This window comes from Microbacterium sp. M3, from assembly GCF_033548675.1.
Taxonomy (GTDB): Bacteria; Actinomycetota; Actinomycetes; order Actinomycetales; family Microbacteriaceae; genus Microbacterium; species Microbacterium arthrosphaerae.
The window spans coordinates 305,392-361,443 of sequence record NZ_JAWTZT010000001.1 but is presented as its reverse complement, the minus strand read 5'-3'; the positions used below and the strand labels follow the sequence as shown (position 1 = coordinate 361,443).

Below are 56,052 nucleotides of genomic sequence, written 5' to 3'. Positions count from 1 at the left end.
ATCTACGTCTGCGGTCCCACCGTGCAGTCAGGTCCTCATATCGGGCACCTGCGCGGCGCGCTGAGCTTCGACATCCTCCGCCGCTGGCTCGCCCACCGATTCGGGCGCGTGACGTTCGTACGCAACGTCACCGACATCGACGACAAGGTGCTGGCCAACGCGACCGACGGCGAGCCGTGGTGGGCGCTGGCCTATCGGATGGAGCTCGAGTTCACGCGGGCCTATACGGCGATCGGCATCCTGCCTCCCACCTACGAGCCGCGGGCGACGGCCTCCATCCCGCAGATGCAGGAGCTGATCGCACGGCTCATCGAGTCCGGCCACGCCTACGCCGCGGACGCGGGGGCGGATGCCGCGGGCGACGTCTACTTCGACGTCCGGTCGTGGAGCGACTACGGGTCGCTCACGCGGCAGAGCCTCGACGCCATGGAGCCGGCCGCCGACGCCGATCCGCGCGGCAAGCGCGACCCGCGCGACTTTGCGCTGTGGAAGGGCGCCAAGCCCGACGAGCCGGCGTCCGCGACGTGGGAGTCGCCGTGGGGCCCCGGGCGCCCCGGCTGGCACATCGAGTGCTCGGCGATGTCGCGCCGGTACCTCGGCGGCGAGTTCGACATCCACGGCGGCGGCCTCGACCTGCGCTTCCCGCACCACGAGAACGAGCTCGCCCAGTCCACGGCGGCCGGCGACGGGTTCGCGCGCTACTGGGTGCACAACGGCCTGGTGACCGTGGGCGCGCAGAAGATGTCGAAGTCGCTGTTCAACTTCGTCCTCGCCGAGGACGTGCTGCGCGAACGCGACCCGCTCGTCGTGCGCTACGCGCTCGCTGCGGCGCACTACCGCTCGAGCCTCGACATCACGCCATCGACGTTCGACGAGGCCGAGGCGGCGCTCGACCGCATCCGCACGTTCCTCGAGCGTGCGATCCGCACGCTGCGCGGGGTGGAGGACGTGAGGGTGGATGCCGCCGTCCCGGCCGCGTTCGCCGCCGCCCTCGACGACGACCTCGGGGTGCCGCAGGCGCTCGCGGTGCTCCACGAGACCGTGCGCGAAGGCAACAGTGCCCTCGACGCCGGCGACCGCGATGCAGCCCTGCGCGCCTTCGCCGACGTGGCGGTGATGGCGGGCGTGCTCGGCATCGACCCCCTCGACCCGCAGTGGCGGTCGACGGATGCCTCGGCCGAGGCATCCGCTCTCGACGCCCTGGTGCAGACCATGATCGCCCAGCGCGCCGCGGCGCGCGCAGCCAAGGACTGGGCGGCCGCCGACCGCATCCGCGACGCCATCGCGGCGGCCGGCATCGCCCTCGAAGACGGTCCCGACGGGACGCACTGGAGTGTCGCCGACGCCCCGCGCCCCGCGGAGAGCAACTGACCGGGGCCCTGCCCCGCACGAAGGAGAACTGATGGCCAAGCCAGGACGCCCCGGCGCCAGCAAGAGCAACAAGAAGGGCCCCACCAAGGGTACCGGCGGCAAGAACAAGCGGTCGCTCGAGGGACGCGGACCGACCCCGAAGGCCGAGGACCGCGCGTGGCACCCGGCGGGCAAGCGCAAGGCGGCCGCCGAGCGCTACGCCGCGGCGGGCGGCACCGGCAAGCCCGGGCAGTCGTCCCCGCGTCCGTCGCGTCCGGCGAAGAAGGACGACGACACCGAGACGGTCACCGGCCGCAACTCGGTGCTCGAGGCGCTGCGGGCGAAGATCCCGGCCACCGCGTTCTACATCGCGCAGCGCGTCGAGATGGACGACCGCGTCAAGGAGATGCTCTCGATCGCCACGCACCGCGACATCCCGGTGCTCGAGGTGACGCGCCCCGAGCTCGACCGCATGGCCGGATTCGACGGCGTGCACCAGGGCGTCGCCCTCAAGGTGCCGCCCTACGAGTACGCCCACCCGCAGGACCTGCTCGAGAAGGTGATCGACCGCGGCGAGACGCCCCTGTTCGTCGCGCTCGACGGCATCACCGATCCCCGCAACCTCGGCGCGATCCTGCGGTCGACGGCGGCGTTCGGCGGCCAGGCGGTCATCGTGCCGCAGCGCCGGTCGGCGAGCGTCAACTCGGCGGCGTGGAAGACGAGCGCCGGCGCCGCGGCGCGCATCCCCGTGGCGATCGCCTCCAACCTCACCGCGATGCTCAAGGACTTCAAGAAGCAGGGCGTGTTCGTGCTCGGCCTGGACGGCGGGGGAGACGTCGCGCTCCCGGCGCTCGAGCTCGCCGACCGGCCGGTCGTGATCGTGGTCGGCTCGGAGGGCAAGGGCCTCTCCCGCCTGGTCACCGAGACCTGCGACCAGATCGTCTCGATTCCGATCTCCTCCAGCACCGAGTCGCTCAACGCCGGCATCGCGGCATCCGTCGCCCTGTATCAGGTCGCCACGCTGCGCTCGGCGCCGTCCGCGTGAGTCGACGCGTTTCCCATTCCGGGGAATGAACCAGGCACACGCACGTTCCATCCACGGAGAGCCGCGCCGCCCGCCGGGCGCGCCGGCGCCGCACCACCTCACCTCGTCGAAAGGCACAACATGGCACGCATCGCCGTCATCGGAGGCTCGGGATACGCCGGCCGCCACATCGTCGCCGAGGCGGTGAACCGCGGCCACAGCGTGCTCGCCATCGCCCGCCGCATCCCCGCCGAGCGTCAGCAGGGCGCCCTCTACGTCGAGGGCTCGCTGACCGATGTGCCCGACCTGCTTGCGCAGCTCCAGGGCGTCGACGTCGTGGTCTCAGCCGTCGCCCCGCGCGGCGACATGCAGGGCCTCGTGCGGCCGAACATCTCGGCACTCGCGTCGCTCCTGCCCGAGGGCGTCCGCCTGGGCGTCATCGGCGGCGCCGGTGGCAGCCTCGTGACCGAGGGTGGGGAGCGCGTCGTCGACCTGCCGTCGTTCGCCGAGGACTACAAGGCCGAGGCGCTCGAGGCGATCGGCATCCTCGAAGACCTCCAGCAGGCGCCCGAGTCGCTGGACTGGTTCTACATCCACCCGGCAGGCGGCTTCGGCGCCTACAACCCGGGCGAGCGCACCGGCTCGTACCGCACCGGCGGCGATGTCATCGTGACCGACGCTGAGGGGGAGTCCTACATCTCGGGCGAGGATCTCGCCGTCGCGATCGTCGACGAGATCGAGAACCCGCAGCACCCCCGCACGCGCTTCACCGTGGGCTACTGAACCGCGCCTTGCTGAGAGGGGCACGTCTTCGGTGACCGGAGACGTGCCTTTCGCATATCTCCGGGTGGCCCGTCAGACCAGGTCGCGCCAGTCGATCTCGTCGGCCTCGTCGTCGACCACGGGGTTCGGCGACGTGATGACCGAGAGCGAGACGGTTTCGGTCGGAGGGCCCATCAGGGTAGCCTCGTCGCGCCGGTGCCGCAGCACGTTGTCGATGTAGCTCGACAGCGCCTCGGCGAGCGGGACCGACTTGCCCTTGGCCTGCGACAGGTACCAGCGGTGCTCGAGCAGCTGGTGGAACACCTCCGCGGGCTCGAGCTTGGAGCGCAGATCCCACGGGATGGCCTTGACGACGGGCTCGAACACGCGGGTCAGCCACTCATGGGCGACCATCTCCTCGTCGTCGCCCAGGCGCGAGATGCGCGCGCGGAACTCGTCGAGGTCGTTCAGCAGGCGGCGCGCCTGGTTCTCCTCCACGTCGAGGCCGGTCAGGCGCAGCAGCCGCCGCTGGTGGTGGCCGGAGTCGACCACCTTCGGCTGGATCGACACCTTCGTGCCGTCGGCCGTGGCCTGGATGGACATCTCGCCGATGTCGAAGCCCAGATCGTTGAGCCGCTGCACGCGCTCGGTGAGGCGCCAGGACTCGTCGGCGCCGAAGGTCTCCTCGTCGGTGAGGGCCGCCCACAGCGCGTGATACGACGACATGATGCCGTCGGCGATCGCGATGGCGTCGACGCCGCCCTCGAGGCGGCCGCCCGCCTCGAGGTCCATGATCTCGCCGGCGATGTTGGTGCGAGCCACGTCGAGATCATGCGCGCGCTGGCCGGGGGTGAGGCCGCTCTCGTGGAGCTCGCCGGTCTCGGCGTCCACGAGGTAGGCGGCGAACGCACCGGCGTCGCGACGGAAGAGCGTGTTCGACAGCGACACGTCGCCCCAGAAGAAGCCGACGTTGTGCAGCCGCACGAGGAGCAGCGCGAGCGCGTCGACGAGGCGGGTCGCCGTATCGGGTCGGAGCACCTGCGTGAACAGCGCGCGGTAGGGGAGTGAGAACTTCAGGTGCGCCGTCACCAGCGCAGCCGGAAGCGGCTCGCCCGCGGCATCCGTCCGTCCCGCGATGACGGCGACCCGCTCGACGCACGGGACGTCCAGGCGGGCGAGATTGCCCAGCATGTCGTACTCGCGCTGCGCCATCGCCTGCGTCGTCTCCTTGATGGCGACCACGCGCCCCGACAGGTTCGCGAAGCGTACGAGATGGCGCGAGATGCCCTTGGGAAGGAAGACGATGTGGTTCGACGGCCACTCGCCGAGCGGCGTCGACCAGGGGAGGGTGAGCAGCCCCGGGTCGACGCTGCTGGCGGTGATACTGAGGGCCTCGGGCACGTGCTCTCCTGGAAACGGCGCGACGGCGCGGGGGGATGACTCCCACCCGCGCCGTCGCGATGCGATCTCTGCGTTACGCGGAGGCGATGGCCTTGTCGGTGAGGCGCTCGCCCGACTCGACGTCGAAGACGTGGACGTGACCGGGGATCGGGGCCAGCGTGACCTTGTCTCCCGCCATCGGGTGACGGCGGCCGTCGACGCGCGCGACGATGTCGGTGCGCTTGCCCGCGACATCGGCGTGGCCGTACAGGTAGCCGTCGGCGCCGAGCTCCTCGACGAGGTCGACCGTCACCGTGAGGCCCTTGCCGTCGGCGGGTGCGACCTGGATGTCTTCGGGGCGGACGCCGATGGTGACCTCCGAGCCGTGCGCCTTGCCGAGCGTGTCGGCCTCGACACCGACGACCGTGTCGCCGAACTGCACGCCGCCTTCGGCGATGTGAGCCGGGAACAGGTTCATGGCGGGCGAGCCGATGAAGCCGGCGACGAACACGTTGTTCGGCTTCTCGTACAGGTCGCGCGGCGTGCCGACCTGCTGCAGGAGGCCGTCCTTGAGGACCGCGATGCGGTCGCCCATGGTGAGGGCCTCGGTCTGGTCGTGCGTGACGTAGACGGTCGTGACGCCCAGGCGGCGCTGCAGCGACGCGATCTGGGTGCGCGTCTGGACGCGCAGCTTGGCGTCGAGGTTCGACAGCGGCTCGTCCATGAGGAACACCTGCGGCTGGCGGACGATGGCGCGGCCCATGGCGACACGCTGACGCTGACCACCCGAGAGCGCCTTGGGCTTGCGGGTGAGGTACTGCTCGAGGTCGAGGAGCTTGGCGGCCTCGAGGACGCGGGCGGCGCGCTCCTCCTTGCCGACGCCGGCGATCTTGAGCGCGAAGCCCATGTTCTCGGCGACCGTCATGTGCGGGTACAGCGCGTAGTTCTGGAAGACCATCGCGATGTCGCGGTCCTTGGGGGGGACGTCGGTGACGTCGCGGTCGCCGATGAGGATGCGGCCCGAGTTGACCTCTTCGAGGCCGGCCAGCATGCGCAGCGACGTGGACTTGCCACAGCCCGACGGGCCGACGAGAACGAGGAACTCCCCGTCACCGACCTCGAGGTTGAGCTTGTCCACAGCGGGGCGAGTGCCCCCGGGGTACAGGCGAGTTGCGTTGTCAAACGTGACGGACGCCATGTTCTCTTCTCCTTCACCGGCAGGTACGTGCCGGACGGTCCGTAGTGAGGAATGAGCGGGGGCTTGACCCGCACGCCCGCCATCGGGCGCAAGGAACAGTATGACACGGCGCGCGCGGAGGTTGCGTCTGGGCATTTCCCAGGGTGGCTGGCTAGCATCGTGGACGGCCGCTTTCCCGTGCGACCAGTGCGATCCCGGGCGGTCGAGAACCGCCACCGCCCGCCCCCGAGAGGTTTCATGTCCAGCGACGAGTCACCGAACGCCGCGTCCAGCGAGCGCCGCGACGCCGTGCGCGAGAAGGCGCAGCAGGTGAAGGCGCGCCAGTCCCGCGCCCGCCTCATCCGGCGGACGTCGCTGGCCGTCGTGATGGTCGCCGTCGTCGCCGTGATCGCCGTGGTCGTCACCTGGACCGTCTCGTCCAGCGCCTCGAAGCCCACGATGAGCCCCGCCAACGGCGTCGACGACGGATTCGTCGTCACGGGCGTCACCGGACTCGGCATCGCCTCCGACACCTCCGGCGCCGACGGCTCGGCGCAGGGGGTCGCGACGCCCACCCCGACGGAGGCCCCGGCCGACGCTCCCGCCGAGCCCACCCCTACTCCGACGGTCGACGACCACGCGGTCGACATCCGCGTGTACGTGGACTACCTCTCCACCGGCTCCCGCGAGTTCCAGCTCGCCAACATGAAGCAGCTGTCGGAGTGGGTCGACGAGGGCGCGGCGCAGCTCAGCTACTACCCGGTCGCGATGCTGACCGCGAAGTCCAACGGCACGAAGTACTCGCTGCGGGCGGCCGGCGCCGCCGCGTGCGTGGCGCAGCACTCGCCCGACTACTTCTTCGCCTTCAACGACGCGCTCCTTCGCGACCAGCCCGAAGTGAACTCCGACGGCTTCAGCGACCGCGAGCTCTGGTCGCTCGCGTCGGCCACCGGCGTCGACGACGCGAAGGCCGTCCGCGCGTGCATCGAGGACCAGGCGTACACCTCGTGGGCGAAGACGGCCACCGAGCGCGCGCTGGAGGAGCTGCCGGGCACCGACGGCATCGCCCTCACGACGACCCCGATGGTGCTGGTCAACGGCACCCAGTACGTCGGAAAGCTCGACGACCCGAAGGAGTTCGCGCAGTTCGTGCTCACGGTCGCGAGCGACGCGTACTTCAAGGCGACCCCGACGCCCACGCCGACCCCGGCACCCTGATCGGCGATGCCCTGATCGGCGACGCCCTGCTCAGCGGTGCTTCGGACCGCCGGTAGACTGGGCGCCCTGCCGACTTGGCGCAATTGGTAGCGCACCTAACTTGTAATTAGGGGGTTACGGGTTCGAGTCCCGTAGTCGGCTCCACGATCGCGGGTGCTCGGCCGGTTGGGTGGTCGGTCGGCCGCCCGGCGCACGGCATGATGGATCGAGTGACCGCACGCCGCCTGCCCGCCTGGATCGGCGTCGGCGCGGCAGCCGTGATCGGCATCCTGACCGCGGTGCAGGCGCGGATCAACGGCCAGCTCGGCGTCCGCATCGGCGACGGCTTCGCCGCGGCGGTGATCTCCTTCGGCTCCGGCCTCCTCCTCCTGATCGTCCTGACCCTGGCGCTGCCGCAGGGGCGCCGCGGTCTCGCCGCGCTGACGACGGGTGTCCGCACGCGGAGCATCCCCCTTTGGATGCTCTGCGGCGGCGTCGCGGGGGCGCTCTCGGTCGCCACGCAGTCGCTGGCCGTCGGCATCATCGGCGTGGCCCTCTTCACGGTCGGCGTGGTGGCCGGCCAGACCGTCAGCGGCCTGCTCCTCGACCGCTCCGGCGTCGGGCCGGCCGGCACCGTGGCGGTGACGCCGGCGCGGGTGCTCGGCGGCGTGCTCGCGCTCCTCGCCGCGGGCGTGTCGCTGGTGGGCGGCGTGGACGCCCCGCCCGTCCTCGTGGTGCTGCCGTTCCTCGTCGGAGCCGGCATCGCGTGGCAGTCCGCGGTGAACGGCCGCCTGCGCCAGCGCGTGGGCACGCCGCTGACCGCGACGCTCGTCAACTTCATCGGCGGCACCGTCGTCCTCGGGATCGCCGAGATCGTGCACACCGTCGTCGCCGGGCCGCCGGCATCCTTCCCACCCGACCCGTGGCTCTACCTCGGCGGCGTGATCGGCGTGACGTACATCTTCCTCGCGGCCGCGCTGGTGGCCTACACCGGCGTCCTGCTGCTCGGGCTCGGCACCGTCGTGGGCCAGGTCATCACCTCGGTCGCCATCGACGCGCTGTGGCCCACGAGCGCCGCGCCCACCCTCGGGCAGTCGCTGCTGATGTCGGCGCTCGCGATCCTCTCGGTGATCGTCGCGGCAGTGCCGTGGCGACGGATGCCGCGCGACCGGCGCTGACGCGGGGTCGGACGGTCATCCGGGCAGGGGCCTGGCCGGATGATGGTGGAATGGAGGGGCAGCAATCGGAAGAAGAGTGAGATGTCCGCAGATCCTTACGGCAGCGCCGCAGAGGTCCTCGATGCCGAGGACGACCTGCGCACCCTGATCGCCCCGCGACCCGCGCGCCATCGCCCCGTCGACCCGTCGATCGCCCGGTCGTGGCTCCTGGCCCCCGGCACGCGGCCCGACTCGTTCAGTGAGATGGCGGCCTCCCGCGCCGACGCCGTGGTCCTCGACATCGAGGACGCCGTCGACCCGCGCAACAAGCCGCAGGCCCGGCAGGACGTCGCCGAGTGGCTCCGCGGCGGAGGTCGCGCCTGGGTGCGGGTCAACGACGCGCTGAGCCCCTTCTGGGCCGACGACCTCGCCGCGCTCGCGGGCATTCCGACGCTGCTGGGCATCATGCTGGCCAAGACCGAGTCGCCCGACCACGTGACGAGCTCGTTCGACCGCCTGGGCGGCAACGTGCCGGTGGTCGCGCTGATCGAGTCGGCCATCGGCATGGAGGACGCCGCGCACATCGCCCGTGCTCGTGGGGCGTTCCGCCTCGCCTTCGGCAGCGGCGACTTCCGCCGCGACACCGGCATGAGCGCGGATGCCGAGGCAATGGCCTACCCGCGGGCGCGACTCGTGGTCGCGAGCCGCGTGGGCGATCTGCCCGGCCCGATCGACGGCCCGACGGTCGGCAACAGCATGCCGACGCTGCGCGAGCACTCGGCCATCACGGTGTCGATGGGCATGACGGGCAAGCTCTGCCTCGCCGCCGAGCAGGCGCCGGTGATCAACGAGGTCATCAGCCCGACGCCGAGCGAGGTCGAGTGGGCGATGGACTTCCTCTCGGACTTCGAGAGCCGCGGCCGTGTGGTCCGTGACGGCAGCGACTTGCCGCGGCTGGGCCGGGCGCAGAAGATCGAGAAGCTGGCGATCGCGTTCGGCGTGCACCCGTCGTCCTGATCGCCGCCCGCCGACCCCGCCACACGAAGGGACCACCACATGGCAGAGAACGTCCGCCTCCACCCCGGTGACGCCAACCCCGGGTTCGCGCTCCCCGACTCCACGGGGGCACCGGTGCGGCCGGAGGACTACGCCGGACGCCGCCTCGTCGTCTTCTTCTACCCGGCCGCGTTCACGCCCGGATGCACGACCGAGGCCTGCGACTTCCGCGACAACCTCGCCTCGCTGCAGGCGGCCGACGTCGCCGTCGTGGGCATCTCGCCCGACCCGGTGGCGCGGCTCGCCGAGTGGGCCGAGGCCGAGCGCCTGGAGTTCCCGCTGCTCTCGGACGAGGACCACGCCGTGGCCGAGGCATGGGGTGCGTGGGGGACCAAGGTCGTGAACGGGCAGGAGCGCGTCGGCCTCATCCGCTCGACCTTCGTCCTGTCGGCGGACGGCGCCATCGAGTCGGCGGAGTACGGGGTCGACCCGAACGGGCACGTGGCCCGGCTGCGCGCACAGCTCGCCGCCTGAGCGCCTGGCGGGGGCGCACGACCTCGCGAGCGGGGGTCGCGGCCGAGCCGTGAGCGGATGCCGGCGGCCGGTCGCGGCATCCGTCATCCCGTGCCTGCGGGCCCGAAGCCTCAGGGCATGCGGCTGACGAGCCTGCGCGCGTCGATCGTCTTGCGGCGGCCTTCGCGGGAGCGCGGCGGCTTGCCGCCGACGTACAGCCAGCCGAGGAGCTCCTCGTTCTTCTTGAGACCGTGCGCCTTGGCGACGGCCTTCGCGCGCGTGTAGCCGCCGGTGCGCCAGATGACGCCCCAGCCGGCCTCGTCGAGCAGCAGGCTGAGCAGGTGCGCGACGCCGGAGGCCACCGCCTCCTGCTCCCACCGCGGCACCTTGTGGCTCTTGCGGTAGCTGGCGACCACCGCGATGAGCAGCGGCGCGCGCAGCGGCTTCGAGGACGAGCCCTTGTCGCCCTCGGCCTTGTTGATCGCCCGGCCGAGCTTCTCGCGATCGTCGCCGCGCAGCTCGATGAGCCGCCACGGCTGCAGCGAGGAGTGGTCTGCCACGCGACCCGCGGCGGCGACCAGCTCCAGCAGCTCCCGGTGCGTCGGGGCGTCGTCGGTCACCTTCGACCACGACCGCCGGTCCAGGGCGGCTTCGAAGGCGCCCGCCATCAGGCGTCGCCCCGGTCGTCGCCGGGCGTGAACTGCAGCGAGATCGAGTTCATGCAGTAGCGGTCGCCGGTGGGGGTTCCGAATCCGTCGGGGAACACGTGACCGAGGTGCGACCCGCAGTGGGCGCAGCGCACCTCGGTGCGCACCATGCCGTGGCTGTTGTCTTCGATGAGCTCGACGGCCTCCGGGCGGATCGACTCGTAGAAGCTCGGCCAGCCGCAGTGGGAGTCGAACTTCGTCCCGCTCTGGAACAGCTCGGCTCCGCACGCCGCGCACGTGTACAGGCCGGCGCGCTGCTCGTCGAGCAGCTCGCCGGTCCAGGGCCGCTCGGTGCCCGCCTCGCGCAGCACGGCGTACTGCTCGGGGCTCAGTTCGGCGCGCCACTGGGCGTCGCTCTTGTCGACGGCGTAACTCATGGGTCCTCCTCGGCCCGGTCTGCGGGCACCCCTCCATTCAACCGCAGCCCCGCGCCCCCTCGGCCGGTGGCGGCGCGATCGGCTGCTGCCCTGGGTTCTGCAGGGCGCTGCCGGGGTGCGGGAGGATGGCAACGTGGACGGGGAGGACGAGGCCGCGGTCGTCGAGCGGTACGCGCGCTTCGCCCGCGACGAGGCGCCCGGGCGGTCGCCGCTGTACGAGGAGTGGGCCGCGGGCGTCGCCGCCGACCCGGATCTCGCGAGGATCCTCGCGCGCATCCCGGCCTCCCGGCGCCAGCCCCCGCTGGTGTTCGCGGTGTCGCGCATGCTGGGCGCCCCCGAGGCGCCCTTCCCCGCCTGGGCCACCTGGGTGCGCGCGCAGGCCGACGACCTGGTCGCCGAGGGATCCGTCCGCCGTCTGCAGACCAACGAGCCGCAGCGGTGCGCGGCACTCCTTCCCGGCCTCGCGACGATCGACGGACCGCTCGCCCTGCTCGAGCTGGGGGCGAGCGCCGGTCTCTGCCTCTTCCCCGACCGCTACTCGTACCGGTACCGCCGAGGCGCGTCCGTCGTCGGGCTCGACCCGGCGACAGGGCCCTCGGCGGTCGTGCTCGAGTGCGACGTGACCGGTGACGCGCCGCTGCGGATGCCGGAGGTGGTGTGGCGCGCCGGCATCGACCTCGCGCCGCTCGACGCCGCCGACCCCGACGACCGGCGGTTCCTCGAGAGCCTGGTGTGGCCGGGGGAGAGAGGGCGCGTCGAGCGCATCGCAGCGGCGCTCGACATCGCCGCGGTCGATCCGCCGCTCCTGATCGCCGGCGATGCCTCCGACCCGGAGGTGCTGCGCCGGACCGCCGCCCTCGCGCCGCCCGATGCGACGCTGGTGGTCACCACCCCGGGCGTCCTGCCGCACGTCCCGCGCGCGGGCCGGGAGCGTGTGATCGCCGCTGTCACCGCACTCGACGCGGTGTGGATCACCATCGACCCGCCGGGCCTCCACGAGGGCGTGCCGTCGGTCGACGCCGAGGCGTGGGGCGGTTTCGCGCTCGCCAGGGACGGCGCAGCGCTCGCCGCCGTCGATCCGCTCGGCTCGTTCGTGCATTGGCGCGCGTCGCGCGCGGGGAAGACGGATGCCGCGCACTAGCGTGTGCACGTGCCCCTGACCGACCGCGACCGCGCCATCCTCGACTTCGAGGCCGAATGGCGCCGGCACGCGGGGGCGAAGGAGGAGGCGATCCGCGCGGACCTCGGGCTGTCGCCGGCGCGGTACTACCAGCTGCTCGGCCGGCTCATCGACACCGCCGAGGCGCAGCAGCACGACCCCATGCTCGTGAAGCGGCTGCGCCGCCTCCGCGACGCCCGGGTACGCGAGCGCGCGGACCGCGCCGCCGACGTGCGCTGACGCCTTCTTCCGCGCGCCCCGGGGCGGTGCGGGGCCCCGCTCGTGCCGATGCGGGCGCCTCCGGACGCACCGCTGCGGCACACGGGCCGCGCGGGCTTCGGCGGGTAACATCATCGGGTGCCGACCACCACCTACCCCAGGGATCGCTTCGACGACGTCCCGGAGACGGACCGGGTCGGCGCGCACCGCGCGGAGAACCCGCGCATGCGCGGCTGGGTCGTGCTGCTGTGGGCGGCGCTCGCGACCATCGTGCTCATCGCGATCGGCATCTTCGGGACGCTCATCGCCTCCGGGCGGATCGAGCTCGCACCGACTCCCACCCCGACGCCGACGCCCACCGCCGAGGTGGCGCCGGTGATCGACGCCGACTACGACGTGGTGATCCTCAACGCCACGACGGAACAGGGACTCGCGACGCAGATGAAGGACGTCGTCGTCGCGGCCGGGTGGAGCGACGAGAAGGTCACCGCCGGTGAGGCGGGCCAGGAGTTCCCGACCACGACGGTCTTCTATGCGGACCCCGCCGACGAGGCCGCGGCTGCCGGACTCGCGGGGGTCATCGGCGGTGCCGCGATCGAGCAGAGCGACGCGTATCCGCCGAGCTCGCCCGACGTGCCGCAGCTGACCGTGGTGATCGGCACCGACCGCGCCACCGCCGGGTAGCGCCCGCTCGACCCCTGGTCGGGCACGCCCGCACGCGGGCGGACGGCCCGTGTTTCGCGGGGGTAAACAGTTGAGTGCCTGCGTGTCAACAAGTGACGAAAGTCGCCGGAGCCGCAATCGCGCCTGAATACGATGAAGCCCTGCAATGCCGGCTACAGGAGATACGCATGACCCAGGGCACCGTCAAATGGTTCAACGCCGAGAAGGGCTTCGGCTTCATCACCGTCGCCGACGGCCAGGACGTCTTCGTCCACTACTCGAACATCGACATGACGGGGTTCCGCGTGCTCGAAGAGGGGCAGACGGTCGAGTTCACGGTCGGCTCCGGGCAGAAGGGCCCGCAGGCCGAGTCGGTGCGCGTCGTCTGATCGCGCGATCCGGCGCCAGACGCCGACCGATGAAGAGACGGGATGCCTCGGGGCATCCCGTTTCTTCGTGTTCCGGCATCCCTCCCGCGGCTTGCACTCGATAGGGTCGAGTGCCAGAATGATTTAGCACTCGCGTTTGTTGAGTGCTAACACCCCAAGCCAACGTTCCGGAGGGACGACACACACATGGCAAAGATCATCGCTTTCGACGAGGAGGCCCGTCGCGGCCTCGAGCGCGGCCTCAACACGCTGGCCGACGCCGTCAAGGTGACGCTCGGCCCGCGCGGTCGCAACGTCGTGCTCGAGAAGAAGTGGGGCGCCCCCACGATCACGAACGACGGTGTCTCGATCGCCAAGGAGATCGAGCTGGACGACCCGTACGAGAAGATCGGCGCGGAGCTCGTCAAGGAGGTCGCCAAGAAGACCGACGACGTCGCCGGTGACGGCACCACCACCGCCACCGTCCTCGCCCAGGCGCTCGTGCGCGAGGGCCTGCGCAACGTCGCGGCCGGCGCCGACCCCATCTCGCTCAAGCGCGGCATCGAGAAGGCCGTCACGGCCATCACCGCCGAGCTGCTCGAGGGCGCCAAGGAGGTCGAGTCCAAGGACCAGATCGCCGCGACCGCGTCGATCTCGGCCGCTGACCCGGAGATCGGCCAGCTCATCGCCGAGGCCATCGACAAGGTCGGCAAGGAGGGCGTCGTCACCGTCGAGGAGTCGCAGACGTTCGGTACCGAGCTCGAGCTCACCGAGGGCATGCGCTTCGACAAGGGCTACATCAACCCCTACTTCGTCACGGACCCGGAGCGCCAGGAGGCCGTCTTCGAGGACCCGTACATCCTCATCGCGAACCAGAAGATCTCGAACATCAAGGACCTTCTGCCCGTCGTCGACAAGGTGATCCAGGACGGCAAGGAGCTCGTCATCATCGCCGAGGACGTCGAGGGTGAGGCGCTGGCGACCCTGGTGCTCAACAAGATCCGCGGCATCTTCAAGTCGGTCGCCGTCAAGGCTCCCGGCTTCGGCGACCGTCGCAAGGCGCAGCTGCAGGACATCGCGATCCTCACCGGCGGCCAGGTCATCACCGAGGAGGTCGGTCTCAAGCTCGAGAACGCCACCCTCGACCTGCTCGGCCGTGCGCGCAAGGTCATCGTCACCAAGGACGAGACCACGATCGTCGAGGGTGCCGGCGACGCCGCCGCCATCGACGGCCGCGTGACCCAGATCCGTCGCGAGATCGACAACACCGACAGCGACTACGACCGCGAGAAGCTGCAGGAGCGCCTCGCCAAGCTCGCCGGCGGCGTCGCCGTCATCAAGGCGGGTGCGGCCACCGAGGTCGAGCTCAAGGAGCGCAAGCACCGCATCGAGGACGCCGTGCGCAACGCGAAGGCGGCCGTCGAGGAGGGCATCGTCCCCGGTGGTGGCGTCGCGCTCATCCAGTCCGGCAAGAAGGCGCTCGACGCCCTCGAGCTGTCGGGTGACGAGGCGACCGGCGCGAACATCGTGCGCGTCGCGATCGAGGCTCCGCTGAAGCAGATCGCCCTCAACGCCGGTCTCGAGCCGGGCGTCGTGGCGAACAAGGTCTCGGAGCTCCCGGCGGGCCACGGCCTCAACGCCGCTTCGGGCGAGTACGGCGACCTGTTCGCGCAGGGCATCATCGACCCCGCCAAGGTGACCCGTTCGGCGCTGCAGAACGCCGCGTCGATCGCCGGCCTGTTCCTCACGACCGAGGCCGTCGTCGCCGACAAGCCCGAGAAGGTCGCGGCTCCCGCCGGCGACCCGACCGGTGGCATGGACTTCTGATCCAGAACTCCACGACCGCGTAACGCGTTCACAGAACGGCCCCTCCTCGGAGGGGCCGTTCTGCGTTTCCGCCGCGGAGGCGGCGCCCCGGATCAGTGGAAGAGGCTCATCGTGGCGAGCTCGGTGTCGGCGTACTGGCGGCCGGCGGCCGCGAGTGCGGCGTTGATGCTCGCGAGCGACTCCTCGACCTGTCGCTGCGTCGCCCGCCACTGGTCCACTACGCCGGCGAACGCGGCCGACGCCGACCCGGTCCAGGAGGACTGCAGCTGCGTCAGCTGCGCGAGCATCCCGTTCGACTCGGCCTGCAGCCGTTCGATGGTGCCGCGCACGGCGGCGGTGGAGGTGAGGATCGAGTCGCTGTCGACGGTGAAGACGGCCATGGGGGCTCCTGTCGCACGAGGGGACGGCCGGATGCCGCGCCCGCTGTGCCGGCAACGCTAGGTGCCAGAAGTGGCCGGGGCCGCGGCATCCGTCGTCATCTGTGCACACTCGCCGCCGGACGCCGGATGGGGAGGAAGCGCCTCACTCGGACGCGTCGGCCAGGCGGGGCAGCGGCTGCGTCGGGATGTTGACGTGCTCGGCGGCGTCGCGGGAGTCGGCGAGCGGGAACGCGATGCGGAAGGTCGCGCCGCCGCCCGGGGTGTCGACCACGCCGACCGATCCGTGCAGCGCCTCGACGATGGAGGCGACGATGGACAGGCCGAGTCCCGATCCGCCGGTCTCGCGCGTGCGGGACGTGTCGGCCCGCCAGAACCGCTGGAAGATCTTCTCCTTGATCTGGTCGGGCACGCCCTCGCCGTGGTCCACCACCTCGACCCAGCCCATGCGCGCCCGCGGGTCGACCCCGACCCGCAGCTCGATGGGGGAGTCCTCGGCCGTGAAGCGCCGGGCGTTGCCGAGGAGGTTCGTCACGACCTGGCGGATGCGGTTCTCGTCGCCGAGCACCACCGGAAGCAGCGTCTCCGACGAGGGCGCGGGGTCGGGGACGGGAACGAGGGGCGGCGTGGCGGCGGCGACCCCCTCCGCTCCGCTCGGAACCGCGGGAACGGGACGCGGACGGCGACGCAGGAGAGACAGCGTGGCGCCCGCGCGCGAGATGGCGGACGGCCCGCCGGTGCGCCGTTTGACCTCGGCGATGGCGGCGGTGTCGTCGTCGTCTTCGTCCGGCGCCGGCGGCTCGTCGAGCGTCGTGTCGATGACGGTGACCGGGCGCATCGGAGAGGCGGCACGCACGTCGAGCGCCGCGTCGCGAGCGACGGGACGCAGGTCGACGGGGCCGATGACCACGTCGCGGCGCTCGTCCAGGCGCGCCAGCGCCAGCAGATCCTCGACCAGAAGGCCCATGCGGATGGCCTCCTTCTCGATGCGGTCCATCGACTGCGCGATGTCCTCATCGCCGCGCACGGCCCCCATGCGGTAGAGCTCGGCGTAGCCGCGGACCGTCACGAGCGGCGTGCGCAGCTCGTGGCTGGCGTCGCCGATGAACCGTCGCATCTGCCGGACGGTCGCGTCCCGCTGCGAGATGGCGGCGTCGACGTGGTCGAGCATCGCGTTGATGGCGGTCTTGAGGCGGCCGACCTCGGTCGACGTCGGCTCGATGTCGGTCATGCGCTGCCCGAGATCGCCGGCGGCGATGGCGTCCGCCGTGGACTCCACCTGCCCGAGGCTGCGGAACGTGAGGGTGACGAGGTAGCGCGTGGCCACGGCGCCCGCCACCAGGATCACGAGGCCGAGCACCGAGTAGATGCCGATGTACTGGGCGACGATCTGGTTGCTCGGGGCGAGCGGGAGCGCGACGAGCTGCGTGTAGTAGTCCGACACGCCGTCGATCAGATACAGGTCGGTGCTGGCGAGGTAGGTGTTGCCCGTCTCGGTGTTCTCCAGCGGGAAGGTGGCGAAGCCGCGGATCGTGACCTCTTCGATGGTCATCGTCTCGGGGAAGTCCGGCGACGGTCCGCCGTTGCCGCCGGCGCTGGTGACGAACTCGCCCTCGGGCCCGTAGATCGCCACGAAGTACGAGGGGGAGGGCACGCCCGTCTTCTTCGTGAAGCGCGGGCCGGTGCCCGTCACCTCGATGTCGAAGAGCGTGCTCGCGACGTCCGTCGCCGCGAGCTGCTGCGTCTGCTCGTCGACGCTCGTCACCAGGGTGTTGCGCAGGAAGACCGCGGTGCCGAGGCCTGCGGCGAACAGGCCGATCGCCAGGAGCGCGACAGTGACCCCGGTGACCTTCGCGCGCAGGCTCGTCCCGCGCCACCACCGGGTGATCGCATCGGGCTTGTGCGCCAGGTCGCCCCCTCGATCGCTTTCCGCGTTACGCGGTCTTGCCGGCCTTCAGCATGTAGCCGAAGCCGCGCTTGGTCTGGATCAGCGGCTCGGACGAGTGCGGATCGATCTTGCGCCGCAGATACGAGATGTAGCTCTCGACGATGCCGGCGTCGCCGTTGAAGTCGTACTCCCACACGTGGTCGAGGATCTGCGCCTTCGACAGCACCCGGTTGGGATTGAGCATGAGATAGCGCAGCAGCTTGAACTCGGTGGGGCTCAGGTCGATGCTCGCGTCGCCGACCTGCACGTCGTGCGTGTCCTGGTCCATCGTGAGCTCGCCGGCCCGGATGACCGACTCCTCGTCGGCCTGCATGGTGCGGCGCAGGATCGCCTGGATGCGCGCCACGATCTCGTCGAGCGAGAACGGCTTCGTCACGTAGTCGTCGCCGCCGGCGTTGAGGCCGGTGATCTTGTCTTCGGTCTCGTCCTTCGCGGTGAGGAAGAGGATGGGAGCCGTGTAGCCCGCGCCGCGGAGGCGCTTGGTGACGCTGAACCCGTTCATGTCGGGCAGCATCACGTCGAGGATGATGAGGTCGGGCTCCTCTTCGAGGACCGCCGAGATCGTCTGGGCGCCGTTCGAGACGGCCCGGACCTGGAATCCGGCGAATCGCAGGCTGGTGATCAGCAGGTCGCGGATGTTCGGTTCGTCGTCCACGACGAGGATGCGCGGTGCGGTCATGCCCTCATTATGTCGGCGGAACCGATGGCATCGCTGGATATCGGCGTCACGGTCGCGAATTCGTCGGCGCGGGCGAGCGGAGGGCGCATCACGCCGAAGGGGAAGCGGGCGGATGCCGGCGGCCGGGGCGGCCGTCGCCGCCGCTCCCCGTCGCCCCTGTCGAAGCGGGCCGCCGTGTATTAGGTTTCTCGTGTCGCGCCCACGAGGACGCGTGCCATACAGCGGGCAGAGGCGCCCGCGAGAAGGGGAGGGTCCTGTGCCCACGCGCAAGACATCGATCACACGGCTGGCCGGCGGGGCGGTGATCGCCGCCACCGCGGTGACGCTCGCTCTGGTCGGTCCCGGCGCCGCCACCGCAGCGCCGAAGGGGCCGAACAACGGCGGGAACACGCCGAACGGCCCGACGATCGACATCCAGCTGCTGTCGTTCAACGACTTCCACGGCAACCTCGAGCCGCCGGTGGGATCCAGCGGCAGGCTCAACCTGCCGGGAGGTGGCAACACCGACTCGCTCACCCCTCCGGGCGTCGGGGGCGTCGAGTATCTCGCGACCCACCTCGCGCAGGCGCGGGAGGGTCACCGCTACTCGCTCACGGTGGCGGCCGGCGACCTCATCGGCGCCTCGCCGCTGCTGTCGGGCGCCTTCCACGACGAGCCCTCGATCGAGGCGCTCAACGCCCTCCACCTCGACGTCTCGGCCGTGGGCAACCACGAGTTCGACGAGGGCTACATCGAGCTGCAGCGCATGGCGGACGGCGGATGCCTCGACGACGGCGATGGCGCGAACAACCAGAACTCGTGCCCCGACGGGTCGTTCGACGGCGCCGACTTCGACTTCCTCGCGGCCAACGTCGTGTACGAGGGCACCGACCAGACGATCCTGCCGGCGTACTCGATCGAGAACATCAAGGGCGCCAAGATCGGGTTCATCGGCATGACGCTCGAAGAGACCCCCGACATCGTGACCGCAGCAGGCGTCGCCGGGCTGGACTTCAAGGACGAGGTCGAGACGGCCAACGCGCTCGTCCCCGTGCTCAAGGCGCAGGGCGTCAACGCGATCGTCGTGCTGATCCACCAGGGCGGCACGCCGCCGTCGAGCGCCGCCTACAACGCGGCGTGCGGCAACGGCGCAGAGATCGCCTCGACCAGCCCGATCATCCCGATCGCGAAGAACCTCGACCCCGCGATCGACCTGATCGTCTCGGGCCACACGCACGCGCCCTACATCTGCAACATCAAGGACCCGGCGGGCCAGGACCGCCTGGTGACGTCCGCTTCGTCGTTCGGGCGGCTGTACACCGACACGAACCTGACGTACGACCGTCGGACGCAGGACATCGTGCGCACCTCCGTCACCAGCGCCAACATGCTCGTGACGCGCAACGTCGACCGTGACCCGGTGCAGACCGACCTGATCGCGAAGTACAAGGAGCTGGTGAAGCCCATCGCGAGCGAGGTGATCGGCAGCGTCACCGCCGACATCACCCGCGCGATCAACGCCGGTGGCGAGTCGGCGCTCGGCGATCTGATCGCCGACGCGCAGCTGGCCGATCCGAGCGTCGTCGGGCCCTATGCGGCTCCGGTGATCGCGCTCATGAATCCGGGCGGCATCCGCACCGACCTGACCTACGCCGGTTCTTCGTGGGGCGAGGCTCCGGGCCAGATCACGTACGAGGAGGCGTTCAACGTCCAGCCGTTCAACAACTACCTGGTCTCGCTCGACCTGACGGGCGCCGAGATCAAGACGCTGCTGAGCCAGCAGTGGAGCGGTGCCAACGCGGGGGCTCCAAAGATCCTGCAGGTGAGCGAGGGCTTCTCGTACACCTACTCGGGCACGACGCTCGGTCAGGTGACGCTCAACGGCGTTGCGCTGGACGACACGGCGGTCTACCGCGTCGTGACGAACAACTTCCTTGCGGGCGGAGGCGACGGGTTCCCGGCGTTCCTCGGAGGAGACAAAGTCTACTACGGCGGACTCGACATCGACGCGTTCGCGGCGTACCTGACCGCGCACAGCCCGTACGCGCCGACGCCGCTCGACCGCATCATCAAGAACTAGCCGCTCGGGACAGGGATGCCCGGCGCCGCATCGCGGCGCCGGGCATCTTCGTGCGGGCGTCAGGCCGCGAGCGAGTGGGCGTCCAAGATCGTGTAGGCGTAGCCCTGCTCGGCGAGGAACCGCTGCCGGTTCTGCGCGAAGTCCTGGTCGACGGTGTCGCGCGCGATGAGGGTGTAGAAGCTGGCGGTGTGGTTCGACTGCTTCGGCCGCAACAGGCGCCCGAGCCGCTGGGCCTCCTCCTGGCGCGAGCCGAACGAGCCCGAGACCTGGATGGCGACGGATGCCTCGGGCAGATCGATCGAGAAGTTCGCCACCTTCGAGACGACCAGCACCGAGATGTCGCCGACGCGGAACGCCTGGTAGAGCTCTTCGCGCTCGTCCACCGGCGTCTGACCGGTGATCTTCGGGGCGTTCAGCGCCTCGGCCAGCACGTCGATCTGATCCAGGTACTGGCCGATGATGAGGATGCGCTCGCCCTCGTGCCGTTCGACGAGCCGGCGCACGACGCCGATCTTGGCCGGCGCGGTCGCGGCCAGGCGATAGCGCTCGTCGTCGGCGGCGGCGGCGTACTCGAGCCGGTCGCCGGCGGGCAGGTCGACCCGCACCTCGTAGCAGACGGCGGGGGAGATGAAGCCCTGCGCCTCGATCTCCTTCCACGGCGCGTCGAACCGCTTGGGGCCGATGAGGCTGAAGACATCGCCCTCGCGCCCGTCCTCGCGGACGAGGGTGGCGGTGAGGCCGAGGCGGCGCCGCGCCTGCAGGTCGGCGGTGAGCTTGAACACCGGGGCGGGCAGCAGGTGCACCTCGTCGTAGACGATGAGGCCCCAGTCGAGCGCGTCCAGCAGCGCCAGGTGCGCGTACTGTCCTTTCCGCTTGGCGGTGAGGATCTGGTACGTCGCGATGGTGACCGGCTTGATCTCCTTGGTCTGGCCGGAGTACTCGCCGATCTCCTCGGGGGTGAGCGATGTGCGCTTGAGCAGTTCGTCGCGCCACTGCCGCGCGCTGACGGTGTTGGTCACCAGGATCAGCGTCGTGGTCTTGGTCTCGGCCATCGCGCCGGCGCCCACGAGCGTCTTGCCGGCGCCGCAGGGGAGCACCACGACGCCCGAGCCGCCGTCGGTGAAGATGTCGACCGCCTGCCGCTGATACGGCCGCAGGGTCCAGCCGTCCTCCGCGAGATCGATCGGGTGCGGCGTGCCGGGCGTGTACCCCGCGAGGTCCTCCGCCGGCCAGCCGATCTTCAGCAGCTCCTGCTTGATGTGGCCGCGCGCCCACGCGTCGACGACGAACGCGTCGGGGGACGGGCGCCCGATCAGCAGGGGCTGGATGCGCTTGTTCTTCGACACCTCGGCCAGGACCGCGGCATCCGTCGATCGCAGGATCAGCTCGCCGCCCGAACCGTCCTCGGCGACCGGTGTGCGCTCGATGACGAGGCGCCCGTACCGGCCGACCGTCTCGGCGATGTCGATCGACACCGACGGGGGCACCGGGAAGCGCGACCAGCGATCGAGGGTCGCGAGCATGTCGTCGGCATCGTGCCCGGCCGCGCGCGCGTTCCACAGTCCCAGTCGCGTGATGCGGTAGGTGTGGATGTGCTCGGGCGCGCGTTCGAGCTCGGCGAAGATCGCGAGCTCGTGGCGCGCGCTCTCCGCATCGGGGTGCGCGACTTCGAGGAGCACCGTGCGGTCGCTCTGGACGATGAGGGGGCCGTCAGCCATAACGTGCCAGTCTACCGGCGAACGCGCACCGGCCGGCTCGGGAGGTGCGGGATCAGGCGGCGTGCACGCTGACGATGCTCGACACGGGCAGCGTGCGCTCGATGTCGGCGGCGCGGTCGCGGCCGCGGAGTCGGCCGCCGCCCAGTCCCGCCGCCTCGAGGGTGAACGCGCGCTCCGCGCCGTCGGGCATGCGGACGACGACGACGATCTCTGCGCGCGCCCGCACCGCCTGCTCGAGCTCGCGCTCGAGCCAGCCCTCCTCGCCGTCGGTGCCGTGGCCGCCGCGCAGCGTGCCGATCAGACGCGCGTACGTGTCGGCCGCCGACGCGGGCGCGGTCGTGCGCGCCGCCGCGGTGCGACGGTGGATCGGCTCGGGCTCGCCGCCCGAGTCCAGCGCCATGACCGGGTAGCGCGCGTCGGCGAGGCTCCAGTACACGGCGTCGCGCGCGACGCGCGACGTGAGCGCGTCGCCATCGGGCACGAAGCCGAGCGGGCGCAGCGCCTGGTCGACCGCGATGGTGTCGAGGAGCCCCGCATCCGTGCTCTCGATGCGGGTGCGACCGGTGGACGCGTCGGTGCGGACGCGCACGAGACCGTGGCGGGCAGCCGTGCTGTCGATGAGGTAGTCGAGGGGCTGCGGGATGCCGGTCAGGGAGAGCTCCGCGAGGAACGTCCGCAGCGACTCGGCCGTCTCGCCCTCGGTCATGCCGGCGGCCAGCGACTCGGCGGTGAACCGGTACGTCGAGGCCTGCGCGCGTGACTCGCGGACCGCGATCGAGCGCAGCCGCAGGTCGAGGGCCGGCGCGAGGGGGCCCGGCGCGATGGCGGTGAGGTCGGCCTGCAGGTAGACCCGGTCGATCTCGGCCGGAAGGTACGGAGCCATGGTCGCGGCATCCGCTCGCTCGCCCGCCCTGAGCACCGACGTCCACGGGAACTCGGCATCGAGCGCGTCGGCGTCGAAGAGACCCCAGCGTGCGCCGATGCGCACGAGGTGCTGTGCGCGCTCGAGCCATTCCGGATCGAGCGGATACGCGTCGGACCAGGCGGCCGGGGGGACGAAGCCTCCGCCCGGCGTCCGGAGGCCTCGCGGCAGGCGCGCGCGGAAGCCCTCGGCGACGGCCGCCCAGCGCTCGGCGGTGGGGGTGGCGAGCCAGTCCTCGCCCGCCTCGGTCACCGTCCACTCGCGCTCCTGCGGCGTCGCGAGGCCCGCGGCCGCGGCGGAGGCGAGCAGATCCTCGAGGTCGTCGGGCAGCGCGATGGCCCCGGCATCCGTCAGGCGACGGCGTTCGACCGCGCTCACCGGGCCGGCGCCGGTGCGCGCGAGCGGGGTGTGAAGGCAGGCCAGCAGCACGTCGGTGAGCGAGCCGGCGGTGGTGAGAGCCCGTTCGGCGGCGGCGGCCGCCGCGCGCGGGTCGGCCTCGGTGGGTTCGGGAACCGCGGACGGAGCTGCGAAGGCTGCGGGGGAGGCGGTGGCCGCGGCCGCGATGCGCTCGGCGACGGCGGCATACGGGGCGCCGTCGGCATCCACCAGGCCGAACCGGCCCGGTCCGCCGTCGGCAGACGCGGCGTCGCCCGCCAGCGCGACGAGGTCCTGACGGTCGAGCCGGGTGAGCGCCCGGTCGATGGACGACGGGTCGAGCAGCCCCTCGGCCGCGTCGAAGAAGTCGTGCCAGGACGCCTGCGGCGAGACGCCGCGCGCCGCGAGGATCCGCGCGAGCGCGGCGTCGTCGAGGTCGGCGAGTCGGGTCGCGAGGGCGCGCGCGTCGGAGGCCACGCGGGTCAGCCTCCTCGGTTCGCCCGAGCCCTTCGCACGAAGCTCATGATCAGGACGGTGAGCAGCATCGCGAACGCCACGATGGGGGCGATGTACACCAGCACGCCCACGAGCGGCCAGATGCCGGAGCCCATGTCGGCGCCGGAGGCCGACCCGATCATGATCGCGAAGAAGCTCACGATCGACAGCACGAGCAGCCCCAGCGACATGAAGGCGAGGATGCGGTCGATGCGGCGAACGGGAACGTCGCCGGCGGGATTCGTGCTCATCCGCTCCAGCCTACTCGCAGACCCACTCACGCGGTCTGCCGCGGTACGTCGGCGTAGCCTGCGGGCGCGGACGCGACGGCCGTGATGGGGTCGGCGGCACCTCTTCGCCGGTAGGCTGGGGTACGGGGTCGCAAGGTCCCGTGTTTCGTCATGCTCTGTTTCGCCCGCACGCTCGCGGGCGCCCAATCCAGCGAGGTCTCGATGCCCACCGGCAAGGTCAGGTTCTACGACGAGGAGAAGGGGTTCGGCTTCATCTCCTCCGACGACGGTCAGGACGTCTTCCTGCACGCCACGGCCCTGCCCGCCGGCACGCCCGCCCCGAAGACCGGCACGCGACTGGAGTTCGGCATCGCCGACGGCAAGCGCGGACCGCAGGCCCTGTCAGTGCGTGTGCTCGAGGCGCCGGTGAGCCTGGCCAAGCGCTCGCGCAAGCCCGCCGACGACATGGCGATCATCATCGAAGACCTCGTCAAGCTGCTCGACGGCATCGGCGGCGACCTCCGTCGGGGTCGCTACCCCAGCGGCGCGCACGCGAACAAGGTCGCCGCGGTCCTGCGCAAGGTAGCGGATGAACTCGACGCCTGATCCCGTCGATCCCGACGCGGACTTCCTCATCGAGGTCGGCGACCCGTCCGATGCGTCCTCGCGAGACGCGTCGACGGATGCCGCCGCCACCGTCGATGCGGACGCCGCTGCCGCGTCCGACGACGACGCGGAGGCGTCCGCCTCGGCCGAACGAACGAGCGCGTCCGAGGTGACCGAGCCGGCATCCGCGGACACCGCCGCGTCGGACGACCCGGTCGCGGCCGACGAGATCGCCGCGCCGGACGAGACCATTGCGTCGGACGAGATCGCCGCGCCGGACGTGAACGTTGCTCCGGACGAGGTCGTCGCGCCGGACGACACCGTCGCGGCCGCACCGGTCGAGCCGGATGCGCGGCTGCTGGCCGCGCACGATCTCGCGCTGGCGGCACTGCGCGAGATCACTCCCGAAGCCACGATCGGAGAGCCCGCCGACTACCGGGTCGAGCCCGACGGGGTGGTGTCGCTGCGATTCGCGAACCGGCTCGCGGGATACCCGGGCTGGTTCTGGACCGTGAGCCTCGCGGTCGTCGAGGCTGCCGAGCCGACCGTGCTCGAGGTCGAGCTGCTGCCCGGCGACGGCGCGCTCCTGGCCCCCGAGTGGGTGCCGTGGGCCGTGCGGCTCGCCGACTACCACGCCGCCCAGGCCGCGCTCGCCGAGGCGGCCCACGCCGACGACTCGGGCGCGGACGGCGAGCCCGGTGAGTTCGATGACGTCGACGACCTCGACGCGTCCGACTTCGACGAAGACGGCTCGCCCATCCTCCACGCCGGAGACGTGGACGGCGTCGACATCGACGAACTCGCCGACGCGGGTGACGACGATGACGCGGACGACGAGGACGACGACGACTCGGACGAGGACGACGACTCGGACGATGAGGACGACGACGACTCGGATGACGAGGACGACGACGAATCCGACGACGACGAGGATGGATCCGACGAGGACGAATCGGACGAGGATTCAGACGACGACTCCGACGATGAGGACGAAGACGACGACGACTCGGATGACGAGGAAGACGACGACGCGGACGACGAGGACGACGACGACTCGGATGACGAGGACGACGACGACTCGGACGACGAGGACGACAACGAATCCGACGACGACGAGGATGGATCCGACGAGGACGAATCGGACGAGGATTCAGACGACGACTCCGACTATGAGGACGAAGACGACGACGACTCGGACGACGACGACCAGGACGAGGACTTGAGAGAGTACTGAGTCCGGTCGCCACCGACATCACGAAGAGGGTGGATCCCGCCGCCCGCAGCGCGGCGGGATCCACCCTTTCGCGTCGGTGTCAGCGGCGCTCCAGCGCCTCTCGGTCCGACGCGATCCGGCCCGTCTCCGCGCCCGCGACGCGGAATGTGGCGCTGAGCAGCACCTCCTCGCGCGACGAGGGACCCACGAGCAGCTCGAACTCGCCTGCTTCGACGAGGCGCCGGCCCGCGGCATCCACGATCGTGCATTCCGTCACGGGCACCGACAGCTCGACGGTCGCCGACGCGCCGGGCGCGAGGTCGACGTGGCGGTATGCCTTGAGCTCCTTGTCGGCCCAGCTCACCGACGTCACGGTGTCGCGCACGTAGACCTGCACGATCTCGCGCGCGGCGCGCTCGCCGGTGTTGCGCAGCTCGACGACGGCGCGCACGGTGTCGTCGCTCGTGAGCTCGGTGTCGACGATCCGCAGGCCGGTGTACTCGACCGTCGTGTACGAGAGGCCCTCGCCGAAGGCGAACGCGGGGCTCTGGGTGAGGTCGGCGTACCGGTCGCCGTGCTGACCGCGGATCTGGTTGTAGTAGATCGGCAGCTGGCCGGCGTGGCGCGCGAACGAGACGGGCAGACGTCCGCTGGGCTCGATGAGGCCGAGGAGCAGCTCGGCGACCGCCTGGCCGCCCCGCATGCCGGGGTTGGCGGCCCAGACGACCGCGGCGGCATCCATCACCGCCGGCGGCAGCACGTGCGGCTTGGACGCCAGCAGCACGACGATGAGCGGGGTGCCGGTGGCGGCGAGCGCCTCGAGCATCGCGATCTGGCCGCCCACGAGCTCCAGGGTCGCGGTCGACCGGCCTTCGCCGACCAGCTCGATGCGGTCGCCCACGACCGCCACGACCCAGTCGGCGGCCTCGGCCGCCGCGACCGCCTCGGCGATGAGATCCGCGTCGGGAGCGCTCGGCACGACGACCTGCGGACGCGGCTGCCCGTCCGGGAAGTAACCGCCCTCGGGGTCCTCTTCGAGCGTGAGGATGTCGGCGCCGCGGGCGTGCGCGATCTCCCAGTCCGCGGGGGCGTGGTCGCGCAGGCCGTCGAGCACGGTCGTGATGCGGTCGCGCGGATGGCCGGCCGGCATCCAGTCGACCTGCCCGGACGACCCGGCCCAGTCACCCAGCTGCGTCTGCGCGTCGTCGGCGAGGGGGCCGACGACCGCGAGTCGGCGGGGAGCGGATGCCGCGGCCCGCGCGCGTCCCGTGCCAGGGGCGACGAGGCCGCCGGCCAGCGGCAGCGTGCCGTCGTTACGCAGCAGCACCAGCGACCGGCGTGCCACCTCGAGGTTGAGCGCGGTGTGCTCCGCCGTGCCCACGCTCGTCGCGATGCGTTCACGGTCGGGAAGGCGGGGGTCCTCGAAGAGCCCGAACTCGAACTTCAGCAGCAGGATGCGGGCGACCGCGCGGTCGAGGGCGTCTTCGGTCATGAGCCCCTGCGCGAGGGCGTCGAGCGCCCCCTGGAAGAAGCCGGGGGTCGTCATGATCATGTCGTTGCCGGCGAGCACGGCCGCCGCGGCCGCGTGCGCGTAGTCGGGCTGCACCTTCTGCTCCCACACCATGCGTCCGACGTTGTCCCAGTCGGTGATGAGGGTCCCGCGATAGCCCCACTCGCCGCGCAGCACGTCGTTGAGGAGCCAGTCGTTGACGGTGATCGGGACGCCGTCGGTGGTCTGATAGCCGAGCATGAAGGTGCGGCATCCCTCCCTCGCCACCCGTTCGAACGGGGGCAGGAACCAGGAGCGGAGCTTGCGCCGCGACAGGTCGGCCTCGCTCGCGTCGCGGCCGCCCTGGGTCTCGGAGTAGCCGGCGAAGTGCTTCGCGGTCGCGAGGATCGCCGTCGGATCCTCGAGGCCCCCGCCCTGGTAGCCGCGGACCATCGCCGAGGCGAGCTCGCCGATGAGGAACGGGTCCTCGCCGAAGGTCTCGTCCACCCGGCCCCAGCGGAGGTCGCGCGTGATGCAGAGCACCGGCGAGAACGTCCAGTGGATGCCGGTGGCCGAGACCTCGACGGCGGTCGCGCGTGCGACGCGCTCGATCAGTGCGGCATCCCATGTCGCGGCCATGCCGAGCTGGGTCGGGTAGATCGTCGCGCCCTCCCAGAAGGAGTGCCCGTGGATGCAGTCCTCCGCGACCAGCAGCGGGATCCGCAGCCGCGTCTGGAGGGTCAGCGCGCGGGCGCGCAGCACCTTCTCGGGCGAGGCGTGCAGGATCGAGCCCGCGTGCCGGCGCAGCACCTGGTCTTCGAGGTCTTCGCGGGCGTCGAGCTGGAGCATCTGCCCGATCTTCTCCTCGACCGTCATGCGGCCCAGCAGATCGGCGATGCGGTCGGCGACCGGCAGCGACGCGTCGAGGTGGTTCGGGGTGGTGGCGGCGGTCACGCGTTCTCCTGGGTCTGCATGTCGGTGCGCACGACGGTGACGGTGTCGTTGACGTTCATGCCCTTCTTTTTCATGGCGCGGGCGCGCTCACCGGCGGACCGCAGGCGGGGGTTGACGTACTCGTCGATGCCGAAGTTGATGAGCGAGAGGGCCACGCCGATCGCGGCGATGCACAGGCCCGGGGGCAGGAACCACCACCACTGGCCCTGGCGGAAGGCGCCCTGAGCGCTGGCCCAGTTCAGGATCGTGCCCCAGTTGTAGGTGGTCACCGGGATGATCCCGATGTACGACAGCGTGGTGAGGCCGATGATCGCGGCGGTCACCGTGCCCACGAAGCTCGCGGCGATGAGCGCCATGAGGTTCGGCAGCATCTCGACCGTGATGATGCGTCGCAGCGGCTCGCCGTTGGCCCGGGCGGCCTGCACGAAGTCGCGGCTGCGCAGCGACATGGTCTGGGCGCGGAGCACGCGCGCACCCCACGCCCAGCCGATGAGGCCGAGCACGCCGGCGACGAGGATGAGGGGCGGGTCCTCGAACATCGACGCCACGATGATGATGAGCGGGATGCCGGGGATGACCAGGAAGACGTTCGTGAGCGCCGACAGTCCCTCGCTCTTCCATCCGCGCAGATAGCCCGACAGCACGCCGACGACGATCGCGATGATCGTCGCGATGATCGCTGCGAGGAATCCCACGACGATCACGCCGCGCGTGCCGTGGATGACCTGGCTCAGCACGTCTTCGCCGATGTGCGTCGTTCCCAGCCAGTGCTCGGCCGACGGCGGCTGGAAGCGCGCCGTGTTGTCGACCTTCGTGGGGGAGTACGGCGCCAGCACGTCCGCGAAGATCGCGACCAGCACGAAGAACCCGAGGATCGACAGGCCGGCGATCGACTTCCGGTTGCGGAACATCGCGAACGCGGTGCCCAGCTTCGACCAGAGCGTCGGCTTCTTCGGCGCGGGGGATCCCCCGGCGAGCGCGGTGCTGCGGACGGTGGCGGTCGCGGGCGTGTGCGCCGGCCGCTGCGCCGTCGTGTCGTTTGCGATCGTGTTCATGCTCAGGCCTCCGTCTGGCGCGTGCGCGGGTCGAGGAACGCGTAGGCGATGTCGGCGAGGAGGTTCGCCAGGAGCACCGAGATCGTGATCACGAGGAACACCCCCTGCATCAGCGCGTAGTCCTTCGCGTTGGTGGCGTCCAGCAGCAGCTTGCCGACGCCGGGATAGCTGAACACCACCTCCATGACGATCGTTCCGCCGACGATGAACCCGAGCGCCAGCGCGAAGCTCTGGATCTGCGGGAGCACCGCGTTGCGTGCGGCGTAGCGCCAGAGCACGCGGTCGTTGGGCATGCCTTTGGCCTGTGCGACGGTGACGTAGTCCTCGTCGAGCACGGTGAGCATCATGTTGCGCATGCCCAGCATCCACCCGCCGAGCGAGGCGATGACGATGGTCGCGGCGGGAAGGAAGCCGTGGTGGAGCACGTCGCCGACGAACTCCCATGACCACTCCGGCGCGACCCCGACTCCGTACGCCTTGCCGATCGGGAACCAGCCGAGCGCGACCGAGAAGATCGAGATCGCGAGCAGTCCCAGCCAGAAGTACGGGATGGTGCTGAAGAAGGTCGTGAGGGGGATGAGGATGTCGAGCCGGCTGCCCCGGCGCCAGCCCACGATCGCTCCGCCGATCGTGCCGAGGGCGAACGCGATGAGCGTGGCGAAGCCGACAAGGCCCACGGTCCAGATCAGCGACTGACCGACGACCTCGGTCACGGGGCGCATGCCGTGCAGCAGCGAGATGCCGAGCTCGCCGCGCAGGAGCAGCCCCCAGTAGTCGAGGTACTGCTGCCAGAGCGAGGTGTCGTTGTCGAGCCCGAGCAGGGCGCGCAGCGCCTCGGCCGCCTCGGGGGTGACGTTCCGGTTGCGCGCGAGGTACGCGCTCACCGCGTCGCCCTTCATGAGCCGCGGGAGGAAGAAGTTGACGGTGATGGCCGCCCACAGCGTGAACAGGTAGAACAGCGCGCGGTTGCCGAGGAAGCGCCACGGCACGCGGGCGCGGCTCTTGACCGCGCCGGTCGCGGTCGTGCCGGCCTCGATCGCGTCGACGTCGTGGGCCGGGAGCTGCGGAGCGACGGCGCTCACTTCTCACCTCCGAGGATGCCGGCTGCGTGCGCGAAATGCGTGTCGGGATCGGGCGACGCCGCGCGCAGCTCTTGGGTGTACGGGTTCTGGGGACGCAGGATCACGTCGTCGGCGGGCCCCCGCTCGACGACCCGTCCCTGGTTCAGGACGAGGATCTCGTCGCTGAAGTGACGGGCGGTCGCGAGATCGTGCGTGATGTACAGCACCCCGAGCCCCGCTTCCCGCTGCAGGTCGGCGAGCAGGTTGAGGACGCCGAGACGTATCGACACGTCGAGCATCGAGACGGGCTCGTCTGCGACCAGCAGCTTCGGACGCGACGCGAGGGCGCGGGCGATGGCGACGCGCTGACGCTGGCCTCCGGAGAGCTCGTGCGGGCGGCGGTCGATGACGGCGTCGGCATCGAGCCGGACGCGGCCGAGGAGGCGGCGGACTTCGTCGTCCAGCTGATCCTTCGGCACGACCTGGTCGAGCTGCAGCGGTCGCTGGATGGCGTAGCGGATGGTGTGGTACGGGTTGAGCGACGCGAACGGATCCTGGAACACCATGCGCAGCTGCTGGCGGTAGGCGCGCAGCCCCTTGCCGCGGCGCGGGATCGGCCGGCCGTCGAGGCGCACCTCGCCGCTCGTGGGCGTCTCGAGCTGCGTGAGGATCTTCGCGATGGTCGACTTGCCGCTGCCGGACTGGCCCACGAGGCCGATGGTCTGGCCGGAGCGGAGCGTGAAGCTCACGTCGTCGAGGGCCTTCATCTGACCCGCGCCCCGCACGGAGTACACCTTCGTGACGGCGTCGAATTCGAGAACGGTCATCGGTGGACCACTCCTCTCTCTCCGGTGAGTCGGGGGAACGAGGCGAGCAGCGTGCGGGTGTACTCGTCCTGCGGATCGGTCCACACGCGCTCGGCGGTGTCGAGCTCGACGATCTCCCCCTCGCGCATGATGGCGATGCGGTCGCTGATCTCGAGCAGCAGCGGGAGGTCGTGGGTGATGAAGATGACCGAGAAGCCGAACTCGTGGCGCAGGTGCGAGATCTGACGCAGGATCTCGCGCTGGACGAGCACGTCGAGGGCCGTGGTCGGCTCGTCCATCACCATGAGCTGGGGGCGCAGCGCCAGGGCCATGGCGATCATGACGCGCTGGCGCATGCCGCCCGACAGCTCGTGCGGGTACGAGCGGTAGCGCTGCGCGCCGACCTTGACGATCTCGAGCAGCTCGACGACGGCGGCGCGGCGCTGGGTGCGGGTGAGGCTCGGGCGGTGGACCTCGAAGACGTCCTCCAGCTGCGAGCCGATGGTGGCGACGGGGTTGAGCGAGTTCATGGCCCCCTGGAAGACCATCGAGATCTTGTCCCAGCGGAAGCGGCGCATCTCCTCGGCCCCGAGCCCGTTGATGTCGATGTCTTCGCCGGAGGCGTCGTGGAAGACGACCGAGCCGCTCGTGATCACGGCGGGCGGCTTGAGCAGGCGCTGGACGCCGTAGGCGAGGGTCGTCTTGCCGCACCCGCTCTCGCCGGCGAGCCCGAGGATCTCGCCGCGCTGGAGTTCGAGGGTGACGTTCTTCACCGCCCGCACGGGGGGATCGACGTCGTAGACGATCGAGAAGTCGTGGACGGACAGCAGCGGATCGCTCATCGGGGCGGGGTCGCTTTCGTGGGGGAGGACAGGCAGGCGGGACGGATGCCGGGGCAACCGCCCCGCCTGCGGTGCGTCATTCGGCGGGCTGCAGCTGCGTCAGGATCTGCACGACGGCAGGCTGCGTCGGGTCGGCCGATGCGTACTGGTCGTCCTCGGACGGCCAGCCGACGTAGTTGCGGGTGTTGAACTCGCCGAGGAGCGGGTGTGCGCCCAGCGGGATGGCCGGCACGTTGTCGACGAACGCCTTCTGGATCACCGCGAGGGCCGCCTCACGGTCGGCGTCCGACGCCGCGTTGGCGTAGGTGTTCAGCGCCTCGGTGACCGTGGGGTCGTCGAAGCGGCCGAAGTTGAACGCCGCCTTGTCGTCGACGATCCACTTCGGGTCCATCGTCGACGTGTAGAGGCCGTACGCGTTGCCGGTGTCTTCCAGCCAGTGGATGATCGCCTGGAAGGTGCCCTCCTGGCGCGCGGCGTCCCAGCCGCCCCAGTCGGGCTGGTCGACGGTGACCTCGATGCCGAGGCCCTCCTTGAGCTCTTCGGCGAGGAGCGCCTGCTCGGTGTTCCAGTCGCTCCAGCCCGCGGGCACCGAGATCGAGAACGTGACCGGCTCGCCGTCGGGGTCGATGAGCCTCTCGCCCTCCCACGTGTAGCCGGCGGCGGTGAGGATCTCGCGCGCCTTGTCGACGTCGACGGAGTAGTTCTGGCCGGCGTACTCGGGCAGGATCTCGCTCTCGAGCAGGTCGCCGAGGCCCGTGACGCTCCACACCGGCTCGCTGGCGCCTTCGCGCGCGATGTCGACGTAGGCCTGACGGTCGATCGTCCAGGCCAGCGCCTGGCGCAGCGCCGGGTCGTCGAACGGCTTCGCCTGCAGGTTCATGAACAGCGTGCCCGCGCCCGCGGTGGGCGAGACGAGGAACTGGTTGTCGGGGTCGGCCGACAGGTAGCTGTCTTCGATCTGCGGGATGAACGCCTGCGCCCAGTCGGCTTCGCCGGTCGCGAGCGCCGTCGTGAGGGCGGCGTTGTCGCCGTACGACACGTAGTGCAGCTCGGGCACCGCGAGGTCGCCGCCCCAGTAGTCGGGGTTCGCGGCGAGGGTGACCGACTCCGTCGTCCACGAGTCCAGCACGTACGGGCCCGTTCCCACGACCTGGCCTTCGCCGGTGAGCGGATCGGTGTTGGGGTCTTCGATGTCCTTCCAGATGTGCTCCGGCACGATCTGGAAGTGCAGCACGCGCGCCTGCTGGGTGAACTTCGAGCTGTTGAAGTCGATCGTGACCGTGTCGCCGTCGACACTGACGCTCTTGATGTCCAGCGCGTTGGTGTCGTTGAGCTTCCCGTCGAGCACCTGGTTGAACGAGAATGCGATGTCGTCCGCGGTGAACTCCTCGCCGTCGCTCCAGGTCACGCCGCTGCGCGCCTTCGCGACGAGCTGCGTGTAGTCGTCGTTCCACTCCACCGACTCGGCCAGCCACGGCGTGGTGCCGAGGTCGCCCGTGGGGTTCACCAGCGCGAGCGACTCGAAGATGACCTTGCCGTAGGCGTACTTCGAGGCCGACGAGTCACCCAGGTACGGGTTGTTCGACTCGGTCGTGATCGCACCGTCGGGCTTGGCGATGGTGAGGGCCGCTCCGTCGGACTGCGCGTTGTCGCCGCCTGCGCAACCGGTGAGCACCAGCGCGGCAGCGACGCCGGCGACGGCGAGCGTTGTTCTGAGCCTCATTGCTTCTCCTTGATGTGTCAGCACGACGTCGTGCCATACGAGGGTGACGACGCCGTCGGGGGTGATTGCCGGATCAACTTACAATCAAGTAAGTAACTTTTGCAACCGCGTCTGCACGAGCGCTCCGACTCCGCGTGCGTAGACTCACAGGCGCCGGCGAAGACGTCGCCGGCGCAGAAGGGGGTGCCGGCCGATGGCAGGACAGCGCCGGCAGCCGCGCTCGCGGCCTGAGACGCTCGCGAAGCGGCGCGACATCCTCGATGCCGCCGTCGAGATCTTCGGCAGCAAGGGGTTCGCCGGGGGCACGCTGCAGGAGATCGCCGACCAGGTCGGCATGACCCACGCCGGGATCCTGCACCACTTCGGATCGAAGGATCAGCTGCTGCTGCAGGTGCTGCAGCACCGCGACGAGACCGATGTCGCCGATCTCGAGGAGCAGCACATCCCCGACGGCATGCCGCTGTTCCGCCACCTCGTGCGCACCGCGTTCGTGAACGCCCACCGCGCCGGCATCGTGCAGGCCTACGTCGTGCTCTCGGCCGAGTCGGTCACGGCCGACCACCCCGGGCGCGACTTCTTCCAGAAGCGCTATCAGACCCTCCGGTCGGAGGTCGCGCACGCCTTCGCGGTCGTGTGTGCCGAGCGCGGGGTCACCGCCCCCGACACCATCGCGTACGCCTCGACGAGCATCCTCGCCGTGATGGACGGCCTGCAGGTGCAGTGGCTGCTCGACCCCGACGACGTCGACCTCGCGCGCGCCTCGGAGTTCGCGATCGAGGCGATCGTGTCGGCCGTGCTGTCACCGGCCCCGTCGCCGCTGGGCGAGGGCGCCGATGACCCCGAAGGGGTCGACGAGGCCCGGGAACCCGAGGGGGCCGACGCGGCCGAGGGGTCCGGCGGGGGCGATCAGGCCGAGCGGGCCGGCGGGGGCGAACAGGTCGCTGCGGCTCAGCCGAGCCGCTCGACCGTGTAGTCGATGCAGCGGATCAGCTGACGCACGTCGTCCGGCTCGACCGACACGAACGTCGCGATGCGCAGCTGGTTGCGGCCGAGCTTGCGGTACGGCTCGGTGTCGACGATCCCGTTCGCACGCAGGCTCTTCGCCACGGCCGCGGCATCCACCCTCTCGTCGAAGTCGATCGTGACGACGACGGGGGAGCGGTCGGCGGGGTCGGTGACGAAGGGCGTGGCGAAGGCGGATGCCTCGGCCCAGTCGTACAGCGCCTGCGACGACTCGCGGGTGCGCGCGTCGGCCCACTGCAGGCCGCCGCTGGTGTTGATCCAGCGGAGCTGTTCGTTGAGGAGGAACAGCGTCGCGAGCGCCGGGGTGTTGAGCGTCTGGTTGAGGCGCGAGTTGTCGACGGCCTGCTTCAGGCTGAGGAACTCGGGGATGTAACGGCCGGACGCCGCGATGCGCTCGATGCGCTCGATCGCGGCGGGCGACACCAGGGCGAACCACAGGCCGCCGTCCGAGCCGAGGTTCTTCTGGGGGGCGAAGTAGTAGACGTCGGCCTCGTGCAGCGAGAAGTCGATGCCGCCGGCCGCGCTCGTGGCGTCGATGACGGTCAGGGCTCCCTCGTCGCCGTGGACGCGCTGCACGGCGGCGGCGACGCCCGTGGAGGTCTCGTTGTGCGGCCAGGCGTACACGTCGACGCCTTCGACGGCCTCGGGAGTGGTGCTTCCGCCCGCGGCCACCTCGCGCACGTCGGGCGCTTCGAGCCAGGGCGCCTTGGCGGCCTTGGCGAACTTCCCGCCGAACTCGCCGAACACGAGGTTCTGACTGCGCTTCTCGATGAGGCCGAAGGCCGCGGCATCCCAGAACGCGGTCGACCCGCCGTTGCCGAGGATGACCTCGTAGCCGTGCGGGGCGCGGAAGAGATCGTGCAGGCCGGCGCGCACGTGTCCGACGAGGTCCTTCACGGGCGCCTGCCGGTGCGAGGTGCCCAGCAGCGCGGCACCGCGGCCGGCGAGGGCCTCGAGGTGGGCGGGGATCACCTTCGACGGGCCGCACCCGAAGCGTCCGTCGGCGGGCAGGATCTCTCGGGGAAGCTCGATGTGCGCCATGCGTCGATTCTAGGGATGCGCGCCGCGCCCCCCGTCCTCGTGACGGGCCATGACGCCGTGGCCGGTGGGGGAGGTCCGAGGCCCCTCGTCCGCCGGGGATCGCGGCATCCCACCCCTTCCGCAGGTGAACGGGGGTTGCCGTCCGCCGGGGTCGCGGCATCCGACCCCTTCCGCAGGTGACCGGGGGTTGCCGTCCGCCGGGGCCGCGGTATCCGACCCCTTCCGCAGGTGACCGGGGGTTGCCGTCCGCCGGGGCCGCGGTATCCGACCCCTTCCGCAGGTGACCGGGGGTTGCCGTCCGCCGGGGCCGCGGTATCCGACCCCTTCCGCAGGTGGACGGGGGTTGCCGTCCGCCGGGGTCGCGGCATCCGACCCCTTCTGCAGGTGAACGGGGGTTGCCGTCCGCCGGGGTCGCGGCATCCCACCCCTTCCGCAGGTGAACGGGGCTTGTGCAGGAGCCGTACCGCCGTTGTGCTCCTGCGGAGGCCACGTTGGCCTGTCGGGCGCGGGGCTCCTGCAGAACCCCGGTTGACCTGTCGCTCGCGTCCTGCGCGGGCGAGGGACGGGAGCGGATGCCGGGGCCGCGGCATCCCACCCTTCCGCAGGTGAACGGGGCTTGTGCAGGAGCCGTACCGCCGCGGGGCTCCTGCAGGACCCCGGTTGACCTGTCGCGCGGCGTGCGGGGAAGGGGGAGCGGATGCCAGGGCCCGCGGCATCCCCCCTTGCGCCGGTGAACGGGGCTTGTGCAGGAGCCGTACCGCCGCGGGGCTCCTGCAGGACCCCGGTTGACCTGTCGCGCGGCGTGCGGGGAAGGGGGAGCGGATGCCAGGGCCCGCGGCATCCCCCCTTGCGCCGGTGAACGGGGCTTGTGCAGGAGCCGTACCGCCGCGGGGCTCCTGCAGAACCCCGGTTGACCTGTCGCGCGGCGTGAGGGGAAGGGGGAGCGGATGCCGGGGCCCGCGGCATCCCGCCTTGCGCAGGTGAACGGGGCTTGTGCAGGAGCCGTACCGCCGCGGGGCTCCTGCAGAACCCCGGTTGACCTGTCGCGCGGCGTGAGGGGAAGGGGGAGCGGATGCCAGGGCCCGCGGCATCCCCCCTTGCGCCGGTGAACGGGGCTTGTGCAGGAGCCGTACCGCCACGGGGCTCCTGCAGAACCCCGGTTGACCTGTCGCTCGCGCGGCGTGCGCGGCAAGGGGCGGGCGCGGAGGCCGGGGCCGCGGCATCCCACCCTTCCGCAGGTGAACGGTGCTTGCGCAGGAGCCGTACCGCCGCGGGGCTCCTGCAGAACCCCGGTTGACCTGTCGCTCGCGCGGCGTGCGCGGCAAGGGGCGGGCGCGGATGCCGGGGCCGCGGCATCCCACCCTTCCGCAGGTGAACGGGGCTTGCGCAGGAGCCGTACCGCCGCGGGGCTCCTGCAGAACCCCGGTTGACCTGTCGCTCGCGCGGCGTGCGCGGCAAGGGGCGGGCGCGGAGGCCGGGGCCGCGGCATCCCACCCTTCCGCCGGTGAACGGGGCTTGCGCAGGATCCGTACCGCCGCGGGGCTCCTGCGTGACCCTGGTTGACCTGCCGCGGTCGGCGTGTGCAGGAGCGAGCGAGCGCGAAGGAGCGGATGCCGCGAGCCCGGTTCGCGGCGGAACCCTGGTGTTGTGGGTTCCACAGGTGATCCGGCGCTGTGCAGGGAGCCCACCGCGATCTCGCTCCTGCCGGACGCCGCTTTACCGGTGGAGCTTCCTCCCCAGACCGCGGGATGGACGCCGCGGCCCCGACTTCTTCGATCGCACCGTCGATCTGACCGCGGGCACGCGTCTGACCGCCACCATCCGGATATGACAGATCCCATCGCAGAGCTGATCGCGCGTGGCGGCGTCGCACGCGCCATTTCGATCTTGGAAGCCGGCGTCAGCCGATATGCGATCGCGGCAGCGGTCTCGGCCGGTCACATCTACAGGCCGCGGAAGGGCTGGCTGGCGGTCCCCGATGCGGACCCCTATCTGCTCGCGGCGGCGCGGGCGGGTGTCGTCCTCACGTGCGTGACGATGGCGCAACGGCTCGGACTCTGGGTCCTGGCTCACGAGGGACCGCATGTCGGGGCCGCGCCGAACGCCTCCCGGCTGAACCTGCAGAACCCCGATGCGACGGTGCACTGGGGAAAGCCCGTCCAGCCGCGCCCGGCCGGAGCGCTGGAGGACGGCATCCTGAACACCCTCGTCATGGTCGCCGGCTGCCAACCTCACGAGATCGCGCTGGCGATCTGGGAGTCGGCCCTCAACCAGCGCATGGTGGAGAAGGGGGAGCTCGCCCGTCTGCCGCTGACCGGTTCCTCCTGTCGTCTTCTCGAGGAAGCGACCCCGTTCGCGGATTCAGGGCTCGAGACCATCTTCCGGACGCGGTTGCGTTGGCTGCGGCATCCGATCCGAGCGCAGATCTGGATCCATGGTCATCGTGCCGACTTCCTCATCGGCGACCGACTCGTCGTGCAGATCGACGGCGGGCATCACGTCGGCGCCCAGCGCGCGGAGGATGTCGCTCACGACGCCGCGCTCATGCTGTTGGGCTACCACGTCATCCGCGTCACGTACCCGCAGGTGATCGACCGCTGGCACGAGGTGCAGGACCTGATCATGCGCGCGGTGGCTCAAGGGCTTCACCGCGCCGCATGAGGTCGATGAGCCCGCCGCGCGGCCGGGGCTTGTGCAGGTGAACGGGGCTTGCGAAGGTGACCTGCGGGCTCGGGCGTCCTGTGGAAGCGCTGTTCACCTGTCGTGGGCCGGCGGCGAGCGTGCGGCGGGCGGGCCGGCGGCGCGGGGCAAGGTGGCCGGGGCTTGTGCAGGTGAACGGGGCTTGCGAAGGTGACCTGCGGGCTCGGGCGTCCTGTGGAAGCGCTGTTCACCTGTCGGGGGCCGGCGGCGAGCGTGCGGCGGGCGGGCCGGCAGCGCGGGGCAAGGTGGCCGGGGCTTGTGCAGGTGAACGGGGCTTGCGAAGGAGATCTGCGGGCTTGGGCATCCTGTGGACGCGCTGTTCACCTGTCGTGGGCCGGCCGGCGGCCCGGCCGGCGGCGTGGAGCCGCCCGGCCCCGAGGGGCCGGCTGGCGGCGCGGCGGGCGGGCCGGCGGCGCGGGCCAAGGTGGCCGGGGCTTTGGCAGGTGAACGGGGCTTGCGAAGGAGACCTGCGGGCTTGGGCATCCTGTGGAAGCGCTGTTCACCTGTCGTGGGCCGGCCGGCGGCCCGGCCGGCGGCGTGGAGCCGCCCGGCCCCGAGGGGCCGGCTGGCGGCGCGGCGGGCGGGCCGGCGGCGCGGGCCAAGGTGGCCGGGGCTTGGGCAGGTGAACGGGGCTTGCGAAGGAGATCTGCGGGCTTGGGCATCCTGTGGACGCGCTGTTCACCTGTCGTGGGCCGGCCGGCGGCCCGGCCGGCGGCGTGGAGCCGCCCGGCCCCGAGGGGCCGGCTGGCGGCGCGGCGGGCGGGCCGGCGGCGCGGGCCAAGGTGGCCGGGGCTTTGGCAGGTGAACGGGGCTTGCGAAGGAGACCTGCGGGCTTGGGCATCCTGTGGAAGCGCTGTTCACCTGTCGTGGGCCGGCCGGCGGCGCGGCCGACGGCGTGGAGCCGCGCGGCGCCGAGGGCCCGGCGCCGCGGGGCCGGGGTCGGGAGCGGAGGATAGGCTGTCCTCAGCCCCTTGAGAACTGAGGACACCGCGATGACCGACCTGATCGACACCACCGAGATGTACCTGCGCACGATCCTTGAGCTCGAAGAGGAGAACATCGTGCCGCTGCGGGCCCGCATCTCGGAGCGGCTGGGTCACTCCGGCCCGACGGTGTCGCAGACCATCGGCCGTATGGAGCGCGACGGGCTCGTCGTGGTCTCCGAAGACCGCACCCTCGAGCTGACCGACGCCGGCCGGCAGAAGGCCGTCGACGTCATGCGCAAGCACCGCCTGGCCGAGCGCCTGCTCTCCGACGTCATCGGCCTCGACTGGGCCTACGTGCACGAAGAGGCCTGCCGCTGGGAGCACGTGATGAGCGAGCAGGTCGAGCGCCGCCTCGTCGAGCTGCTCGGGCATCCCACCGAGTCTCCCTACGGCAACCCCATCCCGGGACTCGACCAGCTCGGCGATGTGCCGGCGAACGGGTTCGAGCAGGGCGTCGTGGGCCTGGTCCGCCGCCTCAACGACGCCGGCGAGCCCATCACCGGCACCGTGCGCCGGCTCGCCGAGCCCGCGCAGGTCGACCCCGAGCTGCTGCAGCAGCTCAAGGGCGCGGGCGTCGTCCCCGGCGCCGTCGGCGCCTATCGCTACAACGAGGGCTACGTCCTCGTGCAGATGGAGGGCAGCGACGAGGGTCTCGAGCTTCCGGTCGAGGTCGCGTCGCACATCTTCCTCGTCGACGAGGCGCGCTGAGGAAAGCGGATGCCGGACGCCCGGCATCCATGCCGCGCACTGTGCGCGAATTGCCAGGCGCAGAGCGTGACAGAATCGTGACCTTCGGGTAGCCTCGAACAGTCCACCAGGCGAGAAGCCCGCCGACCGGACCCCGCGCGGATTGCCTCACCGGCTCGTCGTCCGCGCGGTGAAGCCCGCATATCGTGCCCCGACACCGAGTGCTGACGAGCCAGGCGCCCCGGCGCAGAGGCGCCGGAGGACAAGTTTGGCTGAAGAGATCGAGTCGCACGCGACCGAACCCGAGAACGTCGCGGCGGAGCAGACCCGCCGCGCACGTGGACGGAAGACCCCCGCGCGGCGCGCCCGCACCGGCGTGCCCGCGACGAAGCCGGCGACGGCTCGCGCGTCCGTCCGTCCCGCCGCGTCGAGCTCGGCGCCGTCGAAGAAGGGCCGCGTGGCCAAGCCGCTGCGCAACCTCGTGATCCTGAGCATGGTGGGCGGCCTCGTCGCCACCGTGGCGCTCCCCGCGTTCGCGGCCAGCGCCGACCGGGCCGACGCCGAGCCCATGACGATCCAGCAGATGGCCGTCGACGACGCGCAGACCTTCGTCGCGGCATCCGACGCGAACGCCACGCAGCTGTCGCGCGAGAGCTACTCGGCCACCACGCCCGAGGAGATCGCGAAGAAGAAGGCCGAAGAGGCGGCAGCCGAGCGTGCCCGCCAGGTGGCGGAGCGGGCGGCCGCGGCCGCCGCGTCGCGCGGCTCCGTGCCGACGAACATCGCGCTCACGTCGCCGGGCACCGGCGAGGTGCGCTGGCCGATCCTCAACTTCACCAAGGGCCGAGGCCTCTGGGACTCGGGCTACCACCAGGGCGTCGACCTGCTGTCGTCGTGCGGCACGCCCCTCTACGCGGCCGCGGCCGGCGTGGTCAAGGTCTCGCAGGAGAGCTACGGCGGCTACGGCGTCGGCGTCTCGATCGACCACGTCATCGGCGGCCAGCGCGTGAACACGCTCTACGGCCACATGACCTACGGCAGCCGTCAGGTGTCGGTGGGCCAGTCGGTCGAGGCCGGCCAGCTCATCGGCCTCGTCGGCAGCACCGGCAGCTCGACCGCGTGCCACCTCCACTTCGAGGTCCACATCAACGGCTCCGTCGTCGACCCGTGGGCGTGGCTGCAGGCCAACGCCGGCTGAGTCTTCGCCGACCGCGAGCAACGAGAAGCGGATGCCGCCGCCCACGTCGGGCGGCGGCATCCGTTCGTCGACACGCCCGCTCTCGTTCACCGCGGCACCGCCCCGGTGTCTGCTGCGTGCGTTAGCCTGAATCCCGACGCTGAGAGAGCGGAGGGAGCCGATGGGCTGCATACCACGCATCCGAACCATGGATGCGCTCGGACGCCTCGTCCTTCGGCATTGCACGAGTGGATGCCGCGGCTCTGCCGTGGCGCCAAGGCGCTGTCTATAAGACAGCGCCTTTTTTCATGCCCCTGCGCCATCGATCGTCGCGCAAGTCGAATACCGAGAAGCCGTCCCGGCCATTCGAGAGGATGATCAATGCGCACTCTGGTGCTGAATGCGGGCTACGAGCCGCTCGCGGTCGTGTCGTTCAAGCGGGCGCTCGTGCTCGTGATGAACGAGAAGGCCACCGTGGTGGAACACACCGAGACAGATCCGGTGTGGGGCACCAGACGCTCGTATGAACGCCCGGCTGTGATCATCCTCACCCGCTACGTGCGGGTGCCGGGTGGCAGGCACGTCCCTGTGACGCGGCGAGGCGTGCTGCGTCGAGACGCGATGCGCTGCGCGTACTGCGGCAAGGCGGCGTCGACGATCGACCATGTGCTGCCGCGTTCGCGCGGCGGGGCCGACTCGTGGGAGAACCTCGTCGCCTGCTGCCTGCGCTGCAACAACGTCAAGGGTGACCGCACGCCGCAGGAGATGAACTGGGAGCTGCGCTTCACTCCGCGTCCACCGCGCGGTGCGCAGTGGACCGTGCGCGGCACGGAGCGCACCGATCCGCGGTGGGAGCCGTATCTCGCGCTGGCCGCCTGAGCGTCGCGCCGGGGCTGACGACGTCAGCCGGCGTCGAGCACCCGCAGCCAGCGGGTGAGGATCGGCTCGAGGGCCGCGGCATCCGTCCTCCCGAGCTCGTCCAGGATCCGGTGCTCGTTGGCCAGGTGCGCGGTGATGGCGCGATCGATCAGGTCGCGGCCCTCCGGGGTGAGGCGCACCAGGCGCTTGCGGGCGTCGGATGCCTCGACCCGCCGTTCGACGAGACCGCGGGCTGCGAGGCGGTCGACCCGTTTGGTGAGCCCTCCGGTGGTGACGAGGGTGTGGTCGGCGAGCTCGCCGGCGGCCCGCTCGTATGGCGCTCCCGCGCGGCGGAGCGTGGCGAGCACGTCGAACTCGCCTTCGCTGAGCCCGAACTGCTCGTACACGGCGACGAGGCGCTCGGTGAGTTCGAGCGCGATGCGGTGGAGGCGACCGATGACGCCCTGCGGGGAGGGGTCGAGGTCGGGCCGCTCGCGTCGCCATTCGCGCTGGATCTCGGCGACGCGGTCGAGGTCGTCTGTGGTGGCGGCGTCGTCTTCGGGCATGCCGACCACTTTATCTTCCTCGTAAGATAAAGTGTCTTCCATGGAAGATAAGCGCTGGCGATGGATCCTCGTGACCGCGATCGCGCCGATCGCGTGGGGGAGCGGCTATGTCGTCACGCGCAGTCTGCTCCCCGCGGATGCGCCGCTGTGGGGCGGGGTGCTGCGCGCGCTGCCCGCGGGTCTGCTCGTGCTGCTGATCGCCCGGCGGCTGCCGGCGGGATCGTGGTGGTGGCGATCGCTCGTGCTGGGCGCGCTGAACGTCGGCGGGTTCTTCGTGCTCGTCTACGTCGCGGGGCAGCGGCTGCCGTCGAGCCTCGCGGCGACGCTGATGTCGGCATCCGCGGCCGGCATGCTGCTGTTCGGCTGGCTGCTGCTGCACCGGCGGCCGCGGCTCGCGGCCGCGGTGGGTGCGGCGGTGGGGCTCGTCGGCGTCGGGGTGATGCTCGGCTTCGATGCCGACGGCGCGGATCCATGGGGTGTCGCGGCGTCGCTCGGAGCGATGGTGGCGGCGTCGCTGGGCTTCGTGCTGACGTCGCGCTGGGGCTCGGGCGTGCCGGCGCTGCCGATGACGGCATGGCAGCTCATCGGCGGCTCGATCGTGCTGATCCCCGCGGCGCTGCTGGTGGAAGGGGCGCCGCCCGCGCTGACGGCGACGTCGGCGCTCGGCTTCGCCTATCTGACGCTGATCGCGACGGCGGTCGCGTACGTCGCGTGGTTCGCCGGGCTGCGGCGCCTGTCGCCCGGTGTGGTGGGCGTGGTCGGTCTGCTCAACCCGGTGACCGGCGTGGTGCTCGGGGTGGTGCTCGCGGGCGAGGCGTTCGGGATGCCGCAGATCGTGGGTGTCGCGCTGGTGCTCGCGGGCATCGTGCTCGGTGCCGCGCCCGCGCGGCAGCGCGGTGCTCTGGGTGATGCGCCGGCGGATGCCGTGCCCCCACTCGCATCGGCTCGAACATAACTGTCGGAACTCCGAGGTAGTCTCATTCCCTGCGATTGAAATACTAGAACATCTGTTCTAGCCTGTGGGAATGAGGGCCATCGTGCAGCTCACGGCACAGCACGTGCACGAGCCCGTCGACGAGGCGTCGGCGGGCACGGCGGGTGGCGCCGAGACGACTGGCCTCGCGCCGGCCGGCTCGACCCACACCGTGGCCCGGCTGCGTGCGCAGCTCGAGCGCGTGCAGGGCCGCCGCCTCGATGCGCCCGTGCTGCCGGTCCACCCCGCACTGGCGTCGCTGCTTCCGGGCGGCGGCCTCCGGCCGGGCTCGGCGTATTCTCTGCCGCGGTCGACGTCGGTGCTGCTCGCGCTGCTGGCCCAGCCGTCGCAGGCGGGCTCGTGGTGCGGGGTGATCGGCATGCCGCGGCTCGGCGCCGAGGCGGCCGAAGGACTGGGCGTCGACCTGTCACGGCTCGTGCTCATCCCCGATCCCGGTGCGCGGTGGCTGGCCGTCACCTCGACCGTCGCCGAGGTGCTCCCCGTGGTCGCGGTGCGTCCCACGGGTCGCGCCGCCGACGGCGAGATCGCCCGGCTCGCCGCACGGCTGCGCGATCGCGGTGCGGTGCTGCTGGTGCAGGGGCCCTGGCCGCAGGCCGAGGCCGTGCTCGAGGTGGGCGAGCCCACCTGGGAAGGTGTGGGGCGCGGGCACGGCTACCTCTCCGGCCGCGAGGTGACGCTCACCGCGTCGAGCAGGCGCTGGCCGCGGTCCCGGCGGGCTCGCGTGATGCTTCCGGATGCCGCGGGCCACGTCTCTGCGCCGCCCGAGCGGATGCGTCCCGTCGAGGCGCTGCACCGCGACGACGGTGCCGAGGCCTTCGCGCAGCCGATCAGGGCGGTGGGGTGACATGACGCCGGGCACGCCCGTGCGCAGCCTCGTGCTGTGGTTCCCCGACTGGCCGATCACGGCTCTCGAGCGGGAGACCGGCCCCGCGGCGGGGGAGCACGCCGGTGGGGCGGCGGGGGAGCGAACCGGCGCGGCCGCGGGGGAGCGGCCGGGGTCGGCCGCGAGGGAGCGGCCGGGGTCGAGGCCAGACGCCGTCGGTGCGGGGCAGGACACGGCGGGGTGGAGGCCAGACGCCGCCGGTGCAGGGCAGGACGCAACGGGCGCGGGGCAGCCCACGCCGGGCCCGGGGCGGCACACGGCGGGTGCGCTCGCCCCGGGCTCCGCCGCAGGGCGCGGGCGGCGGCATCCGATCGCCATCGTGGAGCGCAATCTCGTCGTCGCGTGCTCGGCGTCCGCTCGGGCGGAGGGGGTGCGCCGGGGGCAGCGCCGGCGCGACGCGCAGGCCCGGTGCCCGGGGCTGAGGCTGGTGGACGCGGATGCCGCGCGCGACCACCGTGCGTTCGCGCCGGTCGTGTCGCTGATCGAGGACCGGGCGCCGGGGGTGCAGCTGGTGCGGCCGGGACTGTGCGCGCTGGGCGCCCGGGGTCCGGCGCGCTACTACGGCGGTGAGACCGAGGCCGCCCGCATGCTTCTCGGGGCGCTGCGCGATGCCGGGCTCCACGGCGTCCGCGCCGGGATCGCCGACGGGCCGTTCACGGCGGAGCAGGCGGCGCGGGGCGGCACGACCGCCGATGAACCGGTCTTCGTCGTGCCTGCCGGGGGTGCCGCGGGCTTCCTCGCACCGCTGTCGGTCGCCGTGCTCGACGCCTCCGCCATGGTCGGCGGCGGCGCGACGGCGCCGAAGGAGACGGCCGACCTGGTGGGGCTGCTCGCGAGGCTGGGCGTGCAGACCCTCGGCGGGTTCGCCGGGATGGCGCCCGATCGCGTGCGTGAGCGGTTCGGCGAGCGGGGCGTCCGGCTGCACGCGCTCGCCGCGGGGCGTGACTCCCAGCCGGTGCAGCCCCGCACGCCGCCGCCCGAGCTCGAGCGCGAGGTCGCCTTCGAGCCGCCGCTCGAGATCGCCGACCAGGTCGCCTTCGCGATGCGCGTGACCGCCGACGACTTCGTCGCCGGGCTGGGCGCGATCGACCTCGTGTGCACCGAGCTGCGGGTCGAGCTCGTCGGCGACCGGGGCGAGCGCAGCGAGCGGGTGTGGCTGCATCCGGGATCGTTCGACGCGGCGGCGGTGGTCGACCGCGTGCGCTGGCAGCTCGCGGAAGACGTCGGGGCGGGCGACGCCGCCGGCGGCGGGCTCCGCAGCGGGGTCGCACTGGTGCGGATCTCGCCCGAGGCGGTGGAGGCGGCATCCCATCACGCCCCGGCGCTCTTCGGCGGCGGACCTGAGGAGCGGGTGCACCATGCGCTGTCGCGCGTGCAGGCGATGCTCGGGCACCGGGGCGTGCTGACGCCCGCGATCGGCGGCGGCAGATGGCTGGCCGAGCGGCAGGTGCTCGTGCCGTGGGGCGACAGGGACGAGCGCGACCGGCAGACGAAGGGGGGTGGCGGGCTCGCGGCGCAGCGCGCGCGGCCGTGGCCGGGAAGCCTGCCCGATCCGCTCCCGACGACGGTGTTCGCCGACCCCGTGCCGGTCGACGTGCGCGCGCTCGGCGGCGAGCTCGTCGACATCGACGAGCGGGGGAGCGTCTCGGCTGTGCCTGCGTTCTTCATCGAGAGCGGCCGCAGGCGCGCGATCGAGGCGTGGGCGGGACCGTGGCCGGTGATCGAGCGGGGATGGGATGCCGCGCGCTCGCGCCGTGCGCACCGGTTCCAGGTGGTCGACGCCGAGGGGGCGGCCTGGCTGCTGGTGTGCGACGGCGACGCCTGGACGGCGGAGGCGACCTATGACTGAGGTGCGCCGCAGCGCGTTTCGTCTCGCTCCGCTCGCTCAACGATCGGGGCTTCGCGCGTTTCGTCTCGCTCCGCTCGCTCAACGACCGGAGCTTCGGGCGTTTCGTCTCGCTCGGGAGCCCAGGTCGTTGAGCGAGGAGCGCAGCGACGAGACGAAACGCCTCGGACAGACGAACGACGTCGGAGTCTCGCACGCCCGCTCGACGCGCGGAACCGAGGGCGGCGGCTGATGGGCTTCAACAACCCGGGCGTTCCCTGGTCGGAGATGGAGCGCGTGCTCAGCGGCCGCCGCAGACCCGGCGGGCCGCCGGCCGGCGCGGACGGCGGCGACAGCCCGGCGTGGTCGCGCAAGCGGGGGCCGTACATCGCGCCCGCGATCGAGCGGCCGGCCGAGGCGATCCCGTACGCCGAGCTGCACGCGCACTCGTCGTACTCGTTCCTCGACGGCGCCTCCTCCCCGGAGGAGCTCGCCGAAGAGGCCGAGCGCCTGGGGCTCCACGCGCTGGCGGTCACCGACCACGACGGGTTCTACGGCATCGTGCGCTTCGCCGAGGCCGCCGAGGCGCTGCGGCTGAAGACGGTGTTCGGCGCCGAGCTGTCGCTCGAGCTGCCGCAGCCGCAGAACGGCGAGCCCGACCCGGTCGGGGCGCACCTGCTCGTGCTCGCGCGCGGCGAGGAGGGGTATCACCGGCTGGCGGGTGCGCTCACCCACGCGCAGCTGCAGGGGGCCGAGAAGGGCCGCCCGGTCTACGACCTCGAAGAGCTGGCGGCGCAGGCCGACGGACACTGGGCGGTGCTCACCGGATGCCGCAAGGGCGCCGTGCGGCGCGCGCTCGCCTCTGCGCCGGGAACGGCGGGGGCGGATGCCGCGGCCCGCGAGCTCGATCGCCTCGTGACGCTGTTCGGGCGCGACGCCGTGCACGTCGAGCTCATCGACCACGGCAATCCGCTCGACACCCGCGACAACGACGTGCTGGCCGGGCTCGCACGGGAGCGCCGGCTGCCGCTCCTCGCGACGAACAACGTCCATTACGCCGTGCCGCAGCGGCAGCTGCTGGCCGCGGCGGTCGCGGCGGTGCGCGCGAACCGCGGGCTCGACGAGCTCGACGGCTGGCTGCCGGTGCACGCCGGCGCGCACCTGCGCTCGGGCGCCGAGATGGCGGAGCGGTTCGTGCGGTTCCCCGACGCCGTGGCCCGCACCGTGCCGCTGGCCGACGAGCTCGCCTTTCCGCTGCGCCGTGCCAAGCCCGCCCTGCCGAAGCAGAAGGTGCCCGACGGGCACACGCCGATGTCGTGGCTGCGGCACCTGGTGTGGGAGGCGGTGCCGCGCAAGTATCCGCGGCTGACGGAGGAGAACCGGACGCGCATCGAGAAGGAGCTCGGGGTCATCGAGATGAAGGACTTCCCGGGCTACTTCCTCATCGTGCACGGCATCGTGCAGGAGGCGCGGCGCCGCGGCATCCTCTGTCAGGGCCGAGGCTCGGCGGCCAACAGCGCCATCTGCTACCTGCTCGACATCACCGCCGTCGACGCGATCGCCTACGACCTGCCGTTCGAGCGGTTCCTGTCGAGCCTTCGCGAGGAAGAGCCCGACATCGACGTCGACTTCGACTCCGACCGCCGGGAGGAGATCATCCAGTGGGTCTACCAGGAGTACGGGCGCGATCGTGCCGCGCAGGTCGCCAACGTCATCCAGTACCGTCCCAAGAACGCCGTGCGCGACATGGCCAAGGCGCTCGGGCACTCGCCGGGGCAGCAGGACGCCTGGTCGAAGCAGATCGAGGGGTGGGGCGCGCTGCTCGAGACGGGCCCCGGCCACGACATCCCCGATCAGGTGCTCGAGTTCGCGAGCGAGCTGCTCAAGGCGCCGCGGCATCTCGGCATCCACTCCGGTGGCATGGTCCTCACCGACCGGCCGGTGGGCGAGGTCGTGCCGATCGAGCACGCCCGCATGGAGAACCGCACGGTGATCCAGTGGGACAAGGACGACGCCGCCTGGATGGGGCTGGTCAAGTTCGACCTCTTGGGGCTCGGGATGCTGGCGGCCCTGCAGTACTGCTTCGATATGATCCGCGCCTCGACGGGGGAGGACTGGGAGCTCTCGACGCTCCCGAAGGAGGAGAAGGCGGTCTACGACATGCTGTGCCGCGCCGACTCGATCGGGGTGTTCCAGGTCGAGTCGCGCGCGCAGATGGGACTGCTGCCGCGCCTGCAGCCGCGCCGGTTCTACGACCTGGTGATCGAGATCGCGCTGATCCGCCCCGGCCCGATCCAGGGCGGCGCGGTGCACCCCTACGTCAAGCGCAAGCTGGGGCAGGAGAAGGTGACCTACGCCCATCCCAAGCTCGAGCCGGTGCTGGCCCGCACCCTCGGCATCCCGGTGTTCCAGGAGCAGCTGATGCAGATGGGCATGGCCGTCGGCGGGCTCACCGGCGAGGACGCCGATCTGCTGCGGCGGGCGATGGGCTCCAAGCGCGGGATCGAGCGCATCGACTCGCTGAAGGAGAAGCTCTACGCCGGCATGGCCGGGAACGGCCTCGTCGGCGAGGAGGCCGATGCGATCTACGCCAAGATCCAGGCATTCGCGAACTTCGGCTTCGCCGAGTCGCATTCGCTGTCGTTCGGCCTGCTGGTGTACGCCAGTTCGTGGATCAAGCTGCACTACCCCGGGGCGTTCCTCGCAGGGCTGCTGCGCGCGCAGCCGATGGGGTTCTACTCGCCGGCGACGCTCGTGAGCGATGCCCGCCGGCACGGCGTGGACGTGCGCCGCCCCGACCTGCACTTGTCGGGCGTCGAGGCCGTGCTCGAGCCGGTCGAGGGCGTTTCGTCTCGCTTCGCTCGCTCAACGACCGGGGGTTCCGAGCCGGTCGAGGGCGTTTCGTCTCGCTTCGCTCGCTCAACGACCGGGGGTTCCGAGCCGGTCGAGGGCGTTTCGTCTCGCTTCGCTCGCTCAACGACCGGAGGTCTCGCGCCGACCGGCCTGGAATCGTGCACCCACTCCGAACAGCCGCCGACGGGGGAGTTCGACATCGACGCCCCCGACGAGTCGGCTGCGCACCGGCGCGACGGTGCCTTCGCGGTGCGGCTGGGACTGGCCGGGGTGAAGGGCATCGGCGCACCGGTCGCACAGCGCATCGTCGCGGCGCGCGATGCCGGCGGACTGTTCCGCGACCTCCGCGACCTGGTGCGCCGCACGAGCATCACCGCCGCGCAGGTCGAGGCGCTCGCCACCGCGGGCGCGTTCGAGTGCCTCGGACTCAGCCGGCGTGAGGCCATCTGGCTCGCGGGCTCGGCGGCGCAGGACCGCCCGGAGTTCCTGCCGAACTCGCTCATCGCGGTGCAGCCGCCGCTGTTCACCGACCCCACCAGCTACGAGCGGCTCGCCGCCGACCTGTGGGCAACCGGCGTCTCGACCGACGACCACCCGATGGCGCACTACCGTTCCGGGCTCGATGCGCGTGGGGTCCTGACCTCGCGCGAGCTGCGCAGCCACGAGCCCGGCCGTCGCATCGAGGTCGCCGGGCTCGTGACCCACCGGCAACGGCCTGCCACGGCATCCGGAATCACCTTCGTCAATCTCGAGGACGAGCACGGCCTCGTCAACATCGTGTGCTCGATCGGGGTGTGGAACCGGTATCGGCGCGTGGTGCGCGACTCGCCGGCGATCATCGCCCGCGGCATCCTCGAGCGCTCGACCGAGGGCGTCACGAACCTCGTCGCCGACCGCTTCGAAGACCTCCGTGTGGGCGTGCACCATCGCGCGAGGGACTTCCGCTGAGGCGAGCGGATGCCGCAGCCGCCGTGTCGCGGTGCTACCGGCCGGGATCTTCGCCCTCCGCCTGGGACGGATGCCCCGAGGCGGGCTGCGTCTCGCCGTCCGACGGCCGATCGCGGTCTTCGCCCTCGGCCTGGCTCGGCTTCCCGCTCGCCTGATCGCTGTTCGGATCCGACATGTCGTGCTCCTGCCTTCTCTCCCTCGGCACCGCGCCCGGCCGGCCGGGTGCCCGCCCGCGCCGGCGTCACCGGCGTCGCGCCGTCACTCCTGCGGATCGGTGATCGCGCCGGTGGCCTCGGCATCCTCGACGACATGATCCACGCCGAGATCGTCGGCGACGCTGCGGCCGGCATCGACCGCTTCGTCCTTGCTCGAGAAGCTCCGCGACAGTTCCGGATGCCCCGCCACGTGGTTCTCCCACTGCCCCCGGTTCGACCGGGTCACGACGGGAGTGGTGCTGTCGTCCATGTCTCCTCCTGCTCCGCGGGCATCCACCCGCTGCCGGTCAGACTTCGCTGTCCCAGTCGGTCTGGTCGGGGATGTCGGGATCGATGCCGGCGATCGGTCGCAGGCTCCGTGCGATCGCATCGAGCCGGGCCACGGCGGCGGCGTCGAGCAGCTCCTCACCATCGCCGTGCGCGTCCATCGCGACGATCTGGCTCGCCGGTCCGATCAGCACCATGACGGTGCCCACCGATCCATCGGCTTCCCGAGACGGGACCGACACCGTCTGCGCCTCACCCGCCTCGGCCAGCGCCTGGCTGCACACCAGCAGCGCCGACGCGATCTCGTCCCCCGTCACGAACTCGCTTCCCGCGTAGATCACCCTCTTCACACGTGCTTTCCTACCGCCGGGCGGGCGTGTCAGGCTTCGGGGTTGCAGACCGCACCCGAACCGGCTACACCGGCCCGGGTGGTGCGGACGGTGGAAGGATCGGAGCATGTCCGAGCCCGACCCCGTCTCGCTCACCCAGCCCGAGAGCCCGCGCTGGACCCTGCGGCCCGAGGGATTCCGCCGCTGGGAGCGCTCGACCGCGCTCGGCCGGGGCGACGGTGTGTGGCGCTGGGCGAGCGACGAGGTGCTGCGGTGGGGCGTCAAGACGCGCAGCGGCTTCGGCGTGAGCCCGGACGGCCCGGTCTCGCGCGGGGACCGCCCGGTCATCATGGCGCATCCGTTCGGCCTGTCGGTCCGCGAGCCCGTCGAGGTGGTCGCGGTCGTCGAGCGCCCCGACCGCGTGGGCTTCGCCTACCGCACCCTCGCCGGCCATCCGGTGAGCGGCGAGGAGGCGTTCATCGTGCACCGCGACGGCGAGGCGGTGATGCTGACGGTGCGGTCGCTGACGCGCCCGGGCGACGACCCGCGCTGGCGCGCCGCGTATCCCGCGCTGCTCGTCGCGCAGAGCGTCGCGCGTCGCCGCTACCTCCGCGCGCTGCGGGTCCGGGCCGCCCGCTGACCGAGGTCCACACCCGGCTCGGCCGCCGAGCCGCGTCCGCTTCGGCGGTCAGTCCGCGCGCCGCGCCGTCAGCACGTAGCGCTCGTCGGTGATCTCGCCGCCCCACAGCTCGGGGTCGGGGAGGCGGCGGACGTCAGTGCCGAAGAGGCGGTGCCCATCCACGAGCTGCATCGCAGCCTCGGCCGTGAGGCCCGCGCCGGTGTGCCAGCGACCTTCGATCAGCACCAGCAGGCCGCCCGGGCGCAGCAGGTCGATCCATGCGCCCAGGGCCACGGGCGGATCGGGCATCGCCCACAGCACGTGCCTGCTGAGCACGACGTCGAACCCGCCGCGGGTGAGCGGTGGCGCCGACGCATCGGCGCACACGAGCGTCGCGGCGACCTGCGCGGCGCCGGCTTTGGCCCGCGCGCGCTCGATCATCGCCGGCGAGAAGTCCACCCCGGTGACCTCGTGGCCTTCTGCCGCGAGCAGCACCGACAGCGTGCCGGTCCCGCAGCCCAGGTCGGCGACACGCAGGGGTTCATGCCCGAGCACCTCCACGAGAAGGGCGCGCCAGGCCGCACGAGCGGACGGATGCCGCAGCCCGTGGTCGACGGCATCGTCGAAGGTCTGCGCCTCGGCGTCCCACATCGATGCATCTGCCACCCGCACATCCTCGCAGCGGCCGGGGACACCGGCATCCAGCGTCCGCCGGACCGTACCGTCAGCCGCCGGACCGTTCGTCAGCTCGTCGGAACGTCGCCCTCGGCCAGGCGCACGAGCAACTGCAGCGCGTGATCGACCGTCGCGCTCAGCACCTCTTCGGGCTCGCCGTCGAGCTGCAGGTGCGTCGCACCGGAGTCGTTGGCCGTCGCCCACCCGAGGTAGACGGTGCCGGGCGCGTGGCCGTCCTCGGCGTCGGGACCGCCGATGCCGGTCGTCGCGACGGCGATCCCGCTCTGCAGGAGCGCCCGGACGCCCGCCGCGAGCGCCGTGGCGCACTCCGCCGAGCACGGGTCGACGCCCTCCGGCACACCCAGCACGTGCGTCTTCACCGGCATCCGGTAGGCCACCACACCGCCCGAGAACCAGTCGCCCGCCGACTCGCCCTTGCCCACTTCGCTGGCGAGGATGCCGGAGGTGAGCGACTCCGCGACGGCGACGGTGAGGCCGCGCTCGCGGGCGAGATCGCTGAGACGCTGAATGGTGGAGGTCATCCGCCCACCCTGTCACGCTCGGCGACGACCGGGGCCCGTGCGCCGCGAATCCGAACCGGGAGATAGCTGTGGGCGAAGCGGAGCCCCTCGCACCAGCGGGCACCGGAACGTAGATTGCCGGGGAAGGTTCGCTGCGAGACTCGCGCTGGGGGTGGACGCGAGCGATCGGCCGGGGATGCCATGCGACGAGACACTGTGAGAATCGGGGACGACAGGTTCGTGCTGGCCCAGGGGCACGACATCGACGACGTCAAGGCGGCGACCGTGGCGGCCATGCGGGCCAACGGCGACCTCGTCGACCTGGTCGTGCTGGGCAACCGGGAGGTGTCGGTGCTCGTCTCACCGGGCGTGGCGGTGGTCTTCACCTCCGAGCTCCTCGACGCCGAGCAGAAGGACGTGCGCGACACGGGCGACGTCGACTACCCGTACGAGTCGTTCACCGACTACGAGTACCTGTGACCAGGCCTGACGGGAGCGTGAGCCGGACGGTCGCGATCGTCACCGGCGGCAGCCGGGGGATCGGTCGCGCCATCGTGCGCCGGCTCGCCCGGCGCGGGCATGTCGTGCTGTTCACCTTCACCTCTGACGACGGGGGAGCCGCCGACGTGGTGCGCACGGTCACCGAGGAGGGCGGGGTCGCGGTGGCGTCGCGGTGCGACATCACCGATGCGGACGCCCCTGCCCGGCTGGCCGATGCGGTCGATGAACTCGGCGAGCTCACGATCCTCGTGAACAACGCCGGCATCACCGGGCCGATCGGTCCACTGACCACCGCGTCCGACGAGACGCTCGCGCGTGTGCTGGACGTGAACCTCGTGGCGACCATGCGCCTGAGCCGGGAGGTCGTCGCGCGGTGGGAGCAGCGGGCACCGCGCGATGACCGGAGCATCGTCAACGTCTCGTCGATCGCCGCCCGTACGGGATCGCCGGGGGAGTACGTCTGGTACGCCGCGTCGAAGGCCGGTGTCGAGGCCTTCACGGTGGGCCTGGCGCGCGAGACGGCGGCCCTCGGTGTGCGGGTGAACGCCGTCAGCCCGGGCACGACCGACACCTCCATCCACGCGCGGGCGGGTCGTCCCGATCGCGCCGCCGAGGTAGGCGCGCGCACGCCGCTCGGCCGTGCCGGGTCGCCCGATGAGATCGCGGCGGGCGTCGAATGGCTCATCACGACGGATGCCGCGTACGTCACCGGCACGATCCTCGACGTCGCCGGCGGCCTGCGCTGAGGAGCGCGGACGTTTCGGCCGCGTGGGCGTGTCGCCTATACTCCATCGGGTATCCCCCCACGTACGACGCCGTATTGACCTGATATGACGCCGTATCCCGCAAGCGGGCACCCCCCGGCCCGCCGTCCATCGGAGTGCTTGTGGCCCGAGTGCAGCCGAACACGCCCGCCGGCGGTGACGCCCCGACGCGCGCGGCCGTCCGCGCCGCGCAGCAGCGGAAGCGCCTGCTGATCCTGCTGGGCGTCATCCTCGCCCTCGTCGTCGCGCTCGCCGTGGTGCTCGGCGTCTTCCTCCTGCGGGGCGCCGCCGCCGAACCCGAGGCGCAGCCTAACGCCGCGAGCGAATGCCTCCCCTCCGGACTGCGGATCACCGCGGATCCGGCCGTCGCCGGCGCGCTCGAGGAGATCGTCGCCGAGATGCCGGGGACAGGCGGCGAATGCCCCGAAGTGACCGTCCACGAGGAAGCGAGCGCGGCCACGGCGGCGACGCTCGCCGCGGGCTCCGAGCCCGACTTCGACGTCTGGGTGCCCGACTCGGCGATGTGGCCCGCGCAGGTGACGGGCCAGGCCGAGCGCGCGGGCGTGGACACCGCCGAACTGGTGGTCGGCGACGCGCTGGCGAGCACCCCGGTCGTGTTCGCCGCCACAGAGCCCACTGCGGCGGCGCTCCAGGCATCGGGCGCGGGGTTCGCGAGCCTCGCGGGGCGCACGGTCGCCGCGGTGCTGCCCGACCCGGCGACGGTGGCCTCGAGCTCCGCCGCCCTCCTCGCCCTGCAGACCGCGGTCGGCGGAGACGCGCGCGCCTTCACCGCGCTGGTTCTCGGCCTCGACACCGGCGTCGTCCCGACCACCGCAGAGGCGCTGGCCGCGGCATCCGCTGCTCCCACGCCGACCATCGCCGTCACGACCGAGCAGCAGGTGCTGGAGTACGCGGGCGACGCCGCGGTCCCGCTCGTGCCGGTGTACCCGACCGACGTCAAGCCGGCGGTGACGCTGCCGCTCGTCGCGCTCGGCGATGCCTCCGACGACACGGTCGAGGCGGTCGAGGCGCTGTCGGCTGCCGTCGCGAGCGGCGGCGAGCAGCTGGCCGAGTACGGATTGCGGGATGCCGCGGGCACTGCGCCGGACGCGACCACGGGCGCCGAGGGGGCCGGTGCGGAGGCCGAGCCCGTCGACGGCACCAATCAGGCGGAGGCGCTGCGGACGTGGTACGTGCTCACGGCACCTTCGCGGATGCTGTCGCTCAACGACGTGTCGGGATCGATGTTCCAACCGGCGACCGCCGACATGCGGCGCATCGACCTCTTCGAGCAGGCGGCCGTGCGCGCCGTCAACTCCTTGTCGGCCGACTCGTCGCTGGCGACCTGGGTGTTCTCGAGCCGGCGGATCGGCGGCCAGGACTGGCAGGAGATCGTGCCGTTCGGTCCCCTGGGCGATCCGGCGCACAAGCAGCGCACGATCGACACGGCGAACGGGCTCGACAGCCTGGTCGGCGGCGGCACGGGGCTCTACGACAGCGTGCTCGCCGCGGTGCAGTACATGCGCGACACGTATGTTCCCGGCCAGGTGCACCTGGTGCTGCTCAACACCGACGGGTACAACGAGGACGACGAGGGGCTCGACCTGCCGGGACTGCTGGCCCAGCTCGAGGCGCTGCGCGATCCGTCGAAGCCGATCGCCGTCATCGCCATCGGCTACGGACCCGACACCGACCAGGCGGCCCTCGAGCAGATCGCTGCGGCCACCGACGGGGCGGCGTATCAGGCGCTGCAGCCGACCGACATCGGCACGGTGCTCATCGACGCGGTCACCCAGCGCGGCTGCCGGCCGAATTGCGGCTAGCGCTCGGACTGCGGGTCGTCACGGCTCGACTCTGATCTCCGCCGGGGAGGTGCATCCAAACCCGCGCCGTCGGCGGAAGTACTCCATAGCGGGTGAACACGCGCCCGCCACAGAGGAGGGGAAAGTCCAATGAAGCGCATTCTCGCCACCGGAGCCATCGTCGCTCTCGCCGTGTTCGGCGTCGCCGGCACGGCCAACGCCGCGCCGTCCGACGCCGCATGCTTCGGTCAGGTGCACAAGACCATCAACACCGAGGGCGCCCTCGGGTTCACGAACGTCGGCGACGTCGTCAAGGCGATCGGCGGCCAGGGCAAGAACGACACCGCGCGCGGACTCTGCGGCTGAGGCCGCATCTCCCGCACCGACATC

Annotated in this window: 51 protein-coding genes, 1 tRNA gene and 1 pseudogene (1 of these 53 only partly in view); 30 read left to right on the top strand and 23 right to left on the bottom strand. The window is 71.6% G+C overall.

Annotated elements, in window-relative coordinates:
• From cysS to R8Z57_RS01600, 3 genes are all read left to right on the top strand, one after another.
• Positions 1 to 1,371, top strand: partial view of a cysteine--tRNA ligase gene (cysS, locus tag R8Z57_RS01610; protein ID WP_318352008.1) — the 3' portion only. The gene continues 75 nt to the left of window position 1, outside the view; only the last 1,371 of its 1,446 coding nucleotides appear in the window; the start codon falls outside the window, past its left edge; the stop codon is at positions 1,369 to 1,371.
• 31 nt (positions 1,372 to 1,402) lie between these two features.
• A complete protein-coding gene (rlmB, locus tag R8Z57_RS01605) occupies positions 1,403 to 2,395 on the top strand; it encodes a 23S rRNA (guanosine(2251)-2'-O)-methyltransferase RlmB (protein WP_318352007.1) in 993 nt (330 codons plus the stop codon).
• 120 nt (positions 2,396 to 2,515) lie between these two features.
• A complete protein-coding gene (locus R8Z57_RS01600) occupies positions 2,516 to 3,157 on the top strand; it encodes an NAD(P)-dependent oxidoreductase (RefSeq protein ID WP_318352006.1) in 642 nt (213 codons plus the stop codon).
• Positions 3,158 to 3,229: 72 nt separating this feature from the next.
• On the opposite strand, the gene R8Z57_RS01595 is transcribed toward R8Z57_RS01600, so the two are convergent.
• Both R8Z57_RS01595 and R8Z57_RS01590 read right to left on the bottom strand, forming a co-directional pair.
• A complete protein-coding gene (locus R8Z57_RS01595) occupies positions 3,230 to 4,537 on the bottom strand; it encodes a DUF4032 domain-containing protein (protein ID WP_318352005.1) in 1,308 nt (435 codons plus the stop codon).
• A 73-nt stretch (positions 4,538 to 4,610) separates the two neighbouring features.
• Positions 4,611 to 5,714 (bottom strand): sn-glycerol-3-phosphate ABC transporter ATP-binding protein UgpC, encoded by a 1,104-nt coding sequence (locus R8Z57_RS01590; RefSeq protein ID WP_318352004.1) that lies wholly within the window; start codon positions 5,712 to 5,714, stop codon positions 4,611 to 4,613.
• A 237-nt stretch (positions 5,715 to 5,951) separates the two neighbouring features.
• On the opposite strand from R8Z57_RS01590, the gene R8Z57_RS01585 reads away from it, so the two are divergent.
• From R8Z57_RS01585 to bcp, 5 genes are all read left to right on the top strand, one after another.
• Positions 5,952 to 6,911 (top strand): DsbA family protein, encoded by a 960-nt coding sequence (locus tag R8Z57_RS01585; RefSeq protein WP_318352003.1) that lies wholly within the window; start codon positions 5,952 to 5,954, stop codon positions 6,909 to 6,911.
• A 68-nt stretch (positions 6,912 to 6,979) separates the two neighbouring features.
• Positions 6,980 to 7,055, top strand: a tRNA-Thr gene (locus R8Z57_RS01580).
• Between the two features lie 56 nt (positions 7,056 to 7,111).
• On the top strand, positions 7,112 to 8,068 hold the full coding sequence (locus R8Z57_RS01575) for a DMT family transporter (RefSeq protein WP_378722917.1): 957 nt from the start codon (positions 7,112 to 7,114) through the stop codon (positions 8,066 to 8,068).
• 81 nt (positions 8,069 to 8,149) lie between these two features.
• Positions 8,150 to 9,064 (top strand): HpcH/HpaI aldolase/citrate lyase family protein, encoded by a 915-nt coding sequence (locus R8Z57_RS01570; RefSeq protein ID WP_318352001.1) that lies wholly within the window; start codon positions 8,150 to 8,152, stop codon positions 9,062 to 9,064.
• Positions 9,065 to 9,103: 39 nt separating this feature from the next.
• Entirely contained in the window at positions 9,104 to 9,577 is a 474-nt protein-coding gene (gene bcp / locus R8Z57_RS01565; RefSeq protein ID WP_318352000.1) for a thioredoxin-dependent thiol peroxidase, read from the top strand.
• Positions 9,578 to 9,687: 110 nt separating this feature from the next.
• Here bcp and R8Z57_RS01560 read toward each other — a convergent pair whose 3' ends face one another.
• Together R8Z57_RS01560 and msrB are read right to left on the bottom strand one after the other, a co-directional pair.
• Positions 9,688 to 10,224: a nitroreductase family protein gene (locus R8Z57_RS01560; RefSeq protein ID WP_318351999.1), complete on the bottom strand. Its 537-nt coding sequence runs from the start codon at positions 10,222 to 10,224 to the stop codon at positions 9,688 to 9,690.
• Positions 10,224 to 10,640, bottom strand: a complete 417-nt coding sequence (msrB, locus tag R8Z57_RS01555) for a peptide-methionine (R)-S-oxide reductase MsrB (protein WP_318351998.1) — start codon at positions 10,638 to 10,640, stop codon at positions 10,224 to 10,226. Before msrB ends, R8Z57_RS01560 begins: the two co-directional genes overlap by 1 nt.
• A 133-nt stretch (positions 10,641 to 10,773) precedes the next feature.
• On the opposite strand from msrB, the gene R8Z57_RS01550 reads away from it, so the two are divergent.
• The 5 genes from R8Z57_RS01550 (at position 10,774) to groL (ending at position 14,876) form a co-directional block, all read left to right on the top strand.
• The gene (locus R8Z57_RS01550; protein ID WP_318351997.1) at positions 10,774 to 11,781 is read left to right on the top strand and encodes a DUF2332 domain-containing protein; all 1,008 of its coding nucleotides are present in this window, start codon (positions 10,774 to 10,776) and stop codon (positions 11,779 to 11,781) included.
• Positions 11,782 to 11,790: 9 nt separating this feature from the next.
• Positions 11,791 to 12,039, top strand: a complete 249-nt coding sequence (locus tag R8Z57_RS01545; RefSeq protein ID WP_318351996.1) for a DUF3263 domain-containing protein — start codon at positions 11,791 to 11,793, stop codon at positions 12,037 to 12,039.
• Between the two features lie 117 nt (positions 12,040 to 12,156).
• Positions 12,157 to 12,702: a LytR C-terminal domain-containing protein gene (locus tag R8Z57_RS01540; RefSeq protein WP_318351995.1), complete on the top strand. Its 546-nt coding sequence runs from the start codon at positions 12,157 to 12,159 to the stop codon at positions 12,700 to 12,702.
• Between the two features lie 167 nt (positions 12,703 to 12,869).
• A complete protein-coding gene (locus tag R8Z57_RS01535) occupies positions 12,870 to 13,070 on the top strand; it encodes a cold-shock protein (RefSeq protein ID WP_318351994.1) in 201 nt (66 codons plus the stop codon).
• A gap of 186 nt (positions 13,071 to 13,256) precedes the next feature.
• Positions 13,257 to 14,876, top strand: coding sequence for a chaperonin GroEL (gene groL / locus R8Z57_RS01530; protein ID WP_318351993.1), 1,620 nt, complete (start codon positions 13,257 to 13,259; stop codon positions 14,874 to 14,876).
• A gap of 92 nt (positions 14,877 to 14,968) precedes the next feature.
• On the opposite strand, the gene R8Z57_RS01525 is transcribed toward groL, so the two are convergent.
• The 3 genes from R8Z57_RS01525 to R8Z57_RS01515 form a co-directional block, all read right to left on the bottom strand.
• Positions 14,969 to 15,256, bottom strand: coding sequence for a WXG100 family type VII secretion target (locus tag R8Z57_RS01525; protein ID WP_318351992.1), 288 nt, complete (start codon positions 15,254 to 15,256; stop codon positions 14,969 to 14,971).
• 142 nt (positions 15,257 to 15,398) lie between these two features.
• Positions 15,399 to 17,018, bottom strand: a complete 1,620-nt coding sequence (locus R8Z57_RS01520; RefSeq protein ID WP_318351991.1) for a HAMP domain-containing sensor histidine kinase — start codon at positions 17,016 to 17,018, stop codon at positions 15,399 to 15,401.
• A 169-nt stretch (positions 17,019 to 17,187) separates the two neighbouring features.
• Entirely contained in the window at positions 17,188 to 17,880 is a 693-nt protein-coding gene (locus R8Z57_RS01515) for a response regulator transcription factor (RefSeq protein ID WP_191765703.1), read from the bottom strand.
• A 256-nt stretch (positions 17,881 to 18,136) separates the two neighbouring features.
• Between R8Z57_RS01515 and R8Z57_RS01510 the strand changes: the two genes are divergently transcribed.
• A complete protein-coding gene (locus R8Z57_RS01510; RefSeq protein ID WP_318351990.1) occupies positions 18,137 to 19,939 on the top strand; it encodes a bifunctional metallophosphatase/5'-nucleotidase in 1,803 nt (600 codons plus the stop codon).
• A gap of 59 nt (positions 19,940 to 19,998) precedes the next feature.
• On the opposite strand, the gene R8Z57_RS01505 is transcribed toward R8Z57_RS01510, so the two are convergent.
• Genes R8Z57_RS01505 through R8Z57_RS01495 form a run of 3 tightly spaced genes read right to left on the bottom strand, consistent with a single transcriptional unit; the run spans position 19,999 to position 23,700 of the window.
• Positions 19,999 to 21,657: a DNA repair helicase XPB gene (locus tag R8Z57_RS01505; RefSeq protein WP_318351989.1), complete on the bottom strand. Its 1,659-nt coding sequence runs from the start codon at positions 21,655 to 21,657 to the stop codon at positions 19,999 to 20,001.
• 52 nt (positions 21,658 to 21,709) lie between these two features.
• Positions 21,710 to 23,431: a helicase-associated domain-containing protein gene (locus tag R8Z57_RS01500; protein WP_318351988.1), complete on the bottom strand. Its 1,722-nt coding sequence runs from the start codon at positions 23,429 to 23,431 to the stop codon at positions 21,710 to 21,712.
• A gap of 5 nt (positions 23,432 to 23,436) precedes the next feature.
• A complete protein-coding gene (locus R8Z57_RS01495; protein ID WP_318351987.1) occupies positions 23,437 to 23,700 on the bottom strand; it encodes a multidrug ABC transporter ATPase in 264 nt (87 codons plus the stop codon).
• A gap of 201 nt (positions 23,701 to 23,901) precedes the next feature.
• Between R8Z57_RS01495 and R8Z57_RS01490 the strand changes: the two genes are divergently transcribed.
• Positions 23,902 to 24,285, top strand: coding sequence for a cold shock domain-containing protein (locus R8Z57_RS01490; RefSeq protein WP_318352705.1), 384 nt, complete (start codon positions 23,902 to 23,904; stop codon positions 24,283 to 24,285).
• Positions 24,269 to 25,519, top strand: a complete 1,251-nt coding sequence (locus R8Z57_RS01485; RefSeq protein WP_318351986.1) for a DUF3027 domain-containing protein — start codon at positions 24,269 to 24,271, stop codon at positions 25,517 to 25,519. The genes R8Z57_RS01490 and R8Z57_RS01485 overlap by 17 nt, the downstream gene beginning before the upstream one ends.
• 79 nt (positions 25,520 to 25,598) lie before the next feature.
• On the opposite strand, the gene R8Z57_RS01480 is transcribed toward R8Z57_RS01485, so the two are convergent.
• The 6 genes from R8Z57_RS01480 to R8Z57_RS01455 form a co-directional block, all read right to left on the bottom strand.
• Positions 25,599 to 27,941: a glycoside hydrolase family 3 N-terminal domain-containing protein gene (locus R8Z57_RS01480; RefSeq protein ID WP_318351985.1), complete on the bottom strand. Its 2,343-nt coding sequence runs from the start codon at positions 27,939 to 27,941 to the stop codon at positions 25,599 to 25,601.
• A complete protein-coding gene (locus tag R8Z57_RS01475; RefSeq protein ID WP_318351984.1) occupies positions 27,938 to 28,996 on the bottom strand; it encodes an ABC transporter permease in 1,059 nt (352 codons plus the stop codon). Before R8Z57_RS01475 ends, R8Z57_RS01480 begins: the two co-directional genes overlap by 4 nt.
• A 2-nt stretch (positions 28,997 to 28,998) precedes the next feature.
• Positions 28,999 to 30,078: an ABC transporter permease gene (locus R8Z57_RS01470; protein WP_318351983.1), complete on the bottom strand. Its 1,080-nt coding sequence runs from the start codon at positions 30,076 to 30,078 to the stop codon at positions 28,999 to 29,001.
• The gene (locus R8Z57_RS01465) at positions 30,075 to 30,884 is read right to left on the bottom strand and encodes an ABC transporter ATP-binding protein (RefSeq protein ID WP_318351982.1); all 810 of its coding nucleotides are present in this window, start codon (positions 30,882 to 30,884) and stop codon (positions 30,075 to 30,077) included. Before R8Z57_RS01465 ends, R8Z57_RS01470 begins: the two co-directional genes overlap by 4 nt.
• Positions 30,881 to 31,705, bottom strand: a complete 825-nt coding sequence (locus R8Z57_RS01460) for an ABC transporter ATP-binding protein (RefSeq protein WP_318351981.1) — start codon at positions 31,703 to 31,705, stop codon at positions 30,881 to 30,883. The genes R8Z57_RS01465 and R8Z57_RS01460 overlap by 4 nt, the downstream gene beginning before the upstream one ends.
• A 76-nt stretch (positions 31,706 to 31,781) precedes the next feature.
• Positions 31,782 to 33,428: an ABC transporter substrate-binding protein gene (locus tag R8Z57_RS01455; RefSeq protein ID WP_318351980.1), complete on the bottom strand. Its 1,647-nt coding sequence runs from the start codon at positions 33,426 to 33,428 to the stop codon at positions 31,782 to 31,784.
• A 193-nt stretch (positions 33,429 to 33,621) separates the two neighbouring features.
• Between R8Z57_RS01455 and R8Z57_RS01450 the strand changes: the two genes are divergently transcribed.
• On the top strand, positions 33,622 to 34,401 hold the full coding sequence (locus R8Z57_RS01450; RefSeq protein ID WP_318351979.1) for a TetR/AcrR family transcriptional regulator: 780 nt from the start codon (positions 33,622 to 33,624) through the stop codon (positions 34,399 to 34,401).
• Here the strand turns inward: R8Z57_RS01450 and serC are convergent.
• Entirely contained in the window at positions 34,377 to 35,492 is a 1,116-nt protein-coding gene (gene serC, locus R8Z57_RS01445; protein ID WP_318351978.1) for a phosphoserine transaminase, read from the bottom strand. The genes R8Z57_RS01450 and serC overlap by 25 nt on opposite strands.
• A gap of 1,647 nt (positions 35,493 to 37,139) precedes the next feature.
• On the opposite strand from serC, the gene R8Z57_RS01440 reads away from it, so the two are divergent.
• The 4 genes from R8Z57_RS01440 (at position 37,140) to R8Z57_RS01425 (ending at position 41,921) form a co-directional block, all read left to right on the top strand.
• Positions 37,140 to 38,153, top strand: a complete 1,014-nt coding sequence (locus R8Z57_RS01440; RefSeq protein ID WP_318351977.1) for a type IV toxin-antitoxin system AbiEi family antitoxin domain-containing protein — start codon at positions 37,140 to 37,142, stop codon at positions 38,151 to 38,153.
• A 1,031-nt stretch (positions 38,154 to 39,184) separates the two neighbouring features.
• Positions 39,185 to 39,886 carry a metal-dependent transcriptional regulator gene (locus R8Z57_RS01435; RefSeq protein ID WP_318351976.1) on the top strand — a complete coding sequence of 234 codons (702 nt, stop codon included), beginning with the start codon at positions 39,185 to 39,187 and terminating at the stop codon, positions 39,884 to 39,886.
• A 247-nt stretch (positions 39,887 to 40,133) separates the two neighbouring features.
• Complete coding sequence (locus tag R8Z57_RS01430) at positions 40,134 to 41,063, top strand: M23 family metallopeptidase (protein WP_318351975.1); 930 nt, start codon at positions 40,134 to 40,136, stop codon at positions 41,061 to 41,063.
• 360 nt (positions 41,064 to 41,423) lie between these two features.
• Entirely contained in the window at positions 41,424 to 41,921 is a 498-nt protein-coding gene (locus R8Z57_RS01425) for an HNH endonuclease (RefSeq protein WP_318351974.1), read from the top strand.
• A 23-nt stretch (positions 41,922 to 41,944) separates the two neighbouring features.
• Here R8Z57_RS01425 and R8Z57_RS01420 read toward each other — a convergent pair whose 3' ends face one another.
• Complete coding sequence (locus R8Z57_RS01420; RefSeq protein ID WP_318351973.1) at positions 41,945 to 42,466, bottom strand: MarR family winged helix-turn-helix transcriptional regulator; 522 nt, start codon at positions 42,464 to 42,466, stop codon at positions 41,945 to 41,947.
• Positions 42,467 to 42,506: 40 nt separating this feature from the next.
• Here R8Z57_RS01420 and R8Z57_RS01415 point away from each other — a divergent pair, with 40 nt between their 5' ends.
• The 4 genes and pseudogenes from R8Z57_RS01415 (at position 42,507) to R8Z57_RS01400 (ending at position 49,969) form a co-directional block, all read left to right on the top strand.
• Positions 42,507 to 43,421: an EamA family transporter gene (locus R8Z57_RS01415; RefSeq protein ID WP_318351972.1), complete on the top strand. Its 915-nt coding sequence runs from the start codon at positions 42,507 to 42,509 to the stop codon at positions 43,419 to 43,421.
• 70 nt (positions 43,422 to 43,491) lie between these two features.
• Entirely contained in the window at positions 43,492 to 44,304 is an 813-nt protein-coding gene (locus R8Z57_RS01410; protein WP_318351971.1) for a hypothetical protein, read from the top strand.
• A 346-nt stretch (positions 44,305 to 44,650) separates the two neighbouring features.
• Positions 44,651 to 46,192: pseudogene (locus tag R8Z57_RS01405) on the top strand (DNA polymerase Y family protein); the annotation flags it as partial.
• A gap of 228 nt (positions 46,193 to 46,420) precedes the next feature.
• On the top strand, positions 46,421 to 49,969 hold the full coding sequence (locus R8Z57_RS01400) for an error-prone DNA polymerase (protein ID WP_318351969.1): 3,549 nt from the start codon (positions 46,421 to 46,423) through the stop codon (positions 49,967 to 49,969).
• 34 nt (positions 49,970 to 50,003) lie between these two features.
• Here R8Z57_RS01400 and R8Z57_RS01395 read toward each other — a convergent pair whose 3' ends face one another.
• The 3 genes from R8Z57_RS01395 to R8Z57_RS01385 form a co-directional block, all read right to left on the bottom strand.
• On the bottom strand, positions 50,004 to 50,144 hold the full coding sequence (locus R8Z57_RS01395) for a hypothetical protein (RefSeq protein ID WP_318351968.1): 141 nt from the start codon (positions 50,142 to 50,144) through the stop codon (positions 50,004 to 50,006).
• 83 nt (positions 50,145 to 50,227) lie between these two features.
• Entirely contained in the window at positions 50,228 to 50,434 is a 207-nt protein-coding gene (locus R8Z57_RS01390; RefSeq protein WP_318351967.1) for a DUF2188 domain-containing protein, read from the bottom strand.
• 37 nt (positions 50,435 to 50,471) lie between these two features.
• A complete protein-coding gene (locus tag R8Z57_RS01385; protein WP_318351966.1) occupies positions 50,472 to 50,801 on the bottom strand; it encodes a hypothetical protein in 330 nt (109 codons plus the stop codon).
• 106 nt (positions 50,802 to 50,907) lie between these two features.
• Here R8Z57_RS01385 and R8Z57_RS01380 point away from each other — a divergent pair, with 106 nt between their 5' ends.
• Complete coding sequence (locus R8Z57_RS01380) at positions 50,908 to 51,420, top strand: DUF1990 family protein (RefSeq protein WP_318351965.1); 513 nt, start codon at positions 50,908 to 50,910, stop codon at positions 51,418 to 51,420.
• Positions 51,421 to 51,468: 48 nt separating this feature from the next.
• On the opposite strand, the gene R8Z57_RS01375 is transcribed toward R8Z57_RS01380, so the two are convergent.
• The gene (locus tag R8Z57_RS01375) at positions 51,469 to 52,065 is read right to left on the bottom strand and encodes a class I SAM-dependent methyltransferase (RefSeq protein WP_318351964.1); all 597 of its coding nucleotides are present in this window, start codon (positions 52,063 to 52,065) and stop codon (positions 51,469 to 51,471) included.
• A 77-nt stretch (positions 52,066 to 52,142) separates the two neighbouring features.
• On the bottom strand, positions 52,143 to 52,616 hold the full coding sequence (locus tag R8Z57_RS01370) for a CinA family protein (protein WP_318351963.1): 474 nt from the start codon (positions 52,614 to 52,616) through the stop codon (positions 52,143 to 52,145).
• A 195-nt stretch (positions 52,617 to 52,811) separates the two neighbouring features.
• Between R8Z57_RS01370 and R8Z57_RS01365 the strand changes: the two genes are divergently transcribed.
• From R8Z57_RS01365 to R8Z57_RS01350, 4 genes are all read left to right on the top strand, one after another.
• A complete protein-coding gene (locus tag R8Z57_RS01365; protein WP_318351962.1) occupies positions 52,812 to 53,075 on the top strand; it encodes a hypothetical protein in 264 nt (87 codons plus the stop codon).
• Entirely contained in the window at positions 53,072 to 53,842 is a 771-nt protein-coding gene (locus R8Z57_RS01360) for an SDR family NAD(P)-dependent oxidoreductase (RefSeq protein WP_318351961.1), read from the top strand. The genes R8Z57_RS01365 and R8Z57_RS01360 overlap by 4 nt, the downstream gene beginning before the upstream one ends.
• Positions 53,843 to 53,982: 140 nt before the next feature.
• The gene (locus tag R8Z57_RS01355) at positions 53,983 to 55,683 is read left to right on the top strand and encodes a VWA domain-containing protein (protein WP_318351960.1); all 1,701 of its coding nucleotides are present in this window, start codon (positions 53,983 to 53,985) and stop codon (positions 55,681 to 55,683) included.
• Between the two features lie 129 nt (positions 55,684 to 55,812).
• On the top strand, positions 55,813 to 56,028 hold the full coding sequence (locus R8Z57_RS01350) for a hypothetical protein (protein WP_318351959.1): 216 nt from the start codon (positions 55,813 to 55,815) through the stop codon (positions 56,026 to 56,028).
• Positions 56,029 to 56,052 lie beyond the last annotated feature (24 nt).

Bases quoted from the DNA above. Each gene is read 5' to 3' on its own strand.
- rlmB (WP_318352007.1), top strand. From the start codon at position 1,403: ATGGCCAAGCCAGGACGCCCCGGCGCCAGCAAGAGCAACAAGAAGGGC.
- R8Z57_RS01600 (WP_318352006.1), top strand. From the start codon at position 2,516: ATGGCACGCATCGCCGTCATCGGAGGCTCGGGATACGCCGGCCGCCAC.
- R8Z57_RS01590 (WP_318352004.1), bottom strand. From the start codon at position 5,714: ATGGCGTCCGTCACGTTTGACAACGCAACTCGCCTGTACCCCGGGGGC.
- R8Z57_RS01585 (WP_318352003.1), top strand. From the start codon at position 5,952: ATGTCCAGCGACGAGTCACCGAACGCCGCGTCCAGCGAGCGCCGCGAC.
- R8Z57_RS01575 (WP_378722917.1), top strand. From the start codon at position 7,112: ATGGATCGAGTGACCGCACGCCGCCTGCCCGCCTGGATCGGCGTCGGC.
- R8Z57_RS01570 (WP_318352001.1), top strand. From the start codon at position 8,150: ATGTCCGCAGATCCTTACGGCAGCGCCGCAGAGGTCCTCGATGCCGAG.
- bcp (WP_318352000.1), top strand. From the start codon at position 9,104: ATGGCAGAGAACGTCCGCCTCCACCCCGGTGACGCCAACCCCGGGTTC.
- R8Z57_RS01560 (WP_318351999.1), bottom strand. From the start codon at position 10,224: ATGGCGGGCGCCTTCGAAGCCGCCCTGGACCGGCGGTCGTGGTCGAAG.
- msrB (WP_318351998.1), bottom strand. From the start codon at position 10,640: ATGAGTTACGCCGTCGACAAGAGCGACGCCCAGTGGCGCGCCGAACTG.
- R8Z57_RS01535 (WP_318351994.1), top strand. From the start codon at position 12,870: ATGACCCAGGGCACCGTCAAATGGTTCAACGCCGAGAAGGGCTTCGGC.
- groL (WP_318351993.1), top strand. From the start codon at position 13,257: ATGGCAAAGATCATCGCTTTCGACGAGGAGGCCCGTCGCGGCCTCGAG.
- R8Z57_RS01525 (WP_318351992.1), bottom strand. From the start codon at position 15,256: ATGGCCGTCTTCACCGTCGACAGCGACTCGATCCTCACCTCCACCGCC.
- R8Z57_RS01515 (WP_191765703.1), bottom strand. From the start codon at position 17,880: ATGACCGCACCGCGCATCCTCGTCGTGGACGACGAACCGAACATCCGC.
- R8Z57_RS01505 (WP_318351989.1), bottom strand. From the start codon at position 21,657: ATGGCTGACGGCCCCCTCATCGTCCAGAGCGACCGCACGGTGCTCCTC.
- R8Z57_RS01495 (WP_318351987.1), bottom strand. From the start codon at position 23,700: ATGAGCACGAATCCCGCCGGCGACGTTCCCGTTCGCCGCATCGACCGC.
- R8Z57_RS01490 (WP_318352705.1), top strand. From the start codon at position 23,902: ATGCCCACCGGCAAGGTCAGGTTCTACGACGAGGAGAAGGGGTTCGGC.
- R8Z57_RS01485 (WP_318351986.1), top strand. From the start codon at position 24,269: ATGAACTCGACGCCTGATCCCGTCGATCCCGACGCGGACTTCCTCATC.
- R8Z57_RS01475 (WP_318351984.1), bottom strand. From the start codon at position 28,996: ATGAACACGATCGCAAACGACACGACGGCGCAGCGGCCGGCGCACACG.
- R8Z57_RS01465 (WP_318351982.1), bottom strand. From the start codon at position 30,884: ATGACCGTTCTCGAATTCGACGCCGTCACGAAGGTGTACTCCGTGCGG.
- R8Z57_RS01460 (WP_318351981.1), bottom strand. From the start codon at position 31,705: ATGAGCGATCCGCTGCTGTCCGTCCACGACTTCTCGATCGTCTACGAC.
- R8Z57_RS01455 (WP_318351980.1), bottom strand. From the start codon at position 33,428: ATGAGGCTCAGAACAACGCTCGCCGTCGCCGGCGTCGCTGCCGCGCTG.
- R8Z57_RS01450 (WP_318351979.1), top strand. From the start codon at position 33,622: ATGGCAGGACAGCGCCGGCAGCCGCGCTCGCGGCCTGAGACGCTCGCG.
- serC (WP_318351978.1), bottom strand. From the start codon at position 35,492: ATGGCGCACATCGAGCTTCCCCGAGAGATCCTGCCCGCCGACGGACGC.
- R8Z57_RS01435 (WP_318351976.1), top strand. From the start codon at position 39,185: ATGACCGACCTGATCGACACCACCGAGATGTACCTGCGCACGATCCTT.
- R8Z57_RS01425 (WP_318351974.1), top strand. From the start codon at position 41,424: ATGCGCACTCTGGTGCTGAATGCGGGCTACGAGCCGCTCGCGGTCGTG.
- R8Z57_RS01420 (WP_318351973.1), bottom strand. From the start codon at position 42,466: ATGCCCGAAGACGACGCCGCCACCACAGACGACCTCGACCGCGTCGCC.
- R8Z57_RS01415 (WP_318351972.1), top strand. From the start codon at position 42,507: ATGGAAGATAAGCGCTGGCGATGGATCCTCGTGACCGCGATCGCGCCG.
- R8Z57_RS01410 (WP_318351971.1), top strand. From the start codon at position 43,492: ATGAGGGCCATCGTGCAGCTCACGGCACAGCACGTGCACGAGCCCGTC.
- R8Z57_RS01400 (WP_318351969.1), top strand. From the start codon at position 46,421: ATGGGCTTCAACAACCCGGGCGTTCCCTGGTCGGAGATGGAGCGCGTG.
- R8Z57_RS01395 (WP_318351968.1), bottom strand. From the start codon at position 50,144: ATGTCGGATCCGAACAGCGATCAGGCGAGCGGGAAGCCGAGCCAGGCC.
- R8Z57_RS01390 (WP_318351967.1), bottom strand. From the start codon at position 50,434: ATGGACGACAGCACCACTCCCGTCGTGACCCGGTCGAACCGGGGGCAG.
- R8Z57_RS01380 (WP_318351965.1), top strand. From the start codon at position 50,908: ATGTCCGAGCCCGACCCCGTCTCGCTCACCCAGCCCGAGAGCCCGCGC.
- R8Z57_RS01370 (WP_318351963.1), bottom strand. From the start codon at position 52,616: ATGACCTCCACCATTCAGCGTCTCAGCGATCTCGCCCGCGAGCGCGGC.
- R8Z57_RS01350 (WP_318351959.1), top strand. From the start codon at position 55,813: ATGAAGCGCATTCTCGCCACCGGAGCCATCGTCGCTCTCGCCGTGTTC.